The 55,293-nt window shown below is 60.3% G+C and carries 59 protein-coding genes (2 of these 59 running past the window's edge); 16 read left to right on the top strand and 43 right to left on the bottom strand.

Annotation, left to right across the window (positions count from 1 at the left end):
* Nucleotides 1–1,051, top strand: the 3' portion of a protein-coding gene (locus B8991_RS11590) for a TRAP transporter large permease (protein WP_084353151.1). Its footprint begins 341 nt before the window's first position; the window shows 1,051 of its 1,392 coding nt (coding positions 342–1,392); its start codon lies beyond the left edge, outside the window; its stop codon occupies nt 1,049–1,051.
* Between the two features lie 65 nt (nt 1,052–1,116).
* On the opposite strand, the gene B8991_RS11585 is transcribed toward B8991_RS11590, so the two are convergent.
* From B8991_RS11585 to B8991_RS11540, 11 genes are all read right to left on the bottom strand, one after another.
* Nucleotides 1,117–2,211, bottom strand: a complete 1,095-nt coding sequence (locus tag B8991_RS11585) for a TRAP transporter substrate-binding protein (protein ID WP_084353150.1) — start codon at nt 2,209–2,211, stop codon at nt 1,117–1,119.
* A gap of 231 nt (nt 2,212–2,442) precedes the next feature.
* Nucleotides 2,443–2,757 carry a DUF6522 family protein gene (locus B8991_RS11580; RefSeq protein ID WP_084353149.1) on the bottom strand — a complete coding sequence of 105 codons (315 nt, stop codon included), beginning with the start codon at nt 2,755–2,757 and terminating at the stop codon, nt 2,443–2,445.
* The gene (locus tag B8991_RS11575; protein ID WP_084353148.1) at nt 2,754–2,987 is read right to left on the bottom strand and encodes a hexameric tyrosine-coordinated heme protein; all 234 of its coding nucleotides are present in this window, start codon (nt 2,985–2,987) and stop codon (nt 2,754–2,756) included. The genes B8991_RS11580 and B8991_RS11575 overlap by 4 nt, the downstream gene beginning before the upstream one ends.
* Nucleotides 2,935–3,147, bottom strand: coding sequence for a cbb3-type cytochrome oxidase assembly protein CcoS (ccoS, locus tag B8991_RS11570; protein ID WP_084353147.1), 213 nt, complete (start codon nt 3,145–3,147; stop codon nt 2,935–2,937). Before ccoS ends, B8991_RS11575 begins: the two co-directional genes overlap by 53 nt.
* Complete coding sequence (locus B8991_RS11565) at nt 3,144–3,941, bottom strand: DUF2189 domain-containing protein (protein ID WP_084353146.1); 798 nt, start codon at nt 3,939–3,941, stop codon at nt 3,144–3,146. Before B8991_RS11565 ends, ccoS begins: the two co-directional genes overlap by 4 nt.
* Before the next feature lie 13 nt (nt 3,942–3,954).
* Nucleotides 3,955–4,113 carry a hypothetical protein gene (locus tag B8991_RS21460; RefSeq protein ID WP_179141474.1) on the bottom strand — a complete coding sequence of 53 codons (159 nt, stop codon included), beginning with the start codon at nt 4,111–4,113 and terminating at the stop codon, nt 3,955–3,957.
* Nucleotides 4,110–5,021 (bottom strand): cytochrome-c oxidase, cbb3-type subunit III, encoded by a 912-nt coding sequence (gene ccoP, locus B8991_RS11560; protein WP_084353145.1) that lies wholly within the window; start codon nt 5,019–5,021, stop codon nt 4,110–4,112. The genes B8991_RS21460 and ccoP overlap by 4 nt, the downstream gene beginning before the upstream one ends.
* Complete coding sequence (locus tag B8991_RS11555) at nt 5,014–5,175, bottom strand: cbb3-type cytochrome oxidase subunit 3 (protein WP_084353144.1); 162 nt, start codon at nt 5,173–5,175, stop codon at nt 5,014–5,016. The genes ccoP and B8991_RS11555 overlap by 8 nt, the downstream gene beginning before the upstream one ends.
* A complete protein-coding gene (ccoO, locus tag B8991_RS11550) occupies nt 5,172–5,900 on the bottom strand; it encodes a cytochrome-c oxidase, cbb3-type subunit II (RefSeq protein ID WP_084353143.1) in 729 nt (242 codons plus the stop codon). The genes B8991_RS11555 and ccoO overlap by 4 nt, the downstream gene beginning before the upstream one ends.
* Before the next feature lie 4 nt (nt 5,901–5,904).
* A complete protein-coding gene (gene ccoN / locus B8991_RS11545; protein ID WP_084353142.1) occupies nt 5,905–7,530 on the bottom strand; it encodes a cytochrome-c oxidase, cbb3-type subunit I in 1,626 nt (541 codons plus the stop codon).
* Nucleotides 7,531–7,549: 19 nt separating this feature from the next.
* On the bottom strand, nt 7,550–7,966 hold the full coding sequence (locus B8991_RS11540) for an RrF2 family transcriptional regulator (RefSeq protein WP_084353141.1): 417 nt from the start codon (nt 7,964–7,966) through the stop codon (nt 7,550–7,552).
* An 85-nt stretch (nt 7,967–8,051) separates the two neighbouring features.
* Between B8991_RS11540 and B8991_RS11535 the strand changes: the two genes are divergently transcribed.
* From B8991_RS11535 to gdhA, 6 genes are all read left to right on the top strand, one after another.
* On the top strand, nt 8,052–8,297 hold the full coding sequence (locus B8991_RS11535; RefSeq protein WP_084353140.1) for a hypothetical protein: 246 nt from the start codon (nt 8,052–8,054) through the stop codon (nt 8,295–8,297).
* 51 nt (nt 8,298–8,348) lie between these two features.
* A complete protein-coding gene (locus tag B8991_RS11530; RefSeq protein ID WP_084353139.1) occupies nt 8,349–8,693 on the top strand; it encodes a carboxymuconolactone decarboxylase family protein in 345 nt (114 codons plus the stop codon).
* Nucleotides 8,693–9,097 (top strand): DUF488 domain-containing protein, encoded by a 405-nt coding sequence (locus B8991_RS11525; protein ID WP_084353138.1) that lies wholly within the window; start codon nt 8,693–8,695, stop codon nt 9,095–9,097. Before B8991_RS11530 ends, B8991_RS11525 begins: the two co-directional genes overlap by 1 nt.
* Entirely contained in the window at nt 9,094–10,134 is a 1,041-nt protein-coding gene (locus tag B8991_RS11520; RefSeq protein WP_084353137.1) for an NAD(P)H-dependent flavin oxidoreductase, read from the top strand. The genes B8991_RS11525 and B8991_RS11520 overlap by 4 nt, the downstream gene beginning before the upstream one ends.
* Nucleotides 10,131–10,811, top strand: coding sequence for a 5-formyltetrahydrofolate cyclo-ligase (locus B8991_RS11515; protein WP_084353136.1), 681 nt, complete (start codon nt 10,131–10,133; stop codon nt 10,809–10,811). Before B8991_RS11520 ends, B8991_RS11515 begins: the two co-directional genes overlap by 4 nt.
* Nucleotides 10,812–10,900: 89 nt before the next feature.
* Nucleotides 10,901–12,256, top strand: coding sequence for an NADP-specific glutamate dehydrogenase (gene gdhA, locus B8991_RS11510; protein WP_084353135.1), 1,356 nt, complete (start codon nt 10,901–10,903; stop codon nt 12,254–12,256).
* 41 nt (nt 12,257–12,297) lie between these two features.
* On the opposite strand, the gene B8991_RS11505 is transcribed toward gdhA, so the two are convergent.
* From B8991_RS11505 to B8991_RS11490, 4 genes are read right to left on the bottom strand one after another with little or no spacing between them, the layout of a single operon-like run.
* A complete protein-coding gene (locus B8991_RS11505; protein WP_084353134.1) occupies nt 12,298–13,197 on the bottom strand; it encodes a helix-turn-helix transcriptional regulator in 900 nt (299 codons plus the stop codon).
* 50 nt (nt 13,198–13,247) lie between these two features.
* Nucleotides 13,248–14,066, bottom strand: a complete 819-nt coding sequence (locus tag B8991_RS11500) for an ABC transporter substrate-binding protein (protein ID WP_084353133.1) — start codon at nt 14,064–14,066, stop codon at nt 13,248–13,250.
* A 30-nt stretch (nt 14,067–14,096) separates the two neighbouring features.
* Nucleotides 14,097–14,852 (bottom strand): ATP-binding cassette domain-containing protein, encoded by a 756-nt coding sequence (locus B8991_RS11495; RefSeq protein WP_084353132.1) that lies wholly within the window; start codon nt 14,850–14,852, stop codon nt 14,097–14,099.
* On the bottom strand, nt 14,845–15,552 hold the full coding sequence (locus tag B8991_RS11490; protein ID WP_084353178.1) for an ABC transporter permease: 708 nt from the start codon (nt 15,550–15,552) through the stop codon (nt 14,845–14,847). Before B8991_RS11490 ends, B8991_RS11495 begins: the two co-directional genes overlap by 8 nt.
* Before the next feature lie 166 nt (nt 15,553–15,718).
* Here B8991_RS11490 and tsaA point away from each other — a divergent pair, with 166 nt between their 5' ends.
* Genes tsaA through B8991_RS11465 form a run of 5 tightly spaced genes read left to right on the top strand, consistent with a single transcriptional unit; the run spans nt 15,719 to nt 19,875 of the window.
* Nucleotides 15,719–16,213 (top strand): tRNA (N6-threonylcarbamoyladenosine(37)-N6)-methyltransferase TrmO, encoded by a 495-nt coding sequence (tsaA, locus tag B8991_RS11485; protein ID WP_084353131.1) that lies wholly within the window; start codon nt 15,719–15,721, stop codon nt 16,211–16,213.
* Between the two features lie 21 nt (nt 16,214–16,234).
* Complete coding sequence (locus B8991_RS11480) at nt 16,235–17,026, top strand: molybdate ABC transporter substrate-binding protein (RefSeq protein ID WP_084353130.1); 792 nt, start codon at nt 16,235–16,237, stop codon at nt 17,024–17,026.
* 1 nt (nt 17,027) lies between these two features.
* Nucleotides 17,028–18,056 (top strand): iron ABC transporter substrate-binding protein, encoded by a 1,029-nt coding sequence (locus B8991_RS11475; protein ID WP_143514568.1) that lies wholly within the window; start codon nt 17,028–17,030, stop codon nt 18,054–18,056.
* Complete coding sequence (locus tag B8991_RS11470) at nt 18,029–19,051, top strand: FecCD family ABC transporter permease (protein ID WP_179141473.1); 1,023 nt, start codon at nt 18,029–18,031, stop codon at nt 19,049–19,051. The genes B8991_RS11475 and B8991_RS11470 overlap by 28 nt, the downstream gene beginning before the upstream one ends.
* Nucleotides 19,051–19,875 carry an ABC transporter ATP-binding protein gene (locus tag B8991_RS11465; RefSeq protein WP_179141472.1) on the top strand — a complete coding sequence of 275 codons (825 nt, stop codon included), beginning with the start codon at nt 19,051–19,053 and terminating at the stop codon, nt 19,873–19,875. Before B8991_RS11470 ends, B8991_RS11465 begins: the two co-directional genes overlap by 1 nt.
* Here B8991_RS11465 and B8991_RS11460 read toward each other — a convergent pair.
* Nucleotides 19,830–20,039, bottom strand: a complete 210-nt coding sequence (locus tag B8991_RS11460) for a TOBE domain-containing protein (RefSeq protein WP_084353129.1) — start codon at nt 20,037–20,039, stop codon at nt 19,830–19,832. The genes B8991_RS11465 and B8991_RS11460 overlap by 46 nt on opposite strands.
* 108 nt (nt 20,040–20,147) lie before the next feature.
* On the opposite strand from B8991_RS11460, the gene B8991_RS11455 reads away from it, so the two are divergent.
* A complete protein-coding gene (locus B8991_RS11455) occupies nt 20,148–21,290 on the top strand; it encodes a putative sulfate/molybdate transporter (protein WP_084353128.1) in 1,143 nt (380 codons plus the stop codon).
* A 173-nt stretch (nt 21,291–21,463) separates the two neighbouring features.
* On the opposite strand, the gene B8991_RS11450 is transcribed toward B8991_RS11455, so the two are convergent.
* From B8991_RS11450 to B8991_RS11410, 9 genes are all read right to left on the bottom strand, one after another.
* Entirely contained in the window at nt 21,464–21,856 is a 393-nt protein-coding gene (locus B8991_RS11450) for a RidA family protein (RefSeq protein ID WP_084353127.1), read from the bottom strand.
* Nucleotides 21,853–22,482 (bottom strand): TetR family transcriptional regulator C-terminal domain-containing protein, encoded by a 630-nt coding sequence (locus B8991_RS11445; RefSeq protein WP_084353126.1) that lies wholly within the window; start codon nt 22,480–22,482, stop codon nt 21,853–21,855. Before B8991_RS11445 ends, B8991_RS11450 begins: the two co-directional genes overlap by 4 nt.
* A 190-nt stretch (nt 22,483–22,672) precedes the next feature.
* Nucleotides 22,673–23,680, bottom strand: coding sequence for an ABC transporter substrate-binding protein (locus tag B8991_RS11440; protein WP_084353125.1), 1,008 nt, complete (start codon nt 23,678–23,680; stop codon nt 22,673–22,675).
* The gene (locus B8991_RS11435) at nt 23,677–25,068 is read right to left on the bottom strand and encodes an FAD-binding oxidoreductase (protein ID WP_084353124.1); all 1,392 of its coding nucleotides are present in this window, start codon (nt 25,066–25,068) and stop codon (nt 23,677–23,679) included. The genes B8991_RS11440 and B8991_RS11435 overlap by 4 nt, the downstream gene beginning before the upstream one ends.
* Nucleotides 25,065–26,261: an amidohydrolase family protein gene (locus B8991_RS11430; protein ID WP_084353123.1), complete on the bottom strand. Its 1,197-nt coding sequence runs from the start codon at nt 26,259–26,261 to the stop codon at nt 25,065–25,067. Before B8991_RS11430 ends, B8991_RS11435 begins: the two co-directional genes overlap by 4 nt.
* Entirely contained in the window at nt 26,261–27,124 is an 864-nt protein-coding gene (locus B8991_RS11425) for an ABC transporter permease (RefSeq protein ID WP_084353122.1), read from the bottom strand. The genes B8991_RS11430 and B8991_RS11425 overlap by 1 nt, the downstream gene beginning before the upstream one ends.
* The gene (locus tag B8991_RS11420) at nt 27,105–27,911 is read right to left on the bottom strand and encodes an ABC transporter ATP-binding protein (RefSeq protein ID WP_084353121.1); all 807 of its coding nucleotides are present in this window, start codon (nt 27,909–27,911) and stop codon (nt 27,105–27,107) included. Before B8991_RS11420 ends, B8991_RS11425 begins: the two co-directional genes overlap by 20 nt.
* Nucleotides 27,912–28,715, bottom strand: coding sequence for a creatininase family protein (locus B8991_RS11415; protein WP_084353120.1), 804 nt, complete (start codon nt 28,713–28,715; stop codon nt 27,912–27,914).
* 440 nt (nt 28,716–29,155) lie between these two features.
* On the bottom strand, nt 29,156–29,620 hold the full coding sequence (locus tag B8991_RS11410) for an Lrp/AsnC family transcriptional regulator (RefSeq protein WP_084353119.1): 465 nt from the start codon (nt 29,618–29,620) through the stop codon (nt 29,156–29,158).
* A gap of 135 nt (nt 29,621–29,755) precedes the next feature.
* Here B8991_RS11410 and mdeB point away from each other — a divergent pair, with 135 nt between their 5' ends.
* Together mdeB and B8991_RS11400 are read left to right on the top strand one after the other, a co-directional pair.
* A complete protein-coding gene (gene mdeB / locus B8991_RS11405; RefSeq protein WP_084353118.1) occupies nt 29,756–32,416 on the top strand; it encodes an alpha-ketoglutarate dehydrogenase in 2,661 nt (886 codons plus the stop codon).
* 227 nt (nt 32,417–32,643) lie between these two features.
* A complete protein-coding gene (locus tag B8991_RS11400) occupies nt 32,644–33,846 on the top strand; it encodes an AGE family epimerase/isomerase (RefSeq protein ID WP_084353117.1) in 1,203 nt (400 codons plus the stop codon).
* On the opposite strand, the gene B8991_RS11395 is transcribed toward B8991_RS11400, so the two are convergent.
* The 9 genes from B8991_RS11395 to B8991_RS11355 all read right to left on the bottom strand — a co-directional run bounded on the left by B8991_RS11395 (nt 33,843) and on the right by B8991_RS11355 (nt 43,129).
* Nucleotides 33,843–34,907 carry an ABC transporter ATP-binding protein gene (locus B8991_RS11395; RefSeq protein WP_084353116.1) on the bottom strand — a complete coding sequence of 355 codons (1,065 nt, stop codon included), beginning with the start codon at nt 34,905–34,907 and terminating at the stop codon, nt 33,843–33,845. The genes B8991_RS11400 and B8991_RS11395 overlap by 4 nt on opposite strands.
* A gap of 43 nt (nt 34,908–34,950) precedes the next feature.
* Entirely contained in the window at nt 34,951–35,787 is an 837-nt protein-coding gene (locus tag B8991_RS11390; RefSeq protein ID WP_084353115.1) for a carbohydrate ABC transporter permease, read from the bottom strand.
* Nucleotides 35,788–35,789: 2 nt separating this feature from the next.
* Complete coding sequence (locus tag B8991_RS11385; RefSeq protein WP_084353114.1) at nt 35,790–36,677, bottom strand: carbohydrate ABC transporter permease; 888 nt, start codon at nt 36,675–36,677, stop codon at nt 35,790–35,792.
* A 62-nt stretch (nt 36,678–36,739) separates the two neighbouring features.
* On the bottom strand, nt 36,740–37,975 hold the full coding sequence (locus B8991_RS11380) for an extracellular solute-binding protein (RefSeq protein WP_218673221.1): 1,236 nt from the start codon (nt 37,973–37,975) through the stop codon (nt 36,740–36,742).
* Between the two features lie 46 nt (nt 37,976–38,021).
* The gene (locus B8991_RS11375) at nt 38,022–39,335 is read right to left on the bottom strand and encodes an alkaline ceramidase (RefSeq protein WP_179141471.1); all 1,314 of its coding nucleotides are present in this window, start codon (nt 39,333–39,335) and stop codon (nt 38,022–38,024) included.
* Nucleotides 39,332–40,480, bottom strand: a complete 1,149-nt coding sequence (locus tag B8991_RS11370) for an N-acetylglucosamine-6-phosphate deacetylase (RefSeq protein ID WP_084353112.1) — start codon at nt 40,478–40,480, stop codon at nt 39,332–39,334. Before B8991_RS11370 ends, B8991_RS11375 begins: the two co-directional genes overlap by 4 nt.
* On the bottom strand, nt 40,477–41,256 hold the full coding sequence (locus B8991_RS11365) for a sugar isomerase domain-containing protein (protein WP_084353111.1): 780 nt from the start codon (nt 41,254–41,256) through the stop codon (nt 40,477–40,479). Before B8991_RS11365 ends, B8991_RS11370 begins: the two co-directional genes overlap by 4 nt.
* Entirely contained in the window at nt 41,249–42,112 is an 864-nt protein-coding gene (locus B8991_RS11360; RefSeq protein ID WP_218673220.1) for a 6-phosphogluconolactonase, read from the bottom strand. The genes B8991_RS11365 and B8991_RS11360 overlap by 8 nt, the downstream gene beginning before the upstream one ends.
* 18 nt (nt 42,113–42,130) lie before the next feature.
* A complete protein-coding gene (locus B8991_RS11355) occupies nt 42,131–43,129 on the bottom strand; it encodes a LacI family DNA-binding transcriptional regulator (protein ID WP_084353110.1) in 999 nt (332 codons plus the stop codon).
* 404 nt (nt 43,130–43,533) lie between these two features.
* Between B8991_RS11355 and B8991_RS11350 the strand changes: the two genes are divergently transcribed.
* Nucleotides 43,534–44,478 (top strand): sugar-binding transcriptional regulator, encoded by a 945-nt coding sequence (locus B8991_RS11350; RefSeq protein ID WP_084353109.1) that lies wholly within the window; start codon nt 43,534–43,536, stop codon nt 44,476–44,478.
* 51 nt (nt 44,479–44,529) lie between these two features.
* Here the strand turns inward: B8991_RS11350 and dhaL are convergent, their stop codons facing one another.
* The 9 genes from dhaL to B8991_RS11305 all read right to left on the bottom strand — a co-directional run.
* Complete coding sequence (gene dhaL, locus B8991_RS11345) at nt 44,530–46,299, bottom strand: dihydroxyacetone kinase subunit DhaL (protein WP_235866609.1); 1,770 nt, start codon at nt 46,297–46,299, stop codon at nt 44,530–44,532.
* Between the two features lie 3 nt (nt 46,300–46,302).
* Nucleotides 46,303–47,301: an ABC transporter permease gene (locus B8991_RS11340; protein ID WP_084353107.1), complete on the bottom strand. Its 999-nt coding sequence runs from the start codon at nt 47,299–47,301 to the stop codon at nt 46,303–46,305.
* The gene (locus B8991_RS11335) at nt 47,294–48,784 is read right to left on the bottom strand and encodes a sugar ABC transporter ATP-binding protein (protein WP_084353106.1); all 1,491 of its coding nucleotides are present in this window, start codon (nt 48,782–48,784) and stop codon (nt 47,294–47,296) included. The genes B8991_RS11340 and B8991_RS11335 overlap by 8 nt, the downstream gene beginning before the upstream one ends.
* A gap of 71 nt (nt 48,785–48,855) precedes the next feature.
* On the bottom strand, nt 48,856–49,803 hold the full coding sequence (locus tag B8991_RS11330; RefSeq protein WP_084353105.1) for a substrate-binding domain-containing protein: 948 nt from the start codon (nt 49,801–49,803) through the stop codon (nt 48,856–48,858).
* 326 nt (nt 49,804–50,129) lie between these two features.
* The gene (locus B8991_RS11325; protein ID WP_179141470.1) at nt 50,130–51,800 is read right to left on the bottom strand and encodes a glycerol-3-phosphate dehydrogenase/oxidase; all 1,671 of its coding nucleotides are present in this window, start codon (nt 51,798–51,800) and stop codon (nt 50,130–50,132) included.
* Entirely contained in the window at nt 51,793–53,322 is a 1,530-nt protein-coding gene (locus tag B8991_RS11320; protein ID WP_084353103.1) for an FGGY-family carbohydrate kinase, read from the bottom strand. The genes B8991_RS11325 and B8991_RS11320 overlap by 8 nt, the downstream gene beginning before the upstream one ends.
* Before the next feature lie 90 nt (nt 53,323–53,412).
* Nucleotides 53,413–53,868 carry a D-erythrulose-4-phosphate isomerase gene (gene derI, locus B8991_RS11315; RefSeq protein ID WP_084353102.1) on the bottom strand — a complete coding sequence of 152 codons (456 nt, stop codon included), beginning with the start codon at nt 53,866–53,868 and terminating at the stop codon, nt 53,413–53,415.
* A gap of 17 nt (nt 53,869–53,885) precedes the next feature.
* Entirely contained in the window at nt 53,886–54,653 is a 768-nt protein-coding gene (locus B8991_RS11310; RefSeq protein ID WP_084353101.1) for a triose-phosphate isomerase, read from the bottom strand.
* Nucleotides 54,650–55,293: the 3' portion of a DeoR/GlpR family DNA-binding transcription regulator gene (locus B8991_RS11305; protein WP_084353100.1), read on the bottom strand. Its footprint extends 145 nt past the window's final position; the window shows 644 of its 789 coding nt (coding positions 146–789); the start codon falls outside the window, past its right edge; the stop codon is at nt 54,650–54,652. The genes B8991_RS11310 and B8991_RS11305 overlap by 4 nt, the downstream gene beginning before the upstream one ends.

Here is a 55,293-nt window from a genome sequence, read left to right as displayed (position 1 = left end):
CGGGGCGATGCTGGCGGCCTCGACGGGGGTTGTGGGGGCCACGGTGGTCACGATGGGCCTGATTTCACTGCCCGCGATGCTGCGCGCCGGATATAATCCGAAACTTGCCACCGGTGTCATATGTGCCAGCGGCACTTTGGGCCAGATCATCCCGCCCTCGACCGTGTTGATCTTCATGGGCGATATGCTGTCCGGTATCAACAGTCAGGTCCAGATGGCCAAGGGCAACTTTGCGCCCACGCCGGTTTCGGTCGGTGATCTGTTTGCCGGTGCGTTGCTGCCCGGAATGCTGCTGGTGTCGCTGTATCTGGCTTTTGTTCTGTTCAAAGCTGTGACCGATCCATCGTCTTGCCCGGCAACCCCGGTTCCGGCCGAGGAAAAGGGTGGGCTGCTGCGCGAGGTTCTTGTCGCCCTCGTGCCGCCGCTTTTGCTTATCCTCGCGGTTCTCGGCTCTATCCTTGGCGGTATCGCCACCCCGACAGAGGCGGCCTCTGTGGGTGCCGTGGGTGCGATGGTCCTTGCGGCCCTGCGCTGGCGGCTGTCCTTCACGATATTGCGGGAAACGATGATTTCCACCGCCACGATCACCAGCATGGTTTTCGTGATCCTGCTGGGCGCCTCGGTCTTTTCGGTGGTGTTCAGGATGATGGGCGGGGACAACCTTGTGCATGAGTTCCTCAGCAACCTGCCGGGCGGGACAATGGCCGCAGTTGCGGTTGTGATGCTGATCATGTTCTTCCTGGGGTTCATCTTGGACACGTTCGAGATCATCTTTATCGTGATTCCGATCACCGCACCGGTGCTTTTGGCGCTGGACGTCGATCCGGTGTGGCTAGGCGTGATCGTAGGCGTGAACCTGCAAACCTCTTTCCTGACGCCGCCCTTCGGCTTTGCGCTGTTCTATCTCCGCGGTGTGGCCCCCGCCGAGCTGCCGACCAGCGCGATCTACAAGGGCATTCTTCCGTTTGTGATGCTTCAGGTCGTGGCAATCGCAATCCTGTTTGCGTTTCCTGAAATTGTCACCTGGTTGCCGCGATTGATCGCGGGCTAGGCTGGCAGAACAGAAAAACGCCCGGTGGAGACACCGGGCGTTTTCATTTCGCGGTATTGCAGTGATCAGTACTTGAGGTACTTTTCGCGTGCCATCACATAAGGCGCGTCGATGTTTTCTGTCCGTGTCCGCACCAGGTTCAGCGCCTCGATGAAGCTTTCCGTGGTTTTCTTCACCAGCGGGTCGTCGCTGTTGCGCAGTTCCTCGACAACCTCGACCGACGCTTTGGCACCCGCTTCCATGATGTCGTCAGGGAAGTTGCGCACGATCACACCATGGTCATCAACCAGAGTTTTCAGCGCACGCGGATCGTTGGCGATGAAGTCAGAGGCAACCTGTTCGTACTCCGCCTGGCTGACATCACGGATGATCGCCTGCAAGTCGTCCGGCAGCTCCTGATACTTCTTCTTGTCCACGACAAGCTCTGTCGCCAGACCGGATTCAACGAAGGACGGCATGTAATAGTTCTTGGCAACCTGGTGGAAGCCTAGCGCCAGATCGTTGTAGGGTCCCACAAATTCCGCGGCGTCCAGCGTGCCCGATTGCAATGCCTGGAAAATCTCGCCCGCGGCCATATTGGTCACCGTTGCGCCCAATTTTTCCCAGACACGGCCACCCAAACCCGGCGTCCGGAACCGGACGCCTTTAACGTCTTCGACGCTTTTCAGTTCTTCGCGGAACCAACCACCTGTCTGGGTGCCCGTGTTGCCCGACAAGAAGCCCTGAACACCGAACTGGTCATAGATCTCGTCCCAGATCTCTTGCCCACCCAAGTAGCGAACCCACGCAGTCAATTCGGGTGTAGTCATCCCGTATGGCACGCCGGTGAAAAACGACAGGGCCGGTGATTTGTTCTGCCAGTAATAGGCCGCACCGTGGCTCATTTCGGCGGTACCGTCGATGACGGCGTCCAGGGATTGCAGCGGCGGAACCAGCTCGCCTGCCGAAAAAACCTGAATGGTCAGCCGCCCGCCCGACGCCGCGGTGATACGATCCGCCATACGTTGCGCACCAACGCCCAGTCCAGGGAAATTCTTTGGCCAGGTTGTGACCATACGCCAAGTGATGTTCCCTTGGGCAACAGCCGGTGCGGCAAGGGTTGTCGCGGCTGCGCCCGCGCCCAGAACACCTGCCTTGCGAATGAAAGAACGACGATCCATTATGTTTCCTCCCGAGATCGAGCATTTTTTTAAAAGCGCGCCTGCCGACCTGACAGAGGCACCCCGTAGAACAGATAATCCTCGGTCGGCAAGAATGTCCATGACCTGAACATGGATTGAAGCGTCAGTTTTACAGACTTCCACAAATAGCCAAAACCGTCAGCAAAGGAGTCCATGAGACGGTACGGCACCCAATCGGCGTTGCCCTTGGTTGCCGATATTTTCGCGTGCTCAGCTTTCCTTGCGTCCGGATGTCACGCCAATTGCGGTTTTTGTCTGCGGTGTTGCGCTCGACGGGCCGACCGGAAAAGCGCTTTTGCTGAGAATTTCACCGCTCTCATCGACGACCAGACGAAAGGCGCGGCCTTCGTGGCGAAACGTCAATCGCCAACGACCGGCATCCGCGTCGGCCCCTGCTTCGCACAGAGATGTAATCTGACCATCTTGCATGCGGGTACGGATTTCTTCGGGCGGCAGATCAAACGCTTTGGACAGGACTTCCGCGTCCACGATGAACTGATCCCCGTTCCGCTCGACCTTGGTCATAACTTGTCTCGCCAGAAATCATTGGCGGCGGCCACGGTGGCGAAATGCGTCGCGACCACTTGACTGGCCGCGATCAGCGCGTCGGAATCCTCGGCATAAACCGGGCGCAACCTGTCGCGAACCTCTGCATCCGGTTGTGTCAGCTTGACCGCCACCCGCGAGAGTTTGACGGCAAGATCATAGCCTTCTTCGGGCGTCGCGGTCTTCAGTGTCGGCAGCCAGCTTGTCATCGGTTTTTCCTTCCGTATCAGGTGGGTCTTCTGTGCGTATGACGCGCCATGCGGCACCCTCGGGATCATCGAACTGGTCGTTCCACAACGCCCAGAAAAAGGCAGCAAGGCCCATCAAGCCCAGGCTGATCGACAAGGGTATAAGCAGCATCAGGCTCATGTCCCCTCTCCGGCAATCGCCTGATAGGCGTGCCATGTGCCGTGTCCCAGAACCGGAAAGACGACGATCAACCCGATCAGTCCCGTCACAAGCGACAGCGCCAGACCAAGCGCAACGATAAGACCCCAGCCCAGCATCGGGCGAAGATTCTGAAGGGTCATGACAAAGCTCTGACCAATCGCGGTCAGCGCATCGGTTCTGCGCGACACCAGCATCGGAATGGAAAATACGCTGATCGCAAAGGCAAAACCTGCGAACAACGCTCCGACGAAAGAGCCGGTGACGATCAGCGCCCAGCCTCGAAACGTCGTGAAGGCGTTGGCAAGCGCATCCGCCGCCCCGGGGAAGGGTTTCAGCCCGAAAAACAACGCATAAAGCAGGTCAGCTGCTCGAAGCCAGAACAGGATGAGCAGACCCAGCATCAATCCCGCATAGGCCAACTGCCCCCCCGAGGCCGGACGAAATACCACCATGGTGGAAAAGTCCGCCCGTTCCCCCTGCGTCTGTCGGCGGCTTTTTTCATAAAGTCCGATGGCCAGAAACGGGCCAACAATAAGAAACCCCGCGATTGCAGGCAGCGCCAGATACAGTAGCTGACTGGCGTACAGGGCCCAGAGGACGGCATAGGAAATCAGCGTCAGGATCAGCCCGTAGGCAAGGCTGGACACAGGAGCCATCCGCAGGTCACGCCAGCCCTTTGCCAACCAGTCCATAGCAGAGGATTCCGGCAGGTTGCGCGCATAGGGCGATGCAGGGCGGTCCGGCTTGCGGACGGTCGGTAGTGGTTCCAGCATCGCTGTCTCCTTTTCAGCAGGCGCGCTTGGCAGGCATCATTCCTGCGGCTTCGCGGCATTCGGGTTGCGATCGCAGGGCAACGGTCAAAAGATGCGCATTCGCTCCGATGAACAGCGTCACGGCCGTCAGAGACGCCCCGATTGCCAGCCATTTTTGCGCAGATCGTGTCATTGCGGATCACCGGCATCGTCGCCAAGCCGCGCGACATAGACGGTCAGAAGGTTGATCTCGGCGTCGGACAACCGGCCGGACCAGGCGGGCATCACACCCATACGGCCCTGTTTCAGCGTTGCCATGACCGTGTCCACATCCTGCCCGTAGATCACGGATGTGTCGGTCAATGAGGGCGCGCCGATCTCAAGGCCCCCTTCACCGGCTTCACCATGGCAGGAACTACAGTTTTCGGTGAACAGGATGCCAGCCGGGCTTTCGAAATCGACAGAGCCGTCCGGCAAATCTGCAACAAATTGCGCAAGCGATGCGCGTTCTGACCGGTCCATCCAGTCAAAGGCAGGCATTTCCGCGTAGCGCGTATCGGGGTCTTCGGTGTTGATCCCGTGATGAAGCGTCAGAGCGATCTCCTCGGGATCGCCGCTCCACAACCAGGCATTATCGGTAAGGGCCGGGAATCCGGGCCCGCCTTCCCCGTTGGTCCCGTGGCAGGCCGCACAATTATCCGCAAACAACCGCGAGGCGGCAGGCATCGCGAGGGCCATTAAGGCGTCGTCGGATTGCAGAGCATCGAACTCTGCGCTTTCAAAGCGCGACATCCAGTTCTGGCGATTGTCGGTAAGGTTTTGATAGCCCTCAATCGCCTGCTCGCCTTGGTCCAGCCCCAGAAGTCCGGGCGTATAGCTGTTGCCGGTCGGCCATGCGGGAAGAAGGATCCACGCAATCACTGCGTAAACGTGGGTTACGATCAGCGCCCAGATCACGATTTTCGGAAATGCCGTGTTCAGTTCGGTGATGCCGCCCCAATCGTGGCCGGTGGTATCGTAGCCGCTGACGGGATCAATCGCGCGCTCACCAGTCTTGGGATCGGCACCGGGCAGCTCTTTGGGATCGGTGGTATTACTCATCGCTGCGCTGCTCCTTCAAAATGGAACGCGCCGCCCTGTCATGCGCCGCGCGGCGCGACGGGTTGTAAGCGCGAATGACAACGATCACGAAAAACCCCATCAGCCAGATCAGGCCGACGGTCTTGGACAGGTACACAAGCGTATCATGGGTCATTGTCCACCCTCCGTCAGGATTTGATAGGGCGCGTCTGTCAACGTGCCAAGCGACTGCAAATAGGCCACAACCGCATCCATCTCTGTCAGGCGCGACGGATCGCCGTCAAAGTCGCGGGCTGCGGGCCGCTCGCCGTAGCGTTCAATAAATCCGTCCATCGCGTCGCTGTCGGGGCGGCTTTGCGCTGCGGCATCAGCGTCGGCCGCCGCGATCATCGCCTCGTCGTAAGGGACACCAAGACGGGCCAGCGTGGCCAGCGACGGGGACAACAGTTCCGTATCCAGCGACCGTGTAAGCCAAGGATAGGATGGCATGATCGATGCCGGGACGACGTCGCGCGGATTGATCAGATGCGCCACATGCCAGGCATCGGAATATTTTTCGCCCAGACGGGCCAGATCCGGGCCGGTCCGCTTGGACCCCCACAACATCGGATGGTCATATGCGCTCTCTGATGCCAGCGAATAGGGGCCGTAACGGTCCAGCTCATCGGCAAGGCTGCGCACCATCTGGCTGTGACAGGCATAGCACCCTTCGCGGATATAGATTTCGCGACCGGCCAGTTCCAACGGCGTGTGCGGGCGCAGATCATCGGGCAACTCAACCGTCTCGTCGATGGTGAAGAGCGGCGCGATCTCGACGATTCCGCCGACAGATGCGGCAAGGATGATCGCCGCGACCAGTCCCATGGAGATCTTTTCGAGATTGTAATGCAGTTTCAACATGGGTTCACTCCGCCGGTTGCGCGACTAGTGGGCGGTCGGTGGCATGTCCCACCGCTCTGCGCATCGTGACACGGCAATTCCAGGCGCAGATCACCGCCCCTGCCAGAAACAGCCCGCCGCCGATTGTGCGCAGCAGGTAATAGGGTGCCATTGCCTCGACCGATTCAACAAAGCTGTAGGACAGCGCGCCGTTTTCCTCGTAGGCGCGCCACATCAGCCCTTGGGTGATGCCCGCGTTCCACATCGAGATGACGTAGATAAGCGTGCCCGACACCGCCAGCCAGAAATGCCACTCCACCGCAGTTGCCGAGGCCATGTCAGTCTTGCCGCTCAACTGCGGGACGATGGTGTAGATCGCGCCAAAGACGATCATCGCGACCCATCCCAACGTGCCGGAATGCACATGACCCACCGTCCAGTCGGTGTAGTGCGACAGCGAATTGACCGGGCGAATGGCCAGGAACGATCCCTCGAATGTCGAAAGCCCGTAGAACACCGCCGCCACGAACATGAACCGCAAGGTCGCGTCGTCGCGCACCTTGTGCCAGGCCCCGTTGAGGGTGGCGATGGCATTGCCGGCCGACGCCCAGCTTGGCACCAGCAACATGATCGAGAAGGTCATGCCCAGTGTCTGGGCCCAGAACGGCAGCGCCGTGTAGTGCAGATGGTGCGACCCGACCCAGATGTAGAAGAACACGATCCCCCAGAAGCTGACAATCGACAGCCGATAGGACCAGATCGGGCGTCCCGAACGGACCGGCAGGAAGTAGTAGAGCATCCCGAGGAACCCTGATGTCAGGAAAAAGGCGACGGCATTGTGCCCGTACCACCACTGCACCATCGCATCCTGCACGCCGGCCCAGATCGGAAAGCTCTCTGCCGAGGTCCACTGCACCGGGAGTGCAAGATTGTTGACGATGTGCAGCATGGCCACGACCAGGATGAAGGCCAGATAGTACCAGTTGGCGACGTAGATATGCGGCTCGTTCCGGCGGGCGAGCGTCCGCAGGTACAGCACGAAATATGTTACCCAGATCACCACCAGCCAGATGTCGGCATACCATTCGGCCTCGGCATATTCCTTGGATTGGGTTGATCCCAACATGTATCCGGTGACGGCCCAGACGCAGAACAGGTTATAGCCGATCAGCACGGCCCAGGGGCTGACGGAGTCGGCCAGCCGCGCGCGGGATGTGCGTTGCAGGACGTGGAAGGACGTGGCGATCAACGCGTTGCCGCCAAACCCGAAGATGATGCCGGTCGTGTGGACGGGTCGCAGCCTGCCAAAGCTGGTCGCGGGCCAGGCCGGCGTGCCTTCGGGCCAGTAGAGCAAGGCCGCAACCCAGACACCGACAGCCATCCCGATCATTGCCCAGATAAGCGTCATCGAAATGCCGAAACGGGTGGGCGCGTCGTAATAGCGGCTCAGCCGGTCGGCTGGCGCTTCGGCCTCGTAAAGCGATCCGCCAAGGATGAACGCCAGTCCCAAACCAAGTGCGAGCGCCATGAAGCCATGCAACGACATGACCCCGTGGCCCGCCGCCGCTGCCATGACAAGGCCCATCAAGGCCAGCAGGATAGAGATCAGCAGACCAATTCGGCGTTCTGCTACTGTAAGCGATGCAGTCATGTTGTCCTGCCCTTTTCAGTCATGCCGCTGCCCGGACAGGCAGCGCAATATCGCGAAGTGTGGATTTGTTCAGATCCTCGATGAACCGGTTCTCTGCGTGGCGCAGCCGGGCTTTCAACCGGCAACAGCCGTTTATCGTGCAGTCGCCCCCGTCCGGTGCAAAGCATTCTACCAGCGCCTGACCTTCTTCAAGCAGCATCACGACATCGCCCAACCGTACCTCGGAAGGGCTGCGGCGCAAGACGGCCCCGCCATGCGCGCCGCGCCGGGTTTCGACGATGCCGCCATGGGCAAGCCGCTGCATGATCTTTGCCAGATGGTTGCGCGACAGGTTGAATTCCTTTGCCAGATCGGCGGTCGAAAACGCCTGATCGGGAGCACTTGCCATCCGCATCAGCATACGAAGCCCATAGTCAGTGAAGGAGGTGAATCTCATGTCATCCCGCTTTACCAAATAGGTATTTACAATACCAGATTAGCAGATGTAGCATCCGGTACAAGTTCAAATCGTGGAGGATCGTATGTCATCCGCCGAACCTGAGACTATACCCGCCCGACCGCCGCTGACTACCGCGATCTTGGCGCAGCGGGGCGTGAATGATGCCAAGCTGACAGATCTTGTGCAGAAATTCCATATCAACATGCGCGAAGATTTTGTTTCTGGCCCGACCTTCGCGGACCGGGGAGAAGACTGGAACGCGCATCTGTCGCGGATGGTTCTCGATCGCTCTGATGTCCGGTCGATTATCACGGCGCACGCGTCCTAAGCCAATCGGCCTGAACCTGTTCCCGCAACTCGAACCATGAAAGGACAGTCCATGTCCCAGCAACATCACCTGAAACCAACCAAAGCCCTTGTCGAGCGGCGGCGCGCCCTGGCACCGGACAGCGAAGATGCGTTTCGCGCGTTTTCGAAGGCCGTGTTTGCCGAAGGGGCGCTTGATAAACGCACCAAGCAGCTGATCGCGGTGGCGGTCGCCCATGTCACCCAATGCCCATGGTGCATTGAAGGCCATGTCAAGGCCGCGAACCGCGAAGGGGCCTCGGGCGAACAGATTATGGAGGCGATCTGGGTGGCCTCCGAAATGCGGGCCGGTGCTGCCTGGGCCCATGCTTTGCAGGCGGTTGACCTGATCGACGATGAAGACACGCAGGACAGCTGATGCCCGCCCGCCCGCCTGTCCCCGAAACCCCGGCCGAGCGGATACGCATCAAGCGTGTCTACCGCGCAGCGCGGGTGTCGGATGGCAAGCGGATTCTGGTTGACCGTCTTTGGCCGCGCGGCGTGGCGCAAGACCGCGCCCGCCTGTTCAACTGGTGCAAGGACATCGCACCAAGCGACGGGTTGCGACACTGGTTTCATGCCAATCCCGATCATTGGCAGGAATTCAGAACACGTTACGAAGCGGAACTCGCCACGCGCGACGATTTGACTCGCGAGCTTGCCGGATATGCGCGCGATGATGTCGTCACGCTGCTTTACGCCTCGAAGGACGAGGAACATAACAATGCCATCGTGTTGCGGAATTACCTGCGCGGATGGCTCCGAATAGGAGGCGAAGAATGACAGGCAGACACTCTGGGATCTCATTGCGAACGCCAGTTTGCGACCTGCTTGGTTGCGATGTGCCCATTCTGCTTGCCGGCATGGGCGGCGTATCCCGATGGGAACTGGCGGCGGCGGTGGCCAATGCGGGCGGCTACGGGATGCTGGGGATGGTACGCGAAGACCCGGACCTGATCGCTGCCGAGGTCACCGCATTGCAGGCTGCCACCGATCGGCGCTTTGCGGTCAATCTGATCCCCGCCGCGACCGAGCCGGGGCTGCTGGATGCGCAGATTTCACGATGCCTTGATCTTGGCGTGCCTGCCTTCTGTTTCTTCTGGGATGTGTTGCCGAAAATCGTCGCCCGCGTGAAGCAGGCAGGCTGTCAGGTGCTGCATCAGGTTGGCACGTTGGAGGCCGCCAGTATGGCTGAGGATGCAGGCGCGGATGTGATCATCGCCCAAGGTGTCGAGGCGGGCGGCCATGTCCACGGACGCAGCCCTGCATTTGCGCTGGCAGAGCAGATCCTTGCACAGTCTAACCTGCCGGTTATCGTGTCGGGCGGGATCGCGACTGGCGAAGGGCTGGCGGCTGCGCTGGCAATCGGCGCAAGCGGCGTGCAATGCGGGACAGCCTTTCTGGCAACAAGGGAATCCTTCGCCCACCCCTATCACAAATCCCGCATCGTCGAGGCGACGGGGGATGACACGGTGCTGACGGACGTTTTTGTGCTCAACTGGCCAAAAGGCGCGGCTGTACGGGTGATCGCCAACAGCGTGACGGATGGCCTGAGCGGCGACTATCTTGGTCACGATCCTGACACCTTGCCGCGTGAGGCGATTGCCTGGGACGACGATCAGCCTCGTTTGCGGTTCAGTACGGATTCACCGCTGCGGACAACAACCGGCGATCTTGAAGCGATGGCGCTTTTCGCCGGACGCAGCGCCGGACGTATAAGTGATATTCCGCACGCGGCCGACCGCCTTGGCGGCATGGTCGCGCAGGCACAGCATATCCTTGACGCCACCCTTCGTAACGAACCCAAGGACATCCCATGAGTGACAAATTCGAAAGCTTCGCCTGCAACAGCGGCTTTAGCTCGCCCGGCGGGCCTGCCGCCAAAAACACCCCGACTGACCCGAAAAACCCGGAGCATGTCGCACTCTGGCGCAAGGCCGAGCGCAAACGCCTGCGCGCAGAACGCCAGGATCTGTCCGTAGCGCAGCGCACGGAAATCGGCTCGGCATTGGCGGGCCACTTGAAACAGATCCTCAACGACCGTTTTGATGGTGCGAAAGGCATGGTTTTTTCCGCCTATTGGCCGATCAAAGGCGAGCCTGACCTGCGCCCGCTGATGGCCGAGTTGCACGAGGCGGGCGTCACCGTCGCCCTGCCCCTGGTGGAGACGAAGGCGGCCCCGCTGACTTTCCGCCTCTGGACCCCCGAAACGCGCATGGTGCGTGGTGACTGGAACATTCCCGTCCCGCCCCCGGATGCACCCGTCGTCACGCCGGATATAACGCTGGCCCCGCTCATCGGTTGGACGACGGACGGCTTTCGTCTGGGCTATGGCGGCGGGTATTTCGACCGGACACTGGCGGCGCTGGACCCAAAGCCCTTTGCCATAGGCATAGGCTTTGAAACCGCACATATTGCGACGATCCACCCACAGCCCCACGACATCCCGCTTGATCTTATCCTGACCGAGACTGGCTTGCGAAGCGTTGAAAGATGAAATACACGTCTGAAAAACGGGCAGGTGACACCTGAATTGCCTGAAATTTCACCGTCCGACGAAAACCTTTCCAAACGCAAAGAACCAGTATGAACAGCATAGACGAAAAGCTGCAACCCATCCTTGCCGAAGTGCTACGGCGCAATAGCGGAGAGCCGGAATTTCACCAAGCCGTTCACGAGGTCATGGAAAGCCTTGGCCGGGTCGTGGCGAAACACCCCGATTATCTGGAACAGGCACTGATCGAACGCATTTGCGAACCCGAGCGCCAGATCATTTTCCGCATTCCCTGGGTGGATGATCAAGGTCAGGTCCAGATCAATCGTGGCTTTCGCGTGCAGTTCAATTCAGCGCTTGGCCCTTACAAGGGCGGCATGCGGTTCCACCCTTCGGTGAATCTGGGGATCATAAAGTTCCTCGGGTTTGAGCAGTGCTTCAAGAACGCCTTGACCGGCCTGCCCATCGGCGGCGGCAAGGGCGGCGCGGATTTCGATCCCAAGGGAAGATCAGATGGCGAGATCATGCGCTTCTGCCAGTCCCTGATGATCGAACTTCATCGCCACCTGGGCGAACAGACCGATGTGCCTGCGGGCGATATTGGTGTAGGCGGGCGCGAAATCGGCTATATGTTCGGCCAATACAAGCGTCTGACCAACCGCTACGAAGCCGGGGTTCTGACTGGCAAGGCATTCGCCCATGGCGGGTCGCGCGCCCGGACCGAGGCCACAGGTTTCGGCAACACCTATTTTACCAAGGCGATGCTTGAAACCCGGAAAACCAGTTTCGACGGCAAGCGCGTGGTGGTGTCAGGGTCGGGCAATGTCGCGATTCATACCATCGAGAAAGTGCAGTCCTTCGGCGGCACGGTCATCGCATGTTCGGATTCCAGCGGTTATGTCATCGACGAAAACGGGATCGATCTTGCCCTGTTGCAAGACGTCAAGACAGTCTGTCGCAAACGCATCTCGGAATACGCGAAACGCCGGGGCGATGGTGTGCATTTCATTCCGGTCGACAAAGGCTCAATTTGGGATGTGCCGTGTGACGTGGCGATGCCATCCGCCACCCAGAACGAACTTTCCGGAAAAGATGCCAAGACCTTGGTGAAAAACGGCGTTCAGGCCGTGGGCGAAGGCGCAAACATGCCCTGTACCCCCGAAGCCATTCGCATCCTGCGCGAGGCGGGCATCCTGTTCGGACCGGGCAAGGCGGCAAATGCCGGCGGGGTTGCGACCTCTGCGCTGGAAATGCAGCAGAATGCCAGCCGCGACCGCTGGACCTTTGCCCAGACCGAAGCGCGTCTTGCACAGATCATGCAAGGCATTCACGACCGTTGCGCGGAAACCGCCGATGAATATGGTGCCCCCGGCGACTATGTTCTTGGTGCCAACATCGCGGGCTTTGTGCGTGTGGCCAAAGCGATGCGGATGCTGGGCGTTATCTGAGAATACGCCGCATCCGCCCTAGGGTGCGGCCTCGGTAGGTTTCAGGCGTTCCAGATCACCGATCCAAGATCCTTCGTGTCGTAGCCTCCATATGCTGCGGCACGATTTGAAAACTGATTGGTTCGGCAAAACGCCATGAGCCTCTGAACGGCCTCGTCGAACCAAGCCTTGCGGTCGACGAGCAGAGCGAATTGCTCTTCCACAATTGGGCTGAATTCGAGACCGTAGCTGCGCGCGACGGCCTCGAGCCCGAAGGTGACATCGGCATCGCCGCGCCGGACGGCTTCAACCGCTTCGTCCTCGGTGCGGGCCAAGGCGGCGAATTCCAGCTTCGACAGGTCCAGCCTTTCCTTTGCGGCCAATTCCCGGAACAGCGTATCGGTGCCGGATTCCGCCTGACGGGGAACCATGCGCAGTCCGGCCACATCCGACAGGCCCACAGGTTTTGCCCTTCCAGTCCGAAAAACAAGCCCTCGACGCCGTGTTGCAAAGGAGATCAGCACCGCATTCTGATCGGCGGCCGAAACGGAAACGACGGGCACATTCCAGCGATCCGTTTTCGCGTCGTGAATATGCAGACCTGTGGCCACGCCTTCGCCGCGAACGAAGCGTTCCAGCCCGTCAAGCGAGCCATCGAAAAAGCTGGCCAGCCCACAGCGTGATTGCCGGATCGCCCAATCCAGAAGCGGATCGTGACTGCCCAGCACGATCGGAGGGCGCACCGTTGCTCTGGTTGGCGTTTTGGACAGGCTGCCGGATTGCGCCTGCTCAATCCACTGTCGGATTTCTGCCGCAGGAAAAAGCAGCTTTCCAGTCGCTTTTGAGCAGGGCACCGCCCCGGAAGCCGCAAGATCATAGACCTTGCGTTCCTTGAGCCGCAGCAATTCAGCCAGTTCCTTGACCGTCAGGTACTCATGGTCTGGAAAGGCAGGTCCAGTCATCGTGATCCGTTCAATTTGTCGGGGCGGTCGTCGCCACCCCGACAAGACTATCAATTCTCTGGTGCGTTTGGAAAGAACAACTGCTGATCGGCCACTTTGAAGGCTGCGATCGCGTCCTGCCCCTCGCCTGACAAAAGCCAGTCGGCGAATGTCTGGGCGTCGTCCACGTTGACCTCTGGGCATTTTTCCGGGCTGACCGGGATCACGCCGTATTGGTTGAACATATCTTCATCGCCCTGCACCTGAATGGCATAGTCCTGCTTGTTCTCGAAGCTGATCCAGGTGGCGCGGTCGGTCATTACATAGGCGCCCATGCCAATTCCGGCATTCAGCGTCGCCCCCATGCCAGAGCCTGTCTCGCGGTACCAATCACCGCTTGCCGCCGTCGGATCGACACCGCTGTCGGACCAGAGCGAAACCTCTTTCTTATGCGTGCCGCTGTCATCCCCCCGCGAGGCGAAAAGCGCGCCTTTCTCTGCGATCTGTGTCAACGCGCCTTGAACGTCGTCCATTCCGCCGACGCCGGCCGGGTCAGCGTCCGGGCCGACGATCACGAAGTCGTTGAACATCAGATCGGTGCGCTCTGTGCCGAAACCCGCCTCGACGAACGCCTCTTCCGAGGCTTTGGCATGCACCAGCAACACATCGCCATCGCAGTTCTCGGCGTTCTTGATCGCCTGACCGGTGCCAACCGCGACCACGTTGACCTGAATGCCGGTCTTGTCCTGAAAAATCGGCAGCAGATAGTCGTACAATCCCGAATTCGCGGTCGAGGTGGTGGATTGCACGATGATGGATTGGTCCTGCGCCCACGCCGCGCCTGTCAGAATCAGCGCGAGCGTGGTTGCTCCGATTGTGGTTCTCAGCATTTGGTATCTCCCAATTTCAGATTTGCTGTGTCAGACGACAATTCTGCCGTTCAGGTAGTTCCGCGCCGCTTCGCTTTGCGGTTCGGGAAAGAAGTCAGCCGCCGCGCTATGTTCGGCAACGCGGCCGCGATGCAGGAACACGACGTCATCGGCGATGCGCCGCGCCTGTCCGACATCATGGGTTACAAAGACGATCCGGACGCCACGGCTGCGGGCCTCGTTCACGATGCTTTCGATCGCCAAAACCGAGGCCGGATCAAGGCTGGCCGTCGGCTCGTCAAGAAACAGAACCTCTGGATCGGTGGCCAACGCGCGCGCCAGCGCCAACCGCTGTGCCTCGCCACCCGACAGCAAACGCGCAGGCTGATCGGCCTTATGGGACAGGCCAACATGATCCAGCAAACGGTGCCGCCGCGCCTTGTCCTTCCCGCGTGATTTCAGCACGAAATCAATATTGGCCGCCACCGACCGCCGTAGCAGCACCGGCTTTTGAAAGACCAGCGCCTGCCGGGCTGTCACCTCGCAAGGTGCCTGGCTACCCCAGTTGATCCGGCCAGAGGTTGGCTGCATGAGACCGTGCAACAGCTTCAGAAGCAGGCTTTTTCCGGCCCCGTTGGACCCCATGATCATGGTGCAGCCGCTTGTACCAAGGTCCAGCGCCAGATCGTCCAGAACGGTGGTCTCTCCGAAGCGCAGTGTCAGGTCGCGCACTTGCAGCGGCCCAAGCGCCTTGGGCTGCGCGCGGACCGCTGCCTGTATCGGCGTGATGAGTGCTGCGTCAGACATAGGCTTGCCTTGCAGCGGTCATCCGCACCGATTGCACGGCTGCATTCACGCCAAGGGCGATGACCAGCAGGATGATGCCAAGCGCCAGCGCCAGTGCCAGATCGCCTTTCGAGGTTTCCAACGCGATTGCCGTTGTCATCACGCGTGTGAGGTGATCGATATTGCCGCCCACAATAATGACAGCGCCGACCTCGGCCACGGCGCGGCCAAACCCGGCAAGCCCGACTGTCAAAAGCGAATAGCGCGCGTCCCACAGAAGCGCCTGCACGGCCTGCAACCGTGTCAGGCAAAGCGAACGGAACTGCTCGGCATATTCTGCATGCAAGTCCTCCAGCACCTGCCGCGACAAGGCCGCCACGATGGGCGTGATCAAAATTGTCTGCGCGATGATCATCGCCGTCGGGGTGTAGAGCAGCCCGAGAAAGCCCAGCGGGCCGGAGCGCGACAGGTGCAGGTAGACCAGCAGCCCGACCACTACGGGCGGCAATCCCATCAGGGCATTCATCACGATCAACACCGCATTCCGGCCGCGAAAGCGACCAATCGCGACAAGCGCTCCGACCGGCAGACCGATGAGGCAGGCAATCGCCGTCGCCGTCAGGCTGACGCGCAGCGACAGCAGAACGATCTCCAACAGATCCGCGTCGCCGGACAGCACCAGCGCGACAGCAACTCCCAAGGCGTCACCGATGTTTTGCAGGGCTTTCACCTATATGCATAATTTTCGTCACATGGATAGGTATGCAGCTAAATGGCAGAAGTTCAAGGCTGGTCTTGCTGCAATTTTGGCGGCATAGTCACGAAAAATAGCAATTTTTACCGTGAGGCGACATGAAAACACTACTGCATAATTTCCGGCGGTCGCGATGAGTAAGACAGCGGAGCTGCGCCCCAACGAGCGCACTGTCGATCTTGCACCGGCTACTGACGCCACGCTGCGGTTCATCGGGACAATCCGAACCCCCTGGACCGATCGCGAGGATTGCCCCCGCCAAGGCCGCCTTGACGGACCCGAATGCCAGTTGGTGCTCGATCCGATCTGGCGGGATGGGCTGCTGGGGCTGGACGAATACGAGACGATCGAGGTGCTTTATTGGCTGGACAAAAGCCGCCGCGACCTGATCCGGCAAAGCCCCAAAAGCGACGGCCGGACAGTGGGAACATTTGCTCTGCGTTCGCCGGTGCGGCCCAATCCGATTGGCACGTCCATGGTCAAACTGCTGCGGATCGAGAACGGCACATTGCATGTGCAGGGTCTGGACTGCCTTGACGGGACACCGCTGATCGACATCAAACCCGACCGCTGCGCCTTTACGCCGAAGGCCCCGCCCAAACCGGGCGATCGACAGGTTTCATCATAAAACGGATATGGGAAGAACAAGATGCACCGCAACGCAGTACTGGCTGTGATATTGGCCTGTGGTATAAGCCCGGCCGCGGCCGAAGACATTTCGCTTTATGCGGCAGGCAGCCTGAAAGCCGCGCTGTCCGATCTCGCTGAGGATTATACCGAGGCTTACGGCACCGGGGTCACACCGCAATTCGGCCCATCCGGGCTGATGCGCGAGAGGATCGAGGCAGGCGAGGCGGCGCATGTCTTTGCGTCGGCCAACATGCGCCACCCCGACACGCTGGCGCAGGCCGGCACGGGCGGGCCGGTGGCCCTGTTCGCGCGCAACAGATTGTGCGCATTGGCGCGCCCCGAAGTGACGGTCACGACTGACACGCTTTTGGACGTGATGCTGGATGGTGAAACACGGCTTGGCACATCGACACCCAAGGCCGATCCGTCCGGTGATTATGCGTTCGACCTGTTTGACAAAAGCGGCCACGCGGATGCGCTGAAGGCAAAGGCGTTGCAACTGACCGGTGGCCCGGACAGCGCCAAGCCGCCAGAGGGCCGGAACAACTATGCCTGGGTGCTGGACAGTGATCAGGCTGACATTTTCCTGACCTATTGCACCAATGCCGTGCTCGCCAAAACCGAAGTGCCGGATCTTCAGATCGTGCAAGTCCCCGAGGCGCTGTCGGTCGGTGCCGATTACGGCTTGATCGTGCTGGACGGAGCGCCGCCAGAGGCGTGGAAGCTGGCGCTGCATATCTTGTCGCCCGCCGGACAAGCGGTGCTGGCCGAATACGGTTTTGACGCAAGCGCTGTCGCGAAAGGTGACTGAGATGCGCTTTCTTCTGATTGTTCTCGCCCTGCTTGCCCTGCCCGCCTCGGCGCGCACCGTTGTTGACAGCGCCGGGCGCACGGTCGAAATCCCCGACGAGGTGAACACGGTCTTCGCCGCGGGTCCGCCGGCTGCGATCCTTGTCTATACCATGAAACCCGAGGCGCTGACCGGCTGGCCGCGCGCCTTGCGCCCGGAAGAACAGGACTACATTGCCGAACCTTACCGTGACCTGCCTGAAACCGGGCGCATTACAGGACGCGGCGGCGAGGCAAATCTGGAACGTGTGTTGCAGATCAAGCCGGACCTCATCATTGATTTCGGATCGGTCCGCGACACCTATATCGATCTCGCCAACCGCGTGCAGGAACAGACCGGCATCCCTTACCTTCTGATTGACGGACGGTTCGAGAATACCGCCGCAGCCATGCGGATCGTTGGCGAGGCGCTTGGCGTTCCGGAACGCGGCGAGGCACTGGCGACGGATGTAGAGGCGACGTTCAAACGGATTGACGCGATGCTTGCGGACGTCCCCGAAGAAGAGCGTCCCCGTGTCTATCTCGCCCGTGGCCCCGATGGGCTTGAGACCGGGATGAAAGGCTCGATCAACACCGAGATCATCGAACGCGCAGGCGGGCGCAACGTCGCCGATGATGGCGGTGCGACACGCGGGCTGGTGCAATCCTCGATAGAACAGGTGATCGTGGCGAACCCCGATACAATCGTCACATGGGATCCGAACTTCTACAGCAAGGTTTTCGACGATCCGCTTTGGCAAGGCATTGACGCGCTGCGCGACGGTCGGGTCCACCTGTCCCCGACCGCACCCTTCGGCTGGATCGACCGGCCGCCATCGGTCAATCGGATGATGGGGCTGATCTGGATGGCCGGTTTGCTCTATCCCGAACGGTGGGACGGCGATCTGCGCGAAGACACCCGTGCCTTCTACAAGCTCTACTATCATGTCGATCTGAGTGACGAGGAATTGGGGAGGCTCCTTGAATGGACGCAGGGAAGATCACCGATGTAAGCCTGCACCGTCCCGCGATCACGCTGACCGGGGGGCTGGCGCTGTGTCTTGCGGTGCTGGCTTTTGGGGCCGTGATGATCGGGCCTTACGGTTTGACGCCGACCCAAACGCTGGCGGCATTGTCAGGCCGGGGTGATCCGCAGGCGCAGATCGTCGTCTGGAACATCCGCCTGCCGCGCGTGGCGGCGGCGCTGCTGGTCGGGGCCGCACTGGCGGCTGCCGGCGCAAGCTATCAGGCGCTGTTTCGCAATCCTTTGGTATCGCCGGACATTCTGGGGGTGTCGGCAGGCGCAGGCCTTGGGGCGGTTGCCGGTATCTTCCTGTCTCTGCCCGTAGCGGCAATCCAAGCCACAGCCTTTGCGGGCGGCATGGTTGCGGTGGGTTTCGTCACGCTTGTTGCCGCCCTCGTGCAGAACACCGACCGGACACTGACTTTGGTGCTGATCGGTGTGGTGATCGGCGCATTGGCTGGGGCCGCGACATCGCTGCTCAAGGTGACCGCCGACCCTTACGACCAGTTGCCCGCTATCACTTTCTGGCTTCTGGGGTCTCTGGCTGCGACGACAACCGAAGACATCCTGCCTGCCCTGCCCATGGTGCTGATCGGGCTGGTGCCTCTGGCTTTGCTGCGCTGGCGGATCAATGTTCTCAGTCTTGGCGACGAAGAGGCGCGCGCGTTAGGGATAGAGGTGGCGCGGACGCGATTTTTGGTCATCGCCTCGGCCACGATGATCACCGCAAGCGTCACGGCGCTGGCCGGTGTCGTGGGCTGGGTTGGGCTTGTCATCCCGCATATCGCGCGGATGCTGGTCGGTCCCGGCTTTGGAAGGCTGCTGCCCGCCTCGATCCTGATCGGTGCCAGCTATTTGCTGATCGTCGACACGCTGGCACGGACCATCGCGCAGGTCGAGGTTCCCCTGGGCATCCTGACGGCCGTCATTGGCGCACCATTTTTCGTTTGGCTGCTGGCGCGCGGTCGGCACGGATGGTCGTGATGCTGAAGGCGCAGAGCCTATCCATCGGCTATGGCAAGACCCGGATCGGGTCTGGGCTGGAATTGACCGTGCAAAGCGGCGATATTCTGTGCCTCCTGGGGCCAAACGGGTGCGGCAAGACCACGCTGTTCCGGACGCTTCTGGGTCTGTTGCCCGCCCTGTCCGGCACTGTGATGTTGGGTGGCAAGCCGATCACGGCACAGACCCGTGCCGAGATCGCGCATCAGGTCGCTTATGTGCCACAGGCACATGCCCCGCCCTTTCCTTTTGAGGCGCTTGAGGTTGTTCTTATGGGCCGCACCGCGCGGCTTGGCCTGTTCGGGCAGCCCGGCCGTAACGATCGCGCCATCGCGCGCAACGCGATGGACCGGTTGGGCATCGGGGGTTTGGCGCACAGGGATTATTCGCGATTGTCGGGCGGGCAGCGCCAGCTTGTGCTGATTGCGCGTGCGCTGGCGCAGGAAGCGCCCTTGATTGTCATGGACGAACCCACGGCCAGCCTTGATTTCGGCAATCAGGCGCAGGTTCTGGCGCAAATCGCGGGGCTTGTTCAGGATGTTGCCACCCGGGGCTGCGCCGTGATCCTGTCGACGCACAATCCGGATCAGGCCTTCGCGCTGAATGCCCAGGTTTTACTGATGAAAGACGGCGTCAGACAGGCACAGGGTTCGGCCCATGAGGTGCTGACAGATGCCAGCCTGAGCAATGTCTACGGCATCCCCGTCTCGGTCGAGACGACATCCTCTGGCCGCAAGGTCTGTTTGCCGTCGCTGGCCTGTCAGTCTGCACCCACAATTACATCTGACGCCTTGACGATCGCATGAGCCGTCTTGCCTACTTCAAGCCCCAGATCAGCGACAGAGGCGTTTGTGATCATCGCCGTCACAACTGTGTCGCCGCCAAGGTTGATCTGTACGGTCGAATTGACCGCGCCCTTGTCGATCGAAGCCACTGTTCCGGTCAATTTGTTCCGTGCGCTCAGTTTCATAATTTGCTGCTCCTTCTGTTTGGTTTCAGGTGTTAGAGTGCCATATCAGCAAATACAACTCTGCACGTGACGAACCCTACAGGAGCGGCAGCGGCCGAATGAAGCACGATGAGTGACCATCCGGGAAACGGGTTTCGCTTCGATTTGCCCGAGGCGAATGGCGCGCTCGGCGATGTCGGAACGTTGCTGCCGCTGGTGATCGGGTCAATTGCCTTGATTGGCCTGTCAGCCCCGCATGTGTTGCTAAGCTTCGGACTTTTCTACATCGCCACCGGCGTGATTTACCGCCTGCCGATCCCGGTCCAGCCGATGAAGGCCATCGCCGCCGTGGCGCTGGTAAGCGAGGTGACACCCGGCGCGCTCGCCCTCAGCGGTGTGTTGATCGGAAGCGCGCTTTTGTTTCTTGGTGGTAGCGGCATCATCGACCGGTTGGCGCGATTGGTGCCTCAATCCGTACTGTCGGGGCTGCAACTGGGGCTGGGGCTGGCCCTTGGCTGGATTGCGCTTGGCCTTATGAAAGATCAGATGATCATCGGGGCGTTGTCATTGGGCATTGCCATGGCGGCCCTCAGGATCGGGACGCATGCCGCGCTTGCAACCATCCTGAGTGGCGTCGTGCTGGGCCTTGTATTCGGTCGAGCGGATTTGGTCCAACTCAGCATGCCACAAGGCACCGACTGGATGCCGTCGGTCCCTACGGTCAAAGACATCCGCATGGCTGTCACCGATCTTGCATTGCCGCAGTTCGCCCTGACATTGACCAATGCGGTTTTCCTGACCGCCCTGGTGGCGCAGGATCGTTTCGGACCATCCGCCGCCCATGTCACGCCGCGCAAGCTGTGCCTGACATCCGGTGCTGCCAATCTGCTGCTATCACCTCTGGGCGCACTGCCAATGTGTCATGGCGCAGGCGGAGTGACCGCACATCATCGCTTTGGCGCAAGAACCGGCGGCGCGCCCGTCATGCTGGGGGCAAGCCTTCTGCTACTGGCGCTGCTTCCGGCCCCGCTGCGCGATGGTGCCTTGTCCTCCATACCCGCCGCCACGCTAGGGGCGCTTCTGCTGATTGCAGCGGTAGAGCTTGCTGCCAACCGTCGCCTTGTCGACGCGCGCCCGTCCTGTCGCCCCGTTATCGCAATCACGGCACTCGCAACGGTCTTTGCGAACCCCCTGTTTGGCCTTGTCCTTGGCACAATCGCCGAAATCCTGCGGAAACTGCTGCTGATCCGCTTGAGGCGTCAAAGCAGGTAGCAACATCACAGGTATTGCCGAACCGTTGGGATTTGCGAACGCCCCGAAACCTCAAAAGTGAGAACACAGAGGCCGATCAAGCCCTAACCGTCAAACCAGATCTCCATAGCGAAACGCTTCGTACTCGCCGCGACCAAGTCGCCATATATCATCGCGCAACGCGGCGTCGGAAATCAACAAGCGCCGCCGGGCAAGCTGGCCAGGGCTTCGACCTCGACCAGAAATTCGGGGCGGGTAAATCCGCTGACAATAACCAGGGTCGAGGCCGGTTTTGTCTTCAGGTCCGCCACCCAGCGGTCGCGGACCGCCATATAGGCGGCCATGTCCTCGCGCCGTGTGACGAAGGCCGAAAACCGCAACACATGCGCAATATCCGCGCCGGCATCTTGCAGAATGGCACGGATATTGCTGAAGCAGATCTCAGCCTGAGCCTGCACATCGGCGGGGATGCTTCCGTCAGCGTTCAGGCCCAGCTGGCCAGAGGTGGCGATCAGGCCGCCGGCGCTGGTGCCATGGGCGTAATCGCCGAAAGGCGCGGGCATTTGTGCAGGGTTGTGAATTTTCATGTAACAAGCTCCGCTTTCAGCAGGCCGCAGCGCATCAAGAAAAGCTGCGTGACCTCGTCATTGATCCGCGACATGTCCAGGGGTTGATCCGGCCCGACATTGAACAGGACTCGGCTTTGCTGTTCGTATTCTGCATAATGCTGCGTCACCGCCCACATGTTGATCTGAAACAGCAAGGGGTCGACAGGAGCGATCTTTCCTTCATCGATCCAATTGCGGATCACCGCGGAGGCCTCTTCCGTCGCAGCCTTCAACTTGGGCCAGTGTTCGTTCATCTCCGGGGCACCTCGGGCCATCTCGTTGACAAAGAGACGCGAGAACTCCGGATGTTCGACAGCGTGCCGAAGCTTGCGCGTGATATAGGCGCGGATTGCCGTTTCGGGGTCGTCCTGGGCGGAAGAAATGAAAAACAACGCCCTCCATTCGGAAAAAATGAAACTGAGAACCTCTTGATACAAGTCCTCTTTGCTGGAGATGTAGTAGTGTAACTGCGCCTTGGTGATCCCGGCGGCATCGGCAATGGCTCGGGTAGACGTCCCGGCCAGCCCGTTGCGGGCGAACTCCCGAAGGGCACCGTCGCGGATGGCAGCCCTTATCCGGGACCGTTTTTCCTTTGCAACGCTCATGTTGCTGTCCTCTGCTCAGGAGGCCCGCCGAAACCGGGGTTGTTTTTCGCCTGAACGAACACCCTGCCCGTCCGGCTCCTCGATTGACCTCGGCACCGGGTCATTGGCTGGATTGGCACAAGACGCCGCAATGCCTCTTTTGGGGGGACAAAGCGGCGCGCGGATGCAGAGTCCGTGCGCCGCGAATGTTTCATTCGCCAGTCAGTTCGGCCTTGATGTCAAGGCCATGACCCTTGTTGACAAAGCTTGTATCAGCCACCTTGTCCAGATCCACCTCGCCTTCCTTGATGATACCGTTGGACACGGCAAGATCATAGAAAGATGCGATGCGATCGCTGTCCATGGCACCGATGCCCTTGTCGATTGCCTCGCCCACGTCAATGATGCCGAGTGCTTCGAACTGGGCCATTTCCTTATCCAACTTGGCCTCGGTCATTTCCGGGTTTGCAGCCATGATCGCCTCATAGGCGGCAGAACGGTCGCCATAGAGATAATTATACCAGCCCTCGATTGAGGCATTCACGAAGCGCTGCACCAGATCGGGGTTCTCGTCGATGAGCTGCTGGCGCGTCTCGATTGTCGAGGCATAGGTGTTGTAGCCGTGATCGGCCAACAGGAAGGTATCCACTTCTGTGCCCTGTTCGGCGGCATAGATCGGCTCTGCCGTCCCATAAGCCTGCTGCACGGCTGTTTCGTTGCTGAGGAATTGCGCCAGGTTGAACCCATAAGGGCGAAGCTGCTCATTCTGGAACCCTTTGGACTGGACCAGCCATTGCCAGAAGCTGAACTGCCCGTCCTTTCCGATCAGCACGGTTGGCGCGCTCGCCAGATCGTCGAAACTGGCGTATTGACCCTTGTGGGCGATCAGCGCCTGTGGATCTTTTTGATAGATGGCCGCGACGACCGTGGTGGGAATCCCGTTGCGGACGTTGTCGAAAGACAGCAGCAGATTGCCGGTCATCAGAAAGTCCAGCCGCCCGGCCGCCAGCATCGGACGGTTGTTGACCTGAGGGCCGCCGGGTCGGATCTCGACCTCCAGATCGTATTTTTCATATGTGCCGTCGGCGACGGCTTGATAGTAGCCCCCATGCCCGCCCTGGGCCAACCAGTTGGTGCCGAAGACGACCTTGTCCTGTGCCCAGGCCGATCCGGCCGCAAGCAGGCAGGCGGCGGCGATCGAGATGGTGAATTTTCTCATGCTGTTTCTCCTTGATGGGATGTGCTGTCATTGCGGACCATGTCGTCGGTCCATCCCCGTGTTTTTCCAGGGTTCATCAGGCCGTATGGGTCGGCCTGTTTTTTAAAGGCGATCTGTGTATCGTCGATTTCCTTCATGCCGCCATCTTCGATCGTGACCACATGCGGATCGAAGATCGTGCAGCCATCGGTCTCTTCCAGCTCTGCGATGACGCGGTAGGTCTCTTCCTTGCTGCGAAAGCGCAACAGGGGCAAAGCGAAGATCTGGATCTCGCCTTCCATACGCGCCATTTCATGGTGCCAGAACATGGCGTCGCCGTATCGGTCCATCTGGCGCGTGACCAGATCGGGATCGAAGGGACGTGGATACGCGACCTGCAAATAGGTCCAGCCCTTGTCGACCTTCAGGGCTTGCAAGGTGGTATGGTTCCAGCCGCATTCATAAGCCGGCTGCAACCCGGCTTCACGGATCTCCGGCTTGGTCATGGCAAACGAGATACGTCCCCCGCGCCGTTCTGCTTCGGCTTGAAATCGGGTCATCTCGCCGGGGGCGACCATGGCGAAGATCGCATCGCGATCCTCGGGAAAGTGATCGCGGAACTTGGTGTAATAAGCGGCGAAGCGCCGTTCCACTGCGGTGAGCAGATAGCAATCCAGCCCCTCCTCCTGCGCCCAGCATGCGAAACGCAGCGCTGCGTCATAGCCATCAAAAAGGGCGGCGGTATGGATCCAGTCGGTCGACGGGGTCAGGGCAAGGCCCAACTCGATCACGATGCCATTGGTGCCATAAGCGTGTTGCACCTTCTGGATGTCGTCACCTTCCAGCGTGATGATCTGTGGCTCGGGTTCGACGGTCACGACCTTTACATAGGAAACGTTACCAGGGTCGCGCAGCATGCCGTGGCGCAGCGATCCGATACCGCCCGATCCGCCGGCGACGAAGCCACCGATGGTCGCCATCTGCCGTGTCGAAGGGTACATCAGCAGTTCCTGTCCGGTCTCGCGGGCGGCATCGTCCAGCCGCGAGATGCGGGCACCGGCCTCGACGCGGACATGGCCTTCGGTAATTTCAATGACATCGGCCAGCCGGGTCAGATCCATGATCACCCCGCCCTCCAGCGGCACGCATTGGCCGTAATTGCCGGTGCCGCCGCCGCGCAAGGTCAGCGGCACCTTGTGTCGGGCCACCGCAGCGGCAACCAGGATCACCTCCTCGCGGTTTTGCGGTATGACGACCAGCTCGCCGCGCAGATCTTTCAGTTGCTCGTTCAGGATCGGACTGTACCAGAAATAGTCGCCGGACCGGGCTTCGAGGTATTTCTCATCGTCATGGCAGCGGATGCCGCCCAGTTCGGCCTTGAAGGCCTCTTTGTCCCAAGTCTGTGTCATGTCTCGACTCCTTCGTCATGCAGCAGAATCTGTCCGTCACGCCATACCTGCCGGACCGCAGATGGACGGCTGAGCGCGTCAATCAGGCTCGGGCTTTCGAAGCGGATGAAGGAGGCCGGGCCGCCTTCGCAAATCGTGGTGTCCTGACCCATCCAATGCGCCGGAGTGGACGTGATGGCATCCAGCCAGTCGGCATGGGGCAGATGCCCGGCCAGCACGGCAAGGCGGTAGACGTCCCAAAGATCGTGATCGCCGAAAGGGAAAAAGCCGTCCTGCACATTATCCGACGCGATCATGACCGGCATCCCGGCGGCACGGGCCTCTTGCAGGGGGGCAATCCCGCGCAGACGCGGTGTGCGCCCGTCCTGCGCATCCTGAAGATAGCTGTTGGCCCCCGGCAGCACGGTCAGCCCCACCCCGGCGTGCGCGGCGCGCTCCAACAGTCGCAAGACCTGATCGGGATCGCGCACCGACAGCGAACAGCCATGCCCGCAAAGGACACGCCCTGCCATGCCACGGCGTTCGGTTTCGTCAAGGATGGCGTCAAATCCCTGCGCCTCGGGTTCCAGTCCCTCATCGACATGAAAATCTAGATCCAGTCCATGCGCTTCGGCCAGATCGAAAACCAAGGCGATCTTCCGCGGCATGTCGGCGTTGCGATACACAAAGGCACCCATCACGCCGCCGCCGGCGCGCAATTGCGGGGCGATGCGGGGACCAAGCTCTTCAATCAGATCTAACGCGGTGAGCGAAGCAAGCTGCAAGTCGATCCGCCCGCGCCATTCCTGCGCCAGTTCAGTCAGGACCGGCCAGGCCAGGGGCGCCTCGGCAGTGTTCCAGTCCAGATGGCTGCGCATCAGGGCGGTGCCATGGCGGTATGCCCGCGCCAACGCAGTGCCGACACGGCGGCGCATGTCCGCCTCGGTCCAGCCCGCCGCATCCTCGCCCATCATCTCGATGGCATCGAACAGGGACGCGGCCCGGCGCGGCATACGCCCAATGGTCATTGTCTTGTCCAGATGCACATGAATATCGGCCATCAGCGGCAGCACCATTCCGCCGCCTGTCTGCCGCGAGGGGCGCAGCGCGGCGATCCGGCCACCGCTATGGGTCAGATCCCATGTCCCTGCTTGTCCAGCCAGCGTCACACCCGACAGATTGCCCGTGATGCGCGGCGATGCGTGAATTTTCATCAGCCTTCCCGCTTGATTTCGCTCTCGTGCCAATGTCCGAGAACAGCGCGCGACAGCCAAGAGGTGAACAGGAAGATGACGACCCCCAAGAGCGAGACCAGAAAGAGCGCCGCGAACATGCGTGGGATCTCGTTGCGGAAGCTGGATTCTAGGATCCGCGAGGCAAGGCCGGTATTCTGACCCGCTGTTCCCGCGACGAATTCCGCAACCACCGCGCCGATCAGGGCCAGTCCTCCGGCGATCTTCAGCGCCGCCATGAAATAGGGCAAGGCGGAAGGGACCAGCAGATAGCGCAACCGCTGCAAGGGCGTGGCGCGATAAAGGCTGAACAGATCTCGCAGGTTGTGATCGGCGCTGCGCAATCCGATGGCGGTATTCGACAGGATCGGAAAGAAGGCCACGATCCAGGCACAGATCAGCAGCGCAACAAAGGTGTTGGAAACATAGATCAGGATCAACGGCGCGATGGCGACGATGGGCGTGACCTGCATGATGACCGCGAAAGGAAAGAGGCTCATTTCAATCGGCCGCGAAAGCGCGAAAAGCATCCCCAGAAGCACCCCCCCGACAATTGCCAGCCCCAGCGACATCAGCGTCAGTTTGACGGTGAAAACGGCGCTTTGCATCAGCGAGGCCCAGTCGGTGACAAGTGTCTTGGCGATCAGGCTGGGTGCCGGGATCAGATAATGTGGCACCTCGTTATACCACACGAGAAACTCCCACAGCGCCAGGGCAATTGCGATCGCGGCGATGGGCAGCACGATGCGCAGGCGCTTTTCGCGCCGCTCGCGGCGGATTACCGGATTGTTCCGGGATGTCGCAATCTCTGCCGCGGGGGTGGGATCAATGGTTGAGGTCGACATTGTCTAGTGTCCCTTCCAGTGCGCTGCTGACGGTCTTGCAGGATTCCGCATATTCAGGTGACATGCGATAGGCGGCGTTGCGAGGATATCCGCTGGTCAGCGGAATATCGTGGACAACGCGGCCCGGCCGCGCGGCCATGACAACGACGCGGCTGGACAGGTAGACGGATTCAAAGACCGAATGGGTGACGAAAATCACGCTCAAACCATGGGTTTTCCACAGCGATAGCACCTCGTCATTCAGTTTGGTGCGGGTCATCTCGTCCAAGGCCGCGAACGGTTCGTCCATCAACAGAAGCTTGGGTTTTGTAACCATGGCCCGCGCGATCGAGACCCGCATCCGCATGCCGCCCGAAAGCTCTCGGGGGTAGGATTTGGCAAAATTCATCAACCCGACCATCGAAAGCACGTTCTCGACGCGCTCACGGGCCTGCGCTTTCTTCAACCCGCGCAGCTTCAGCGGCAGATAGACATTTTCGAAAACATTGGCCCAGGGCATCAACGTGGCTTCCTGAAAAACATAGCCTATGTCATCGCCATCACCGCCTGCCCCGGCCGGATGCCCATTGACGGTTATGCTGCCCTTCGAAACCGAAAGAAGCCCCGAGATCATCTTCAATGCCGTGCTCTTGCCGCAGCCCGACGGGCCAAGGAAGCTGACGAATTCGCCCTGATTGATCGACAGGGACATGTCGCGCACGGCGACGGTCCCATTACCGAATACCTTGTCGACATCGCGCATGGAGATCAGCTCTGCCTGATCTCCATGAAAGGGAAGCTTTGTCATCTATTGTGTCTCCGGGGATTGATCCAGCCAGCTCAGCGGAATGCGGTCGATTTCGGCCATGGCTTCGACCAGTTTGCCAACGGCATGATCAAGCGTCGCGACACCTTTTTCGGCGCTGGCAAGATGGGCTTCGCCGCAGGCACCGAAGACGTTGAGATCCTGGGTTTTCCAGCCGATCTTGGCGGGACGGCCCAGGCCGATATGTTCGAAATTCTCGACCAGATCCTGCCCGCGCGACCGGAAGTCCTGTGCCTTTTGCATATTCACGTTATCGGGGTCCAGCGCCAGCATGACGGATGTTTCCATGTCACCGGCATGAATGCCGTGGGCGCGCTCCGCCTCGGAGTAAAGCCCCTCGGGCATGCCGAAGCCGAACCAATTGACCGAAAACGTCATCATGTTCTGGCTCACGCGCAGTTGTCGGGCGGCCAGGTCCATCGCCGGAATATTACCACCATGTCCGTTCAGAAATACCATCTTGCGCACACCGGCCCGTGCGACGCTGGCACCTATTTCGGTCAGGACGCGTAGAAACGTCTCGCCCGTCAGGGTCAGCGAGCCGGGAAAGTCGATATGCTCATCGCTTTTGCAGACCGCCTGTGTGGGCAGGATCAACGCCGGACTGTCGTCAGGCAAGGCATCTGCCATGCGTCGGGCGACGGCACTGACGGTGCAGGCATCGACCGACATCGGCAGATGCGGACCATGCTGCTCAATGGCTCCGATCGGTTGTACTGCGATCAGCCGGTCGTGATCGAGCTTGGAAAATTCGTGGCGCGAATGATCGGCCCAGAAGCGCTTCATGGTGTTGCTCCGTCAGGCCTGTTATCGCCTTTGAATTCTGTCATTGGATCCTCCCGTGGGCGAAAGATTAGACAATTTCATATCAATTGGTCAAACTATTTAGTATTGAAAATCAACTCATTGAAAACACACAACTATTGTAGAGAATCCTTACTGATAACCCCGAGCGCGCACAAAGGAACCGACCCGGAAAGGCTCGATGAAAATGCCCCGCGAACAGCCTGGATTGCTGATTACACACCCCTTGCCTGTTCTGGTTCTGGACCGTGCGGAAAGCAGTTGCGATGCGGTCTTGCGGAATGACGAAGCAGGTACAGATCTGCGGCGTGGCATTTTGGGCATCCAGAAGGATGAACTGGCCCGAAAGGCCAGACTGCCTGCAACAACGACTTTGCGGCCGACGCGCGGAGTGCCGCCATATATCCGTGCTGGATACGCTGTCAGACCAGCCGCGCCATGCCGCCCTTGACGCGGCGTATCGGTATCGCTGACTCGATGGAAGCGACACCTTTTATGCCAGTCAGCCGCGCAGTCAGGAAACGCTCGAATTCGTCCAGATCCCGCACCGAGACGCGCATCAGATAATCGCGCGTTCCGGTCATCAGCCAACAGTCCACCACTTCGGGGCAAAGGTTGATCTCGCGTTCGAAAATGGCCAGACAGCCATCGACCTGCCTTTCCAGCTTGACCGAAACGAAGATGTTCATGGCAAAGCCCAGAAGCCGCTCGTCGATACGGGCGCTATAGCCGTCGATGATGTTCTTGCTTTCCAGAATACGGATGCGTCGCGAGCATGGCGAGGGCGAGAGACCGACCCGTTCGCTTAGCTCTTGATGCGACAGACGGGCGTCTTTCTGAAGCGCTCGCAAAATACTCAAATCAATGGCATCAATATCAAATTTCATCACGCACCTTGGCTGTTCTTGCTATCAAAAGAGAAAATGTTGCTGCTTCAAGCTAATATATCTCAATCATGCGGTTGAGTTAACCCATGTTGCTAAGCCGGCTTCGCTACGCTCGCCCTGATCAGGGAGGATGCCATGTCACGAGCCGATGCTATTACCCAACAAGATCCCGATCCTGTGGAAACTCAGGATTGGGTCGAGGCGCTGGAATCTCTGACAGAGGTCGACGGGCGTGCGCGCGCGCAATTCGTACTAGGTCGCGTGCAAGATCATGCCCGACTGCTGGGTGTGACAACAGCCGGGCTGCCCTACTCTGCCTATCGCAACACGATCCCATTGACCCGGCAACCCGCCTATCCCGGCGATCTGGAGATGGAAGAGCGCATCACGTCGATCAATCGCTGGAACGCGCTGGCGATGGTGGTCCGGGCAAACAAGGCATATGGGGAACTTGGCGGGCATATCGCCTCTTACGCGTCAGCCGCCGAAATCTTCGAGGTCGGTTTCAACCATTTCTTTCGCGGCAAGACCAAGGATTGCGCAGGCGATCTGGTCTATTTCCAACCGCATTCGGCACCGGGTGTCTATGCCCGCGCCTTTCTTGAGGGGCGTCTGTCCGAGCAGGACATATCCAATTATCGCCAAGAAGTCCCAGGCACGGGGCTGTGTTCCTATCCGCATCCGTGGCTGATGGACGAATTCTGGCAATTTCCAACGGGTTCGATGGGCATCGGGCCGATGTCGGCAATCTATCAGGCGCGCTTCATGCGGTATCTGCACGCTCGCGGACTGGCCGACACGACCGAGCGCCGGGTCTGGGGGGTTTTCGGCGATGGCGAGATGGACGAGCCGGAATCGATCGGCGCGTTGACCCTTGCCGCGCGCGAGGGACTCGACAATCTGACCTTCGTGGTGAATTGCAACCTGCAACGGCTGGACGGGCCGGTGCGCGGCAACGGACAGCTCATACAAGAGCTGGAATCGCTCTTTGTCGGCGCAGGCTGGAACGTGATCAAGGTGCTGTGGGGGTCTGAATGGGACAACCTCTTTGCCCGTGACACCGACAACGTGCTGTTGCGCCGCTTTGCCGAAACCGTCGATGGCGAATATCAAACGCTTGGTTCCAAGGACGGCGATTACAATCGCGCGCGCTTTTTCGATGCCGACCCGGCCTCGGCCGCGCTGGTCGCGCATTTGTCCGACGAGGATATTCACCGGCTGAAACGCGGCGGCCATGACCTGCGAAAGCTATACGCCGCATTTGCCGCCGCCCGCGCTCATAAGGGACAACCGACGGTGATCCTGACCAAGACCAAGAAGGGCTACGGTATGGGCGGGGCCGGGGAATCCCGGATGATCGCGCATCAGGCCAAGAAGCTTGATTTCGATGCGCTCAAAGCGTTCCGAGATAATTTCAGCCTGCCTCTGTCGGATACGGCAGTGGAAGCGCTGGACTTCTATAATCCCGGCCCGAACAGTCCCGAAGTTACCTATTTGCAGGACCGTCGCAGCCGGCTTGGCGGCTATCTTCCGACCCGCGCACTGCACGCAAATTCCCCCGCGCCGGCCCGCCCGCCGCTTTCAAAATACGGTAGCTTCGCCCTGCAAGCCGAGGGCAAGACGATGTCGACCACCATGGCCGCCGTGCGCATGATGGGCGGGCTGCTGCGCGACAAGGCTTTTGGCCCGCGCATCGTGCCCATCGTCGCCGATGAGGCACGGACCTTTGGCATGGATAACCTGTTCCGTCAGGTGGGGATCTATGCGCCCGGTGGGCAGCGTTATGAACCCGAAGACGCAGGCTCAATGCTGTTCTACAAGGAAACCCCCGACGGGCAGCTTCTGGAGGAAGGCATCACCGAGGCCGGGGCAATCAGTTCCTGGACCGCTGCGGCCACCGCCTATTCGACACATGGTACGGAATTGCTGCCGATCTACATCTATTATTCGATGTTCGGTTTTCAGCGTGTCGGGGATCTGATCTGGGCCGCCGCCGATCAGCGCGCCCGAGGGTTTCTTCTGGGTGCCACCGCCGGACGCACCACGCTTTCGGGTGAAGGTCTGCAACATCAGGACGGTTCAAGCCATCTGGTTGCGGCCACGGTGCCGAACTGCCGCGCCTTTGATCCTTGCTTCGCCTACGAATTGGCGGTGATCATGGAGCATGGCATGACGCGGATGCTGGACGAAAAGCGCGATGAGTTCTTCTACATCACCGTGATGAACGAAAACTATGCCCAGCCTTCCATGCCTGACAATGTCGAGGCGGATATCCTGAAGGGCATGTACCGGCTGGATCGTAAAGGCGGAGACGGACCCGAGGTGCGCTTGCTTGGCTCGGGTACGATCCTGCGCGAAGTCATCGCGGCGGCCGATCTGCTGACAGAGTTCGGCATTGCTTCCGAAATCTTCTCCGTCACCTCTTTCAGCGAATTGGCGCGCGATGCAGCCGAGGCCGAGAGACGCGGCCGCTTCGGCAATCCAGAACGCTCGCATCTGGAAAATCAGTTGCAGGGCAACGCGCCGGTTGTGGCAGCCAGTGACTATGTGCGCGCCGTGCCGGGCCAGATCGCGCCGTATCTGAATGGCCGAATGATGCTACTGGGTACCGACGGCTTTGGACGTTCGGCCAGCCGTGCTGCGCTGCGCCGCTTCTTCGAAGTCGATCGCGAAAACATCGCGCTTGCGGCGATTCAGTCTTTGGTGCGCAGCGGCGAGGTCAAGCAGCAGACCCTGGCCAAAGCCATGAAACGTTTCGGCATCGACCCCGCGACTGCGGCACCCTGGACGGTTTAGGAAAGTTACAAAAGCCTGAAGCGATGAACATCCACATTTCTGGCACCAGCGACCGGATCGCCGGGATACCACGATGATCCAGGCACCGTCGCCAAAGATCTGCGCGCACCGATTGTGTTTCTCATCCGGGCGGGCACGGCAGAACGTCATTCTGGCCAAATATCTCCCGCGAGTTTCTTGATCATTGACAGATACTCCCGCATGGTCCGGCCGTTGGGAGTAAAGACATGATGACGACAGACTGGATGCGCGAAGCGGCGGGCCGCTATGACCGTTGCAATCGTGCGACCTTGAACTGGATTCTGGCGCGGGGGTCACTGGGCGGCGGTTTTCTGAACACCAAGGTGTATTCGATCACCGGCACCGATTACGATGAGGCCTCGGGCTTGCGCGGCCCGGATTATACCTATGGCTGGATTCAGGGGCGCGGGCTTGAAGCCTTGGCAACTTTTGCGTCTCACTATCAGACCACGGATCCGAAATTTGCAGGCAGGCTCCATGATTTCGGAGCGGCGCTTTACAGGCGTTTGGCCGACGAGCAGGCCAAGGACGGGCACGCCTATTTCCTTTATGAGCGCGACGGACAACCGGTTATTTTTCAGGACGGCACGGCCAATGCGCAGACCCCCGCGGGCGCGATCTTTACCTATTCGGATGCTTTCACTGCAAAGGGTTTGTTTGCTGCGTCGCATCACTATGACGCGGGTGCAGCGGAAACCCATCTGGCCTACCTCAAACAGGTCATCGCGGCGATAGAGGATGGCCGGTTTCAGATGGACGAGACAAAGCCGCTGTCACGCGAAAACATCGCGGCGGCACCGGACGATTTTGGGCCTCGAATGATCCTTCTTGCCGTGGCGGGGCTATTGCATCGGCTGGGGTATTCCACAGAAACCGGCTTTGCTGACCGGTTCATCGACCATGTGCTCGACCGGCATTATGATCCCGCATCCGGTCTGCTTTTGACCGTGAGTGGTGAAGATATCTGCAATGTAGGACATGCAATCGAGTTTTGCGGCTTCGCCTTCGAACACCTGTCAACGCGCCCGGATGATGCGCGGATCGGACAGCTTGTCGATATACTGCTGCGCTGCCTTGAGGTCGGACAGCAGGGGCCTGGTATCGCGCTTTATCTTTCGGCATCCAGCGGTGAACTCACCTCGCCCTACTTCCCCTGGTGGCCCATGCCAGAAGCGATCCGCGCCTGCGCTCTGGGGTATCAGTTGACTGGGGACAGCCGGTTGATCGCCCCCTGGCAGAAGGCCGACACCGCATTCTTCACACATTACTGGCGTGAAGAATGCAATTTTGCCTTTCAGACACGAACCCTTGACGGCCCTGTGGATTTTGTTCCCGCGACACCTGACCTTGATCCCGGTTATCACACCGGGCTTAGTCTTTTGGCTGCGATCCGGACGATCAATCGCTAAGGTACGATACGCGCACCGGTCGCGCAGTCAAAAAGCTGCGCACCTGCCGGATCGACCGTGAAACCATGGGTTTCACCGACATGGCAATCGAACCGCTCTCGCAACAATGCGGTGATCGTGACTCCGGCGAGATTTGCCTGAAGCAGGGTTTCCGATCCGGTCTGTTCATTGGACTCGATCGTCGCGCGCAGTCCCGCATCGTCGGGGGTGTGACGCAGATGTTCAGGGCGAAGCCCCAGTTCGAAATCTCCGTCTAGATCGCGAAACTGCGGCAGGCTCAGCCTCTGGCCGTCACTCAGCGTGATTTCTGCGTCACCACGGGTCGTTGAAACCGGCAGGAAATTCATCGCGGGCGAGCCGATGAAACCGGCCACAAAGCGATTGACCGGGTGATCATAAAGGTCAAGCGGCCTGCCGACCTGCTCCACATGACCGTCTCGCATGACGACCACGATGTCGGCCATCGTCATAGCCTCGATTTGGTCGTGAGTGACATAGATTGTCGTGGTCCGAAGCCTTTGATGCATGGCCTTCAGTTCGGCCCGCATCTGCACGCGCAACTTTGCATCGAGGTTAGAAAGCGGTTCGTCGAACAAGAATACCTGCGGCTGGCGCACAATCGCCCGCCCCATGGCCACGCGCTGGCGCTGCCCCCCGGAAAGTTGCTTCGGGTAGCGATCAAGCAGCTCGCCGATCCCCAGCATCGTCGCGGTGTCCTTCACCGACCGGGCGATTTCCTTCTTCGGTGTCTTCAGTAGCCGAAGCGAGAACCCCATATTCTGAGCCACGGTCATATGCGGGTAAAGCGCATAGTTCTGAAAGACCATCGCGATATCGCGGTTCTTGGATTCCACGTCGTTGATGACCTTGTCGCCGATCCGGACCTCACCGCTGGTAATTTCCTCAAGCCCGGCGATGAGACGCAGAATGGTGGATTTTCCGCAGCCAGACGGCCCGACAAGCGCAACGAAGGCACCATCCGGAATTTCGAAGGAAACCCCGTGCAGCGTCTCGACAGCGCCAAAGCTTTTTCTGAGGTCTTTGATTTCAACTTGGGTCATTATCAGTCTTTCGAAAGTCGCTGAACAGGGTTCAAAACGGGTTTCATTCTTTCATCCCGCTTGCGGCAATGCCTTCGACAAAGTTGCGGCGCAGCAGGACAAAGGCGAGCACCGACGGCACCATGACGGCGGCAGAGGCTGCACTTAGCAGCGAAAGCTCGACCGTGTAGGCGCTTTGGAAATTCGCGAGCCCCACTTCGATGGTGAAGGCCGTCTTTCTTGTCAGGGTGATGATGGGCCAGGCAAACGCTGTCCAGGCCTGAAAGAACGCCAGCACGGCCAGTGCCGCCAGCGGTCCGCGCAATAGCGGCAGAACGATATGCGTGAATATCCAGAATTCACCCGCACCGTCGATCCGGGCGGCTTCGAGAAGTTCGTCCGGGATCGACGCGATGACATTCTGACGGATCAGAAATATCCCGAAACTCATCACCAGATAACCGATCAGCAATCCGGTGATCGAGTTCAGAAACCCCAGCGCCTTTACCTGAAAATACAGCGGGATCATGTAAACCTCGAAGGGAATGATCGCCGTCGTGAGAAACAGGATAAAGATCACGTTGATGGATCTGAACGGGAACTTTGCCACGATATAGCCCGCCAGTGCCGATGTTGCGACGATGGCAATCATGGACAAGGAGGCAAAGGCAAAGCTGTTGAACATCCAGCGCAAAAGCGGCGTCTCGGTAAAGACCGTGACGAAATTGTCCAGCGTGGGGTTTCGGGGCAGCAATGTCGGGGGCCATTGCAGCATCTCTGCCGGTGTCTTGAACGCGTTGGCAATCAGCATGATCAGCGGCAGAAGAAGCGCCACGCAGATGAAAAACAACGCAACATCGATCAGGAAGTTCGAACGGCGTGTGCGGGCTTTGGCAGACATGGTCAGTTCCCCCCTTTCTGTCGTAGCAGACTAAATTGAACCGCCGTCAGGACCAGTACGATGGACAGCAGGATCACGGCCTCGGCCGCGGCATAGCCGACACGGAAATTCTGGAAGCTGTTTTCAAGCATATCGAGCACGAGAACCCGGACCAGCCTGCCCGGCGCGCCCTGGGTATCTGAAGCCAGAACATAAGCTTGCGCATAGACGTTGAAGCCGGAAATAAGCGTCACAACCGAAACATAAAGCGTGATCGGCTTCAGCAGTGGCACCGACATGAAAAGGAATGACTGGATGCCGCTCGCACCATCAAGCCGTGCGGCCTCGTAGACGGATTTCGGAAGATTCCTGAAACCCACCAGATAGATCAGGACAGCGTAGCCCAGCGTTTGCCACGACACCAAAAGGATGATGCAGATTACCGACAGCACAGGATCGAACAGCCAGGCCTGTGCCTCGCCGCCAAGCGACATGATGATTGCGTTCAACGGACCCAGCTTGGCGTCGAAAATCCACTTCCAGGCCATCGCTGCTGGCACCAGAGAGACGACATGCGGAATAAAGACCGCGGTCTCGTAAAACCCGGCAAACCGGCTGCGGGTTCGGTGATAGATGACACCGGCCAGCGCCATCGACACAGGGATCGTGACGGCCATGGCCCCGAATGCAATGATTGCGGTATTGGTCAGCGCGTCAAGAAACTGATCGTCGCGGAACAATTGCGAAAAGTTGGAAAACCCGACGAAGGTCTTGTTCTTCGACAACAGGTTCCAATCGTACATGCTGAGCCGAAGTGTTTCGATGATCGGAAACATCCGCACCCACCCGAAGATCACGAAGGTCGGGATGATCGCCAGTATCGCGAACAGGAATTTTTTGCGTCTCAACATGGCCAGCCTTTTGCGTTCGCACCGCCCGACACGCCAAGGTGCCGGGCAGTCATTTCAGTCTTTTACTCGGCAAGAATGCCGGCACGATCCAGGATCGCATTGGTCTCTTCGGCTGAAGATTCCAGAATGGCCATTATCGCTTCATCATCACCGGCCAGAGACGGGTCCGCGAACGCCTCTGTCAGCTTGGCGGCAAAGCGGGTCAGGATCTCGTTGATCGGCTCGATCGAGGGCAAGGTGAACAGCTCGTAATCTTCCGGCAGGTCAACGAATGCCGAAAACTGCGGCTTGGCCTCGATGACGCCACTGTAATCGACGCCCACCCGGTTGGGCAGCCAACCGACATTGTCCAGCATCCAGATCAAGTGTTCCGGCTTGTTGGCTTCGATGGCGAAAGCCCAGGCCGCTTCCTGTGCCTTGTCGGAACCGCCCGAGACATACAGGTTTACCGGCAACGCGATGGACCCGCGCGGCAGAAGGGCTGTGTCGTAGTTGAGATCGGGGGCCTTTTTCTCTGTATCCCCGATGACCCAGCTTTCACGGATGAACATGGCCGTTTGGCCACGCTGGAACGCGGCGGCGTCAGCTGGCATGTCAATGGACACGGTCTTGTCGCCGCTGACCGCGTTGACATACTGACGAAGTGCCGCGAGCCCTGCCTCGTTGGCATAACCGGCCCGGTATTTGTCGCCAACCTGTTCGAGGACAGAGCCGCCGTGCTGATGCATGTTGATCCAGAATTTCTCGGCAATGCCTGCCCCGCCACCCGACAGGCGCAGCGACCAGCCCGACACGGTGGGCGTTCCGCCCTCGTCCCGCTGCGTCAGCTTTGCCGCATAGTCGTCATATTCTTCCATGGTGGTCGGCGGCCCGTCCAGACCGGCCTCGGCCAGCATGTCGGTGTTGTAGAACAAGGCACCCTGACCGCGGAACAGCGGAACGCCGTAGACCGAGCCATCGACCGTCGCGGTGTCGCGGAAGAAGGGTTCGAAATTTTCGCCGTCATTCACGAAATCGGCAACGCCGGACGGCGCCGGTGGCAGCAGGTCGTTCACGATATAACGATTTGCGGTAGAACCTATCAGCTCCAGCACCGTCGCATCGTCCAGCCCCGAAGACAGGGCAAGGGCGACACGTTTCTCATGGTCGCGCAGGCCGATGGGTTCGACGATAACATTGAGATCGGGATAGTCGTCGCTCATCCCTTCGGCAACGCGTTCATAATAATCGGTCAGTTCCGGAAAGCCGCCCCAGACAACAATATCCTGTGCCTGTGCCGAAATGGAACCGGCAAGCATCAGGCCTGCCGAAAGTGTGACAGTCTTCCCCAAGGGGCCGTATCTCTTATGTGATGGCATCTTGATTTCCCTTCATGTTGGACTTCTTTTTGGGTGCGCAGTCTTGTGCGGTCGCAAGCGCCGCCGCCGTCTCGGCGGCACGTTGTGCTGCACTCGACAACGCCTCCGCCACGCCGGGCGCGATTGACGCGCCCATTCCGTAAAACCTGTGGGCCTCGTCCACCTCGTATCCGCCCGCGGCATATTCTTCTTGCGGTGGGATATAGCCGGGGTTGTCGTCGGCATAGGCAAGGATATGGACCGGGCCACCATCACCCAGAGCATGACGCAGATCCAGCGCCGTCTGTGCGAAGATCTCGCCAGGCAGGCCGATGATCCGGGCACCGGACCAGTGCAAAGCGGTGCACCGGGCGGGGATCTGATCCAGATCGCGGCCCATCTTGTTCTCGGCCCAATTTGCCCAGATGTCGTGGATATCGCCGGGGGTGCGGGACGCCGCCCTCCATGTGCGGGCAAGGTCAGCCCCGGCACTGCTTTCGCGGCTTTCAAACCGGAGGTCATCAAAGGCTTCCGCGCTGCCTATCGGACCGGACAGTTCTGTCATATCCGCTGATAGGGCGGATCGCGCCACGCCTTCGCCAATTCGTTGGGCCTGCGCATAAGTGCGATCAGCCTGGCGCTGAGCCGAAAGCGATGCCGCAGCACTGTGCCCGGTATTCACGTCGCCCGCGCAGCCGGTGGCAAACAACGCGACAGACCCCGGACAGGCGTCTTCCAGGGTCGCCCGCACAAAATGCGGGTAATCCGCAGTCCAGAGCAGATTGTCCGCGCCCAACACGACCGGGTGGCACGCGTAGGAAACGAAATGGGCAATAGTGGGGCCATCCATCCGATCAAACCGCATCACCGGAACACCGCGATCCACCGGGCCACCCGTGTGCCGCCGGTTGATTGCAAATCCCGGCTCCTCCCCGGAACCGCCATAGAGGCGGGCTGGCGCGCGCGCATCGGCGGCCTGCTCGATCGCGTTCAGAATGGCGGTCTCCATCTGCTGGAGGTACAGAGGATCCGCCGGGATCGACAGGCGGCCGGGCATGGAGACCGGGCCGCCATGCGTATGCGTGGCCGCAATCGTGATATTTGCTGCCGGAAGCGGGCTGCGCGCGCGAACGCGGGCAGACAAACCCGCATCGATGCCGATCACATCCACCGTTACAAGCGCAGTATCATCTACCACCAACGCCCGCACCGTCAGCGCATCATGGTGCCCTTGGGCACCGGACAGACGGGCCGCGAAACCGGCCATGGCACCGCCACCCGGCGGCGTGATTTCGACAACGAAGGCACCAACCATCGTCATGGCAGAACACTCGCGCCATTGTGCAGGATCTCAACGGGACGCACCGCTGTATCGGCTTCAGTCGTATCCAGCAGCAGGAAAGTGGCAGGCGCGCCGGGGGCCAGCGCCGCATTGCGCCCGATCATCCGGGCCGGATTGGTCGTGGCCATCGTCAGGGCCTCTGCCGTCGGAAACCCGGTGAACGATTGGTAGCGGCAAATGATGTCCAGCAGGCAAGACCCACTGCCGGCAAGATACGCGGTGCCGGCTATGGAAACCCGGCCGTCCTCACCAACGTCGACCTCGCCGCCGATCGGCGAGGTGTAACGACCTGCGGGCATTCCAGCGAATTTCACGCTGTCGGACACGAGTATGGTCCGCTCGATACCTTTGGCCCGCACCATGGCACGGGCGGTGGAGCGGGGCAGATGATGCCCGTCAAGGATCAGGCTGGCCGCAAGACGATCATCTGATAACTGTGACCAGATCGCATTCGGATGCCGGGGCAGCGTTGCGGCAATGCCATTTCCCAGATGGGTCGCCAGACACGCCCCCGCTGCGGCGCTGCGTTCGATGTCTGTCTCAGTCGCATCGCAATGGCCGAGCGCCACGCAAATGCCCTTTGCCGACAATGCCTGAATATACTGACAGGCGCCAACGACCTCCGGGGCGAGGGTCACCATGCGCACCAGCCCGCCCGACGCCTGCTGCCAACGGTTGAATTCCTCAATGGACGGGGGCCGGACATGCGCCAACGGATGCGCGCCTCGTGGTCCGTCTTTTGGCGAGATCGACGGGCCTTCGACGTGAACACCCGCAATCATGCCTTGCGAAAAGGGCATGGTCTGTTGTGCCGTGTGAATGGCCGACAGACGCTGGCACAATTCGGTTTCCGATGCCGTGATCAGGGTCGGCAAATAGGCCGCGACCCCAACCGCGGCGAGCGCCTCGCTCAGGGCTTCTACCGTTTCCGGCGTCAACTGACCGTCGTTCAAATCATGGCCGGCAAAACCGTTGACCTGTAGATCGACAAATCCCGGCGACAGCAGCGGAAGGCCCTCGGCCGCGCAGTCCGTGATCTTTTCGATCACGCCCCCACGCACATGCAGCGCCCTGCCTTCGCCGCTGTGAAAATCGCGGCCGGAGTAAGTGGCCTCTTGTCTCAAAGCGCGCGAACCCTTCCACGGAAATTCCCCAGAAACTTCCGATTTGCCTCGTCACCACCCGGTGCGTTGCCGCTGCGCCAGACCGGGGGTTCAATGCCTTTTTCGCGGATATGCAGCACCGTGCGGATCACCAGCAGGTTCAAAGCCGTGGCATTTGCGTAGGTCGAAACGGCCGAAACCCGCTCGGTCATGCCGGGAATATCGACGATGGCGTCCCCGATCTGAACCTTGGTGTCAATCGCGATATCGACCAGATCATGCAGGTTCTGTTTGGTGGGATGGCGCGCCGGATGGTCGGCCGCCGTCTCTTCTGCGTGCTGCCGCGAACTTATCCCGATGGTACTGACGCCGCGTTCCCGCGCGACGAGCGCCGCATCGATCAGCGCCGCATTGATGCCATAGGCGTTGACGAGGATCAGGACATCGCCTTCGCCAAGCCCCTGGTTCTCGATCACGACGCGGCCATATCCGGGCGTGCGCTCGATCGCCATGGACCGCAATGCGCCGTTCGAAAGCAACGTGCCTTCATCCAGAATGGCGTTGATATGCATCAGGCCACCGGCGCGGAAAAATACTTCCTGCGTTGCCAGATTGGAATGCCCGCCCGGCCCGAAGACATGCACCAGCCGATCTTCGGCGATGTGATCCGCAATAAGGCATGCAGCCGCGTCCAGCGGTTCTTTTTCCTCGCTCTGGATACGCTGCATAAGCGACATGACATCGGCCAGATAGCCGTCGCAGATGGCGTCAGCGGAGATGGGCGCGGTGTCATCCATGGGGGGCTGCCTCGCGGTCCAGATAGATGGTGCAGTTCGGATGCGTGCGCAGGATACTGGCCGGACAATCGGTGCTGACCGGCCCTTCCAAAGCGGCTTTCACCGCTGCTCGCTTGCGCGCGCCCGGCACCGTGCAAAACAGCGCCTCACCCGCCATGATCGCCGGGATCGTCAGCGTGATCGCACGCTGCGGCACGGCGTCAAGATCATCAAAGCAGTCATCGTCAACCTGCTGCTGTCGGCAAACCTCGTCGAGATCGACAACTCGAACCAGAGCCGGATCGTCGAAATCCGCAACCGGCGGATCGTTGAAGGCAATATGCCCGTTTACACCGATTCCAAGGCAAACAATGTCGATCGGCTCCGCACCGAGAAGCCCGGAATATGACTGGCAGATTTCCTCGGCCTCACCTTCGGCAGGAATGCGATGAATCGTGGCCGAAGGAATCATGGAGAATAAATGCGTCTCAAGCCAGTTGCCAAATCGTTGGGGCGCGTCCGCAGCCAGCCCGATATAGTCATCCATATGAAACGCGGTGACCTTGTCCCAGGGGAGGTCCGGCATCGCCACCAGGGTCGCAAGCATTTCTGACTGGCTGGGTGCCGCGGCGAATACCATACGGACATTGCCTTTTTCCCGGGCAACCTTGCGCATGTGTTTTGCGACATCCGATGCAACAGCCTGCCCCATGTCAGTCCGAGTTTCATAGATCTCAACGCAGTACTTTTCAGTGAACTTGCGGTCCGGGTCGGCCGGCACATCTGCAACATGGTCTGTCATCGTCATGAATCTTGTCCTCTCGTTACCCGACAGCACACCATGCAATCGATTGCATGTCAACGTCTGGATTTTCAAAAAGGCCGCTGGTTTCGGTCAACGATATTTTGGGGGGCCGACCGTATCCCGTGAAACAAATTCCGTCTCCAGCACGATACGCACATCCTCCTCTGAGGGCGTATTCAATGATGACATCAGCAAATCAACGGCAATTTGGCCGGCCTTGGCTGCGGGACCCGAAACCGTGGTCAACATCGGGTAACCGAGGATGTCATCGCAGCCTATGACGCTGTAATCTTCGGGAATTTCCAGTTCGTTCTCGACCAACCCGTAGCAGATCCCCTGTGCCAGAACGTCATCAAAGGCGATACAGGCGGTCGCCCCGCAGGACAGAAGAGCTGGCACGATTTCCACGCCCCTGACGAAGGACGCTGTCCCGGCGGGGAGCGTGCTCATCGAAATGCCGTGTTCGTGCGCTGCATGGGTAACGGCGGCGCATCTTTGGCTGTTGGACCACGAATTTTCGGGGCCTCCGACATAGGTAACCCGGCGATGACCCAGCTGGGCAAGATGGCGCACGGCCTGCGCCATACCTTGCCCGGAATCGATCAGCACGCGCGGCACCTCTTTAATATCGCGATTGATCAGAACCAGCGGCATGTCACTTGCGAGCGCGTGGATCTGTTCGCTGTCTGATCGCGGTGACACCAGAACTGCTCCGCCCACCTGATCGGACAGTCTTTTCAGCAGATCCATTTCTTGATTCGGGTTTTCATCCGCATTGCCGATAAACACCGAATACCCCCGTGCAGCGGCTTCCTTCTGCACCGCCAGCGCAATCGGAGGCATAAAGGGATTGGTCAGATCGGGAACGACCAGGGCGATGTTGCTGTTGCGCCCGGTTCGCAAGGCGCGCGCTGCTGCGTTGGGCGAATACCCCAGCTTCCGCGCGACTTCCCGGACGTTCCGGACTGTTTCTTCAAGCAATATGTCGGGATTGTTGAAAACCCGAGACACGGTGGAACGATTCACCCCGGCGGCTTCCGCAACCTGTTGAATCGTGACTCTTTTGATCGCCGGCCGCTTCGGCACCATGTCGTTCCTTCCCTTGGGGCCATCCGAAATGCGACAAGTCGCAAGGGCGTGTGGCATGACGTCGGATTAACCTTCACAGCAATGCCAGATCGGTGCCGTTGGGTCGAGCGCATCTTGCGCTGATGCGAAAAGCGGTGGATCGCTTCTGACTTCGCGCACAGCTCAAAAGAACAACACACTGCTCTGCCAAAGGTATGGGGCGACCGTCACCGCCCGGAACCCGCTGAACCACATGGCGATGATGGCCACGCTCGGCCCGACCCTCTTCCCCCAAGTGAAGTGGCCGGTGATGCGACGCGCGGCTTTCCGAACAGATGTTACACGAATCTTCGGTTGACCAGATGCCGATGTTACGCCTACTCGACAAGTTAACCCGTCAAATACCAGTGATTGGACAAAAATCCATGCACGACCACGACTTTGAATCCCAGGACGAACGCGCGCGGGTCGGATGGTATTACTTTGTTGCGGGGATGACGCAAAAGGACATCGCGGATCGGCTTGACATAACCCGTCTCAAGGTCAACCGGATCATCGGCCAGTTGCGCAGCGCGGGCCAGGTCAAGATCGAACTGGACATGCCGCTTATCGCCTGCCGCGCGCTTGCCGAAAAAGTGGCAGAGCGCTACGGGCTGGAGGATGTCGTCGTCGTGCCGGATGTCGGAGACCTCGTGTTGCAGAAGCGGATGATCGGCGAGGCCGCGGGCACCATGGTGAACCCGCTGATCAAGGGCCAGGACATGGGGATCGGCATCGGCTCGGGGCGCACGCTCAGTTACGCGGTGGGCCGGATGGCGGGTCCTCCCAGCAACGGAAGCTGGGTCGTGGGACTGATTGGTGGTATCACTCGCGCCACCGGATCGAATTCTTTCGATGTGGCAACGAATGCAGCGCAGCAGCTTGGCGTTGAATGTCACTATCTGACGGCCCCCATTTACTGCGCGTCGCGCGATGCCCGTGATGCCCTGCTGCTGATCGATGAGTTGACGGACGTACTGGCGCGGACAGAAATCGCCGACATCGCGATGGTCAGCTGCGGGGCGGTGGATGAGGCCAGCTCGCTCACGCAGGTTCGCGTGATAAAGGATCACCTCGATACGATCGTTGCCGCCGGCGCGGTGGGAGAGATACTGGGCTGTTTCATCGATGCACAGGGCCGCCCCATCGACCATTTCATAAATGAAACGATCATCGCCCTGCCCCCGGACAAATTACGGATGAAACCGCATGCCGTGCTGGTATCGGGAGGTCTGCACAAGCTAGAGGTGATCCGGGCAATCCTGCGGGGGGGCTATGTGAACCGTCTGGCGACGAACGAAGAGGTCGCACAGGCGCTTTTGGAATGTTGAGGGGCGGCCCCGGAAAGGACCGCCCCTCAACATCATCCAGATGTCACAGCTTCAAGCCAGAAGGTCGCGGGCAGCATCCCGCATGGCCGCGAGGATCACAGCGGTCGACGCCGCGCCCGGATCAATATGTCCCACGGACCGTGCGCCCAGCTTGGCAGACCGTCCGCGTTTGCTTTCGATGTCGCGGGTGAAATTCATCCCGCGTTCGGCGCCGGCGCAGGCCGCATCGAGACAGGCCAACACGTCGTCACCCGCCTCTGCACAGGCGCGCGCGGCCTCGGCAGCCGGAACCCAGGCGTCCACCATGGTTTTGTCCCCCGGCGCGGCGCGACCGCGTTCCTGCACGCCGTCACTGGCGGCCCCGATCCAGGCGGCCATGGCCCCGGCGTCAAGGTTCAGTCGGTCCTTGACCGCCGTCCCCGCCCGCAGGAAAGCCGTGGCATAAAGCGGCCCGGAGGATGCACCGACAGCGTCAAGGAACGCCTTCGCCATCCGTTTGCAGGACGTCTCGATGGTCTCGTCCGCCGGGCTCTGTGCAAGCGCCGCCCGCACGGCTTTCCAGCCGATGTCCATGGTGATGCCGTGGTCGCCATCGCCGATGACGCCGTCCAAAGCAGACAGACGTTCTGCCTCTTCGCCGATGCGCTCTCCGGCGAGGCTGACCATCGCCCGGAAGATCGTCGGCGTGATCGGTCCATCCTTGGCCAAGTGGGTTTCGCGTGTCTCGACCTTCTTTTCGAACACGGCCGCCACGGTCCGATCAGGGCGCGATGCGCGGGCGCGCTCTGTCACGTCGCCGACTGTCAGCGCGGCCGTCCGGCACGGCATGTCAAGCAAGGTCTTGAGATCGGCGTCGAGCTTCATCAGCGTCACCGAGGCACCCGCCATCTCCAGCGACGTGGCATACTCGCCGACCCAGGAATAATGGATGCGAATCCCGGCTTCTGCCAGAATGGCTGCCACGCGCCGGTGCAGGATATACTGCTCCAGCAGGCCCGTGGCCCCTAACCCGTTGACCAGCACGGCGACCTCGTCCCCCGCCTTGAAGGCCAATTCGGCCATGATGGGTGCCATCAGTTCGTCCACCACCGCGTCAGCCTGCGCCATGTCTCCGCGTCGCATGCCCGGCTCGCCGTGCAAGCCCATGCCGATCTCCATCTCGGTCTCGCCGATCTCGAAGTTGGGCTTGCCGGTCTGTGGCAAAGAGCAGGGTGTCAAGGCCACACCCATAGAGCGGGTGTTGGCCAAGGCGGCGCGTGCGGCGGCCTCAACGCCGTCAAGATCCCGGCCGGCTTCTGCGGCGGCTCCGGCGATCTTGAAGACGAAGAAATCACCGGCGATCCCGCGCCGTTCATGGGCGCGCGCCGCGGGGGCGGATGCGATATCATCCGCCACCGCAACTGATCTGCATTCGATGCCGAGGCCGGCGGCTTCTTCGGCCGCCATGTCGAAGTTCATCACATCGCCGGTGTAATTTCCATACAGATACACCACACCGACCCCGCCATTCGCAGCGCGGGTCGCGTCCAATATCTGCTCGGGCGACGGCGACGCAAAGACGTTGCCAACCGCCGCGGCATCCGCCAGGCCACGCCCGACATAGCCTGCAAAGGCCGGTTCATGCCCGGATCCGCCGCCGATCACAATGCCGACCTTGTCGTCGCGCGGGCCGTCCTGCGCGACGACCGCCCGACCGGTCGCCCCCTCAACACGCAACAAGTGCGGATGAGCGGACACCATGCCTTCGATCGCCTCCGTGATGATGTCTTCAGGGGCATTGATGAGCTTCTTGGCTCGGGTTTTCGATGTCATAACGTTCATCTCTCAGGATTCTTTGCGCAGCCATTGCCGCGATATTGCGTCGAAGGATATGGCGATGACCACGATGGCACCGCTGACGATGCCTTGCCAGTAGGGCGACACGCCAAAAAGCACGATGATGTTCTCAATGATCGCGATGATACCGGCACCGAAGATCGCGCCGGCGATCATGCCGACACCTCCGGTGGTGGCGACGCCGCCGATCACCGCGGCTGCGATGGGGCCAAGTACCCAGGCATCGCCGATGGAAGGCTGTGCCGTGCCCAGTCGGGCGACCAACAGCACACCTGCCATGGCCGACAGCGCCCCGGCCATCACAAAAACCAGCACACGGATACGGTCTACGGGGATGCCCAGCATCCGCGCAGCGTCCCTGTTGTTGCCGATCGCATACATGTAGCGCCCAAAGGGCGTCTTGATCGTAAGGAAAGCCGCAAGCACCAGCATCACCAGCATGATGATGAAAGGCATGGGAACGCCCAGCAGTGTCCCGCGCCCAAGGAACTGAATTTCGCGCGGGATGCCGGTGATCGCGACGCCGCGTGTCAGCACAAGGATCGCGCCGCCGTATATCCCGGCGGTGCCAATGGTCAACACCAGCGAATGCAGCCGGAGCTTGGTGGTCAGAATACCGTTGATAAAGCCTAGTACCGCGCCAAAGCTGATGGCAATCACGATGGCAAGCCACGGGTTTATCCCGGCGTTCACCATCAACATGCCGGTCAGGATGCCGCTCAGCCCGCCGATTGTTCCCAAGGACAGATCCAGTTCGCCAAGGATCATTAGCGATGCCTGCCCGATGGTGACCAGCGCCACGAACGCCAACCCGCGCGCCACGACACTTAGGTTATAAGGGGTCAGAAAATAGGGCGAGAGCAGCGCCGAGGCGACAAAGATCACCACCAGCACCGACAAGACCCCGAGGATCGGATGCTGCAACAACGCGCGCATGACGCTGGCCTCGCGGCCCTGTCCGGGCGCAGTTTTCTGTAAGTCAGACATGTTCTGTCTCCGTTGCGAAAATGGCACCGACCAACTGTTCACTGTCAGCCGTCGCACTGTCGAAATCGCCGGTGATCCGGCCGGAATGCATGGTGATGATGCGGCTGGCGCACTTGCGCAGCTCGTCCATCTCCGAGGACACGAGGATGATGCCGATGCCCTGTTCGGCGAGACCCTGCATGATCTTGTAGATCTGCGCCTTTGTCCGGACGTCGATGCCCTTGGTGGGTTCGTCGAAAATCAGGATTTTCGGCGTCATCGCCATGGCGCGGCCAATAATCGCCTTTTGCTGATTGCCGCCCGACAGGAAGGAGATCTTCTTCTCGCGGCTTGCAGTGCGGATCTCGTAATCCTTTATGATGTCGTCAACCGCAGCACGTTCCCGCGCCGCGCTAATCCCCAGCGGCGAATTCGTGAGATCGGTGATCGACAGGCCGATATTCTCGCGCAGGGAAAGATGCGGGAAAATGCCGTGATGCTTGCGCTCTTCCGAGAGATAGAGCATCCCGCCTGCTACGCTTTTCGTCGTGTCGCCAAGCGGCCAGTCGGCACCATCCAGGGAAACCCGACCGCCGCGTGCCTTGAGAAAGCCGAAAATCGTCTGCATGATCTCCGACCGGCCAGAGCCTACAAGCCCGGCAAAGCCCAGGATTTCGCCACGGTCGAGCGTAAAGCTCACGTCGTCAAATTTACGGCCCGACAAGCCCGTGACCGTCAGCAATGGTTTGCCGCGTGGGACCTTGGGCCGGAACATCGTTCCCAACTCCAGCTTCTGTCCCGACATGGCGCGGATCAGCCGATCTTCATCCACGTCGGCCAACTGCCCGGCATCGACCTTTTTCCCGTTGCGCAGAACGGTATAGTCGTCACCGATGTCAAAGACCTCGTCCATCTTGTGACTGATGAAGACGACGCCGATACCGCGTTCGTGGAAATCGCGGACCACACGAAATACGCGCTCGACCTCTACAGGGGTCAACGCAGAGGTCGGCTCGTCCAGGATCAGCACGCGCATGTCGGTATTGGTCGAGGCCCGCGCGATCTGAAGCAGCTGCTGATCGGGCACCGAAATGTTACGCACCAGATCGGAGGGCTTCGCCGCGATTCCGAAGCGATCAAGGTAGCTTTGTGTTTTGGCCTCCAGTGTGCGACGCCGCACAAGACCGCGATGACCCGACGCGTGAAACGGCATGAGCAGGTTTTCGGCTACGCTCATGTGGGGAAACAGGCTCAGTTCTTGCGGCACATAGGCGATATAGCGAAACAGGTCCGGATGCTCTGCCGCGTCCTTGCCATCAATCCGGATCTGGCCGCGGCTGGGACGGTCAGTGCCGGTGACCAGCTTGACGAAGGTGGACTTCCCCGCGCCATTTTCACCGACCAGGACGTGCGCGCGACCGGATTCGACATCGATGTCCACGTCGTTCAGCGCAGTGACGCCGGGAAAGTCGCGGCCAAGACCACGGGCTTCCAGGTAGGCCATAGCGGGTCCTCCTTGAGCGAAAATAATGACAGGTCGCGCCAATGGGTGCGACCTGTCGGATAACGACGCGATCAGCCGTCAACGTTGTCCTTCGTCAGGAAGGCATTGCCCGTGTCGATGAAGTTCGGCACTGGCGCGCCAGTCGCCTGCTGCCACAGCAGCATGACAGACCAGTAGCCTTGCAGCTCCGGCTGCGATGCAGAAGAGCTGTCGGCCACACCGTCGCGGATCAGATCCAGCATCTCGTTGAGGTTGTCGAGACCGACAAGCTGCACTTCGCCTTGCTTGCCCGCTTCGACGATGGCCTGCCCGATGCCCACCGGACCGGCCGCGTCGGAAGCGACCCAGCCGTCAAGTTCGGGGTTGGCCTGCATGATCGCCGCAGCTTGCTGTTGTGCAATCTGGATATCATCGTTGTCGATGCCTTCAGCCACGACTTCGATGTTGGGATATTCGGCAAAAACCTCGCGGTGGCATTCTGCGCGGATCGCATGGTTCGGGGCAGAGGGCACGCCCATCATGATGGCAACCTGACCTTCTTCGCCCAGAATTTCCACCAAGCGACGCGATGCGATCTTGGCCTGCTCGCAGAAATCGGACCCGATATAGGGGATATTCATGCCTTCCGGCGGCACGCTGTCAAACAGCGTCAGCGGGATGCCCTGATAGGCGGCATCCTCAAGCGAGGCGCGGTTCCCCTCCGGATCGAGCAGGTCGACGGCGATGCCGTCAGGGCGCGTTGCAATGGAGCTTTCGATGATTTGGTTCTGTTGCACGACGTCGGCAGCTTGCGGCGCAGAGTAGTTGATCTCGACGGTCGCGCCGGTCTGGGCCTCGATGGCGGCGGCGGCCATCTGCGCGCCATCGTTCACCTTGTCAAACCACGGGTGCACGACTTTCGGCACGATAACAAAACGGTAGCTGTCCTTGGATACGGTGCCGGGCGCGTCTTGTGCCGCGACCTGTGAAGCGGTTGCTAGGCACGCGACGGTTGCCAGCGAAACGAACAGTTTCGACATAGAATGTCCTCCTGAATATCTTTCACGGCGCCTGTCTGGATCGCCGTGCTCCTCCGGCTTCATTGGTTGAAGCTGCACCATGCATACAAACGTAAATTTAATAATGCAATAGTTCACGCCGCACTTCCGACGCACGCGCAAGCGGGCTCCGGACCGCCGGGGCAGCCTGATCCACCATGTCGGCTTCACTGGTCGCAATCGCTCGCGGAATGGGTTTCGCAGGGTGTCGATGCACATCCGGCGGCCAGCGCCCCAACATGGACAAACGCCGATCGTCTCAATCAGATTGGAATGGTTGCGAAATAGCCTGCGCGCCTTTGGGATCGTCACCCAAAATCGAGATGCAGGCCATGACGTTCCGCAAGAAGTGTCGAAAGGTCGGCCAGTTCCGACAGTTCGCGCGCGGAAGTCCAGTTCAGCACTTCTGCGGAAATGGATGCGACCCGGCGGCACAGACGCGGGGTCAACTGCCCGCTGATTCCGAGGGGTGTTCGGCGCAACAGGATGTCGGACAGATGCACCACACGCTCGTTCCGTAAAATCCAGTCAAGTTCGGATTCGGTGAAGTCTGGCGCATCCACAAGCTCAACCGGATCGACCCCTTCATGGCGGGCAATGTCATGCGCTGTGGTGCCATAACGGTCCAGCAATATCGCAAGACGTTCTGATCTGGCACCCGTCGTCCGGACAGCTGCGTCGATCCACGCGGTTCGCGCCTCTTCGCTGCGCGGCATGTCACGCCCGCCGCCAATGGGCATGTCGTCGGTTTGGCGCAAGCGCGGTACCCCCAGATCGTCGAGCACCGCGTCAGTCACCTGGGCGGAGAAGGCGCGAAACGTCGTCCATTTGCCGCCAATCAGCGACGTGACCGGAAAGGGCCGGCCCCCGGTGGCGGGGTCTGTCGGTGCCGAATGATCGCGGCTGATCAGCCCCGGTGCCACGCCATCAGAGTTCGGCAGCGGCCGGATGCCCGCATAGGCATAGACGATCTGATCCCGGCTGAACGCAAGTCCCGGCAGCAGATCGCGCAGACTTTGAAGGAAATAGGTGGTTTCATCGTCTGTGCAGGCAACCCTGTCGGGTTCATCCGAAGGAATGTCGGTGGACCCGACAAGCGCTTTCCCTTGAAACGGCAAGACCAGAAGGATGCGCCCGTCATCGGCCTCGAAATACAGCATCCTGCCATTCAACTGGCGCAGAAGCTCTGGATGATCCAAAAGAACGTGTGAGCCTTTCGTGCCGCCGATATACCGGCTGTCCAGCCCGAGCACGGCATTCACACGGTCGATCCACGGGCCTGCCGCATTGATGACGATCCGCGGCTTGATGCGGCGGTTTTCGCCGCCCTCCGGCCCGACGCTCACCACGCCCTGCGACTGGCCCATCACGGTGCACCAGTTCATCGCCTCAGATCCGGGCGACGCTTTCAGCCCGTCCTGGATCAGTTCAAGCACCAGTCGTTCCGGGGCGGTCACGGTGGCATCATAATACGTACCGAGGGCTTTGATCCGGGGCGTCAAAGCGGGGATTTCCGCCCGCGCCCGGCGCGCGCCGACCATGCGGTGTTTCGGCATCTGTCGCGCCCGCGCCCCGTAAAAGTCATACATCGCCAGCCCGGCCTTCACCAACAGCGCGCCACGGCTGCGCGGCGCCGTCGTCGAACCCAACAGCGTGCGCAGGGCGGCGGTGACACCCTTGCCCCAGGACAGGATCGGGATCGCCGTGGGAAGCGGCCTGACCAAATGTGCAGCGTTTTTCAGGAGAAGATTGCGCTCATAGGTCGACTCGGCGACCAGACGCAATTCTCCGGTTTCCAGGTATTTCAACCCGCCATGGATCAACCGCGACGGGGCGGCGCTGGTGCCTGATCCGAAATCGCCCTTGTCCACGATCAGACATTTCACACCCTGCGCACAGAGATCGCGGAACACGCCCGCACCATTGACGCCTGCGCCGATAATGAGAACGTCGAAATGGTCGATCTCTGCGTCAGTCATTGCGCGCGCCCCGGCCCATAGCTTCGAGTTCATTCAGTTTGTCCCAGGTTGGCCCCAGGGTTTCCGCGACCTCTTTGTAAAGTGTGAACCGTTGGGCATAATGCGCGGCGCGGTCGGCGGACGGTCGATAAATCGTCGCATTTGCCTCGATGTCCCGAGGATCGGCATCGAACCTGTCAAACGCCCCGACCGCAGCCCCGGCGCAGAGCGCGGCACCCCAGGCTGCGGCCTCGTCGGTGTCAGTCACGGTGACGCGCATGTCGAGGATGTCCGCAAAAAGCTGCGCGACGGTCGCATTGCGCGATGCGCCGCCGGTCAGGCGCGCCTCGGTGCCGCCAAAGCCGCCGCGCAGGGCATCTATGTGCTGGCGGTGATTGAAGACGATGCCTTCCAGAAGCGCGGCAAGCATGTCGCCACGGGTATGCCAGCCGCGCAGCCCCAGAAATCCGGCGCTTGGGGCCGCTCCCATCGGCGCGCCGAAGAGATAAGGATGATAGAGAACCGACGAGGGCCGCTCCAGCGCGGCGTCTATTTCCGGGCCAAGCTGCGCATGGATGGACCTGTCCGTGCTTTGCCTCTCTGCGGTGCAGAGGGTGTCAAGAAACCAGTCGTAGTTTGTGGCCGATGCCGGCGAGATCGCCATGTTGTTCCAGTGTCCCGGTGCGACCGCATTGCGGCAGAACCAGTCAGCGTCAATCTGCGGCGCGGTGGAGACGCATTCATTGATCGAATAGGTGCCTGCAACGATGCCGATGACGTCGGGACGGTGGGCACCGATCCCAAGCGCCGAGGCCGTCACGTCATGCAATCCGGCAACCACCGGCGTGCCCTTGGCCAGCCCGGTGATCCGGGCCGCCTCTGCGGTGATTGCCCCGACGGTTTCAGCGGAATGCGCCACCTCGGGCAGCGCGTTTTCCAGATCCCGCAGCCCGAAAAGTGTCAGCGCGTCGGGGGAGTAGTTCTGACTTTTGACATCGGTAAAAGAGGTGCTGGCCTCGGTCCGGTCGGCTCCGATATGCCCGCTCAGGCAGTAACACAACCAGTCTTTGCAGGACAGCACATGCCCGATCCGGGCAAACCGCTCGGGTGTCTCACGCGCGATCCATGCCAGAAGTGCGGAGGGCGCAGAGGCGTGCGGCATCTGGCCAGTAAGGTTCAATGCCGCTGTTTGTGTGCCGTCACGCTGCCATGCCTCGACGACACCCACGGCCCGACTGTCCAACGAGAGGATACCCGGTCCAAGCGGCGCGCCATCACGGTCCAGCAGGTATACCCCGTCGCCATGGGCGGTTGCGGCGACAGCGATGATCCGCGCCGGATCGGTCGCGCTTGTCTCCAGCACCTCGCGGATCGAAGAGGCCGTCTGGTGCCACAACTCCGCCATGTCCCGCTCCACCCGACGCGGCGCGGGTTTCGATTGGGGCACGTTGCGACGGCTGACCGCGATCTGGCTACCGTCAAGGTCGAACAGCACCGCCTTGGTAACGGTCAGCCCGCTGTCGATTGTCAGGATTCTGTCCATGTGATGGCTCCGTATCAGCCGGCAGCGCAACCGGAACGCCGAGCAACGCTGGGATTGCGGGTTCCGGCAGGACAGCCCGTCGGCGGACGTTCAGACCTTGTTGTACTTGGCGTCAACGTCGTCGATGGCCTTCACATTCCCGGCCGAACGGCCCTCGGGATCGAAGGCGGCGGACAGGAAAGCGTCGGCGATGTCCTTGGCCAGTTCGGCCCCGATCACACGGGCACCCATGGTGATGATCTGGGCATTGTTCGACGTCGCGGCCTTGCCCGCCGAGTAGGTGTCGTGACATTGTGCGGCACGGATACCCGGCACCTTGTTGGCGGCCAGACACACGCCGATGCCGGTGCCACAGCACAGGATCGCACGGTCGTACTCGCCCGCCAGAACGGCCGAGGCCACGCGATCCGACAGGTTGGCATAGAAAGCGTCCGGGCCCTGATCGGTGCGCGAGATTTCGGCGACCTCGTGCTTGTCTTTCAGATGGTCGGCAAGGGCTTTGGCAAGGCCTTCGCCCGCGCTGTCGCCTGCAACTGCGATTTTCATGGAGTGTCTCCTTCAGGTCAGAATGTGGCGGCGCATCGGCGCAGAATGTCGAGGTAACCTTCGACATTCCAGGCGGACCGCCCGATGAACAGCCCGTCAATATGTGGGCATTGGATAAGGTCTTCGCAATTCTCGGGGTTGACCGAGCCGCCATAGAGACAGGCCACTTGGCGGCCCAGCACGTCCTTGGCCACGGCAATGATTTCGGCCTGGCGCGCATCGGCATACTCGGCGGTCGCGGGGATGCCGTTTTCACCAATCGCCCAGACCGGTTCATAGGCCAGCAGAATCTCGGCGTTCTTCTGGTCGTGGCTCAGCCGAGCCAAAGCCCCGCGCACCTGGGTCTCCAGAACCTGTTGCGCCCGGTCGCCTTCGCGGTCTTCCAGAGTTTCGCCAATGCAGATCAGCGGGGTCAACCCATGACGTATGGCGGCTTCGACCTTCAGCCCGACAGTGTCATCGGTTTCGCCGAAATGTTCCCGGCGCTCGGAATGGCCCAGTTCGACAATATCCAGCCCGCAATCTTTCAGCATCACCGGCGACACCTCGCCGGTCCACGCGCCCTGATCGGCCCAGTGCATATTCTGGGCGCCGACCTTCGCAGAGCTTCCGGCCAGGATCTGTGCGACCTCACGGACCGCGGTGAAGGGCGGGATCACGAAACGCTGGATGCGGGGATCGCGCGTGCCGTCAGCCGCGGCCAGAGCCTTGGCAAACTCCTGCGCTTCGGCAAGCGTCTTGTTCATTTTCCAGCTGGTGCCGATCCAGTATCGGGATTGGGTCATCCGAGGGCCTCTTGTTCGTCCGGGGTATCGGACAGTGTCAGGGTCAAACCGGCGTCACGCAATGCGGCGCAGGTTTCGGTGGCGGGGGCTGTATCGGTAATAATGTGATCGAACTCTGACAACATTGCCAGACGATGCAATGCGGCCCGTCCAAAGCGCGTGTGATTGACCAGCAGCGCACATGATGCACCCTGATCCATCATGGCGCGCTTGGCCCGCACCACCGTCTCATCCATATGAAACACTTCCATCCCGGAGGTTGCCGGGGTCGAGATGAAAGCGATATCGGCACGCAGTCCGGCAAGCGCATCTTCGGTAACCTTGCCGAAATACGCATTGAACTTGGCCGAATAGACGCCACCGAGCGCGATCAGACTGATCCCCGGCTCGGTCTTCAGGGCGTCGATCACCGCGGCGTTGTTGGTAATCACCGTCAATGGGCGCTTGACCACGAGCATCTGTCCGAGAATCGCGGCCATGGAGCCATCGTTGATCATCACGCTCATTCCCGGCTCTATCAGTCGAAGTGCCGCCTCGGCCATCGCCATCTTGGCAGGACCGTCCTGACGTTCGCGAAACCGGAAATCGCTTTCGAATTGAGTGCCGGATCGGATCGTGGCACCGCCCCTGATCTTGCGCA

It is taken from the genome of Primorskyibacter flagellatus (assembly GCF_900176485.1).
GTDB classification, from domain to species: domain Bacteria; phylum Pseudomonadota; class Alphaproteobacteria; order Rhodobacterales; family Rhodobacteraceae; genus Primorskyibacter; species Primorskyibacter flagellatus.
This window is presented reverse-complemented; position numbering and strand designations above follow the sequence as displayed.

Excerpts from the sequence above, each read along its gene's own strand:
- B8991_RS11575 (WP_084353148.1), bottom strand. The coding sequence starts at position 2,987 with ATGACAAGCTGGCTGCCGACACTGAAGACCGCGACGCCCGAAGAAGGC.
- B8991_RS11515 (WP_084353136.1), top strand. The coding sequence starts at position 10,131 with ATGAGTGACAAATTCGAAAGCTTCGCCTGCAACAGCGGCTTTAGCTCG.
- B8991_RS11470 (WP_179141473.1), top strand. The coding sequence starts at position 18,029 with ATGGACGCAGGGAAGATCACCGATGTAAGCCTGCACCGTCCCGCGATC.
- B8991_RS11325 (WP_179141470.1), bottom strand. The coding sequence starts at position 51,800 with ATGACTGACGCAGAGATCGACCATTTCGACGTTCTCATTATCGGCGCA.
- derI (WP_084353102.1), bottom strand. The coding sequence starts at position 53,868 with ATGAAAATCGCAGTTGCAGGCGACAGCGCGGGCGAAGGCCTTGCCAAA.
- dhaL (WP_235866609.1), bottom strand. The coding sequence starts at position 46,299 with ATGAACGTTATGACATCGAAAACCCGAGCCAAGAAGCTCATCAATGCC.
- B8991_RS11565 (WP_084353146.1), bottom strand. The coding sequence starts at position 3,941 with ATGCTGGAACCACTACCGACCGTCCGCAAGCCGGACCGCCCTGCATCG.
- B8991_RS11460 (WP_084353129.1), bottom strand. The coding sequence starts at position 20,039 with ATGAAACTGAGCGCACGGAACAAATTGACCGGAACAGTGGCTTCGATC.
- B8991_RS11330 (WP_084353105.1), bottom strand. The coding sequence starts at position 49,803 with ATGTCGAAACTGTTCGTTTCGCTGGCAACCGTCGCGTGCCTAGCAACC.
- B8991_RS11535 (WP_084353140.1), top strand. The coding sequence starts at position 8,052 with ATGTCATCCGCCGAACCTGAGACTATACCCGCCCGACCGCCGCTGACT.
- B8991_RS11335 (WP_084353106.1), bottom strand. The coding sequence starts at position 48,784 with ATGGCCTACCTGGAAGCCCGTGGTCTTGGCCGCGACTTTCCCGGCGTC.
- B8991_RS11540 (WP_084353141.1), bottom strand. The coding sequence starts at position 7,966 with ATGAGATTCACCTCCTTCACTGACTATGGGCTTCGTATGCTGATGCGG.
- gdhA (WP_084353135.1), top strand. The coding sequence starts at position 10,901 with ATGAACAGCATAGACGAAAAGCTGCAACCCATCCTTGCCGAAGTGCTA.
- B8991_RS11555 (WP_084353144.1), bottom strand. The coding sequence starts at position 5,175 with ATGACCCATGATACGCTTGTGTACCTGTCCAAGACCGTCGGCCTGATC.
- B8991_RS11445 (WP_084353126.1), bottom strand. The coding sequence starts at position 22,482 with ATGAGCGTTGCAAAGGAAAAACGGTCCCGGATAAGGGCTGCCATCCGC.
- B8991_RS11500 (WP_084353133.1), bottom strand. The coding sequence starts at position 14,066 with ATGCTGAGAACCACAATCGGAGCAACCACGCTCGCGCTGATTCTGACA.
- B8991_RS11475 (WP_143514568.1), top strand. The coding sequence starts at position 17,028 with ATGCGCTTTCTTCTGATTGTTCTCGCCCTGCTTGCCCTGCCCGCCTCG.
- B8991_RS11380 (WP_218673221.1), bottom strand. The coding sequence starts at position 37,975 with ATGCTTGCCGGTTCCATTTCGGCACAGGCACAGGATATTGTTGTCTGG.
- B8991_RS11435 (WP_084353124.1), bottom strand. The coding sequence starts at position 25,068 with ATGACACAGACTTGGGACAAAGAGGCCTTCAAGGCCGAACTGGGCGGC.
- B8991_RS11480 (WP_084353130.1), top strand. The coding sequence starts at position 16,235 with ATGCACCGCAACGCAGTACTGGCTGTGATATTGGCCTGTGGTATAAGC.
- B8991_RS11395 (WP_084353116.1), bottom strand. The coding sequence starts at position 34,907 with ATGACCCAAGTTGAAATCAAAGACCTCAGAAAAAGCTTTGGCGCTGTC.
- B8991_RS11350 (WP_084353109.1), top strand. The coding sequence starts at position 43,534 with ATGCACGACCACGACTTTGAATCCCAGGACGAACGCGCGCGGGTCGGA.
- B8991_RS11310 (WP_084353101.1), bottom strand. The coding sequence starts at position 54,653 with ATGACCCAATCCCGATACTGGATCGGCACCAGCTGGAAAATGAACAAG.
- ccoO (WP_084353143.1), bottom strand. The coding sequence starts at position 5,900 with ATGTTGAAACTGCATTACAATCTCGAAAAGATCTCCATGGGACTGGTC.
- B8991_RS11440 (WP_084353125.1), bottom strand. The coding sequence starts at position 23,680 with ATGAGAAAATTCACCATCTCGATCGCCGCCGCCTGCCTGCTTGCGGCC.
- B8991_RS11580 (WP_084353149.1), bottom strand. The coding sequence starts at position 2,757 with ATGACCAAGGTCGAGCGGAACGGGGATCAGTTCATCGTGGACGCGGAA.
- B8991_RS11415 (WP_084353120.1), bottom strand. The coding sequence starts at position 28,715 with ATGAAGCGCTTCTGGGCCGATCATTCGCGCCACGAATTTTCCAAGCTC.
- B8991_RS11375 (WP_179141471.1), bottom strand. The coding sequence starts at position 39,335 with ATGACGATGGTTGGTGCCTTCGTTGTCGAAATCACGCCGCCGGGTGGC.
- B8991_RS11525 (WP_084353138.1), top strand. The coding sequence starts at position 8,693 with ATGCCCGCCCGCCCGCCTGTCCCCGAAACCCCGGCCGAGCGGATACGC.
- B8991_RS11465 (WP_179141472.1), top strand. The coding sequence starts at position 19,051 with ATGCTGAAGGCGCAGAGCCTATCCATCGGCTATGGCAAGACCCGGATC.
- B8991_RS11340 (WP_084353107.1), bottom strand. The coding sequence starts at position 47,301 with ATGTCTGACTTACAGAAAACTGCGCCCGGACAGGGCCGCGAGGCCAGC.
- mdeB (WP_084353118.1), top strand. The coding sequence starts at position 29,756 with ATGTCACGAGCCGATGCTATTACCCAACAAGATCCCGATCCTGTGGAA.
- B8991_RS11495 (WP_084353132.1), bottom strand. The coding sequence starts at position 14,852 with ATGTCTGACGCAGCACTCATCACGCCGATACAGGCAGCGGTCCGCGCG.
- tsaA (WP_084353131.1), top strand. The coding sequence starts at position 15,719 with ATGAGTAAGACAGCGGAGCTGCGCCCCAACGAGCGCACTGTCGATCTT.
- B8991_RS11420 (WP_084353121.1), bottom strand. The coding sequence starts at position 27,911 with ATGACAAAGCTTCCCTTTCATGGAGATCAGGCAGAGCTGATCTCCATG.
- B8991_RS11390 (WP_084353115.1), bottom strand. The coding sequence starts at position 35,787 with ATGTCTGCCAAAGCCCGCACACGCCGTTCGAACTTCCTGATCGATGTT.
- B8991_RS11585 (WP_084353150.1), bottom strand. The coding sequence starts at position 2,211 with ATGGATCGTCGTTCTTTCATTCGCAAGGCAGGTGTTCTGGGCGCGGGC.
- B8991_RS21460 (WP_179141474.1), bottom strand. The coding sequence starts at position 4,113 with ATGACACGATCTGCGCAAAAATGGCTGGCAATCGGGGCGTCTCTGACG.
- B8991_RS11355 (WP_084353110.1), bottom strand. The coding sequence starts at position 43,129 with ATGGTGCCGAAGCGGCCGGCGATCAAAAGAGTCACGATTCAACAGGTT.
- ccoN (WP_084353142.1), bottom strand. The coding sequence starts at position 7,530 with ATGACTGCATCGCTTACAGTAGCAGAACGCCGAATTGGTCTGCTGATC.
- B8991_RS11505 (WP_084353134.1), bottom strand. The coding sequence starts at position 13,197 with ATGACTGGACCTGCCTTTCCAGACCATGAGTACCTGACGGTCAAGGAA.
- B8991_RS11410 (WP_084353119.1), bottom strand. The coding sequence starts at position 29,620 with ATGAAATTTGATATTGATGCCATTGATTTGAGTATTTTGCGAGCGCTT.
- ccoP (WP_084353145.1), bottom strand. The coding sequence starts at position 5,021 with ATGAGTAATACCACCGATCCCAAAGAGCTGCCCGGTGCCGATCCCAAG.
- B8991_RS11425 (WP_084353122.1), bottom strand. The coding sequence starts at position 27,124 with ATGTCGACCTCAACCATTGATCCCACCCCCGCGGCAGAGATTGCGACA.
- B8991_RS11400 (WP_084353117.1), top strand. The coding sequence starts at position 32,644 with ATGATGACGACAGACTGGATGCGCGAAGCGGCGGGCCGCTATGACCGT.
- B8991_RS11365 (WP_084353111.1), bottom strand. The coding sequence starts at position 41,256 with ATGGATGACACCGCGCCCATCTCCGCTGACGCCATCTGCGACGGCTAT.
- B8991_RS11430 (WP_084353123.1), bottom strand. The coding sequence starts at position 26,261 with ATGAAAATTCACGCATCGCCGCGCATCACGGGCAATCTGTCGGGTGTG.
- B8991_RS11450 (WP_084353127.1), bottom strand. The coding sequence starts at position 21,856 with ATGAAAATTCACAACCCTGCACAAATGCCCGCGCCTTTCGGCGATTAC.
- B8991_RS11385 (WP_084353114.1), bottom strand. The coding sequence starts at position 36,677 with ATGTTGAGACGCAAAAAATTCCTGTTCGCGATACTGGCGATCATCCCG.
- B8991_RS11455 (WP_084353128.1), top strand. The coding sequence starts at position 20,148 with ATGAGTGACCATCCGGGAAACGGGTTTCGCTTCGATTTGCCCGAGGCG.
- B8991_RS11530 (WP_084353139.1), top strand. The coding sequence starts at position 8,349 with ATGTCCCAGCAACATCACCTGAAACCAACCAAAGCCCTTGTCGAGCGG.
- B8991_RS11520 (WP_084353137.1), top strand. The coding sequence starts at position 9,094 with ATGACAGGCAGACACTCTGGGATCTCATTGCGAACGCCAGTTTGCGAC.
- B8991_RS11320 (WP_084353103.1), bottom strand. The coding sequence starts at position 53,322 with ATGGACAGAATCCTGACAATCGACAGCGGGCTGACCGTTACCAAGGCG.
- ccoS (WP_084353147.1), bottom strand. The coding sequence starts at position 3,147 with ATGAGCCTGATGCTGCTTATACCCTTGTCGATCAGCCTGGGCTTGATG.